The organism is Nostoc foliaceum FACHB-393 (assembly GCF_014698505.1).
GTDB lineage: Bacteria > Cyanobacteriota > Cyanobacteriia > Cyanobacteriales > Nostocaceae > Nostoc > Nostoc foliaceum_A.
On the sequence record NZ_JACJTD010000006.1, the window covers coordinates 173,014 to 215,526 of the forward strand.

At 41.9% G+C, this 42,513-nt stretch carries 39 protein-coding genes, 4 tRNA genes and 2 pseudogenes; 18 read left to right on the plus strand and 27 right to left on the minus strand.

Annotation, left to right across the window (positions count from 1 at the left end; all coding sequences use genetic code 11):
* Window positions 1–135: 135 nt before the first annotated feature.
* Entirely contained in the window at window positions 136–1,011 is an 876-nt protein-coding gene (locus tag H6G92_RS08045) for an SDR family oxidoreductase (protein WP_190892620.1), read from the plus strand.
* Window positions 1,012–1,120: 109 nt separating this feature from the next.
* Window positions 1,121–2,617: an HlyD family efflux transporter periplasmic adaptor subunit gene (locus tag H6G92_RS08050; RefSeq protein ID WP_190892622.1), complete on the plus strand. Its 1,497-nt coding sequence runs from the start codon at window positions 1,121–1,123 to the stop codon at window positions 2,615–2,617.
* A gap of 216 nt (window positions 2,618–2,833) precedes the next feature.
* Here H6G92_RS08050 and H6G92_RS08055 read toward each other — a convergent pair whose 3' ends face one another.
* The 5 genes from H6G92_RS08055 to H6G92_RS08075 all read right to left on the minus strand — a co-directional run bounded on the left by H6G92_RS08055 (window position 2,834) and on the right by H6G92_RS08075 (window position 10,094).
* Entirely contained in the window at window positions 2,834–4,606 is a 1,773-nt protein-coding gene (locus H6G92_RS08055; protein WP_190892624.1) for a S8 family peptidase, read from the minus strand.
* A 444-nt stretch (window positions 4,607–5,050) separates the two neighbouring features.
* Window positions 5,051–5,341 (minus strand): hypothetical protein, encoded by a 291-nt coding sequence (locus H6G92_RS08060; protein WP_190892626.1) that lies wholly within the window; start codon window positions 5,339–5,341, stop codon window positions 5,051–5,053.
* A gap of 152 nt (window positions 5,342–5,493) precedes the next feature.
* Window positions 5,494–8,196 (minus strand): type I secretion system permease/ATPase, encoded by a 2,703-nt coding sequence (locus tag H6G92_RS08065; protein WP_190892628.1) that lies wholly within the window; start codon window positions 8,194–8,196, stop codon window positions 5,494–5,496.
* A complete protein-coding gene (locus H6G92_RS08070) occupies window positions 8,145–8,927 on the minus strand; it encodes a peptidylprolyl isomerase (protein ID WP_190892642.1) in 783 nt (260 codons plus the stop codon). Before H6G92_RS08070 ends, H6G92_RS08065 begins: the two co-directional genes overlap by 52 nt.
* A 369-nt stretch (window positions 8,928–9,296) precedes the next feature.
* Entirely contained in the window at window positions 9,297–10,094 is a 798-nt protein-coding gene (locus tag H6G92_RS08075; protein ID WP_190892643.1) for a TIGR00297 family protein, read from the minus strand.
* 539 nt (window positions 10,095–10,633) lie between these two features.
* On the opposite strand from H6G92_RS08075, the gene H6G92_RS08080 reads away from it, so the two are divergent.
* Window positions 10,634–11,065: a VOC family protein gene (locus H6G92_RS08080; RefSeq protein WP_190892645.1), complete on the plus strand. Its 432-nt coding sequence runs from the start codon at window positions 10,634–10,636 to the stop codon at window positions 11,063–11,065.
* A 52-nt stretch (window positions 11,066–11,117) separates the two neighbouring features.
* Here the strand turns inward: H6G92_RS08080 and H6G92_RS08085 are convergent, their stop codons facing one another.
* Window positions 11,118–11,756: an esterase/lipase family protein gene (locus tag H6G92_RS08085; RefSeq protein ID WP_190892647.1), complete on the minus strand. Its 639-nt coding sequence runs from the start codon at window positions 11,754–11,756 to the stop codon at window positions 11,118–11,120.
* Between the two features lie 505 nt (window positions 11,757–12,261).
* Between H6G92_RS08085 and H6G92_RS08090 the strand changes: the two genes are divergently transcribed.
* Window positions 12,262–12,774 carry a hypothetical protein gene (locus H6G92_RS08090; protein WP_190892649.1) on the plus strand — a complete coding sequence of 171 codons (513 nt, stop codon included), beginning with the start codon at window positions 12,262–12,264 and terminating at the stop codon, window positions 12,772–12,774.
* Between the two features lie 54 nt (window positions 12,775–12,828).
* Here H6G92_RS08090 and H6G92_RS41075 read toward each other — a convergent pair.
* The 6 genes and pseudogenes from H6G92_RS41075 to H6G92_RS08120 form a co-directional block, all read right to left on the minus strand.
* A pseudogene (locus tag H6G92_RS41075) lies at window positions 12,829–13,023 on the minus strand (after-VIT domain-containing protein); the annotation flags it as partial.
* Between the two features lie 12 nt (window positions 13,024–13,035).
* A complete protein-coding gene (locus H6G92_RS08100; RefSeq protein ID WP_190892651.1) occupies window positions 13,036–13,416 on the minus strand; it encodes a hypothetical protein in 381 nt (126 codons plus the stop codon).
* Between the two features lie 73 nt (window positions 13,417–13,489).
* Window positions 13,490–14,554 (minus strand): tetratricopeptide repeat protein, encoded by a 1,065-nt coding sequence (locus tag H6G92_RS08105; protein WP_190892712.1) that lies wholly within the window; start codon window positions 14,552–14,554, stop codon window positions 13,490–13,492.
* A 64-nt stretch (window positions 14,555–14,618) separates the two neighbouring features.
* Window positions 14,619–15,326 (minus strand): 16S rRNA (uracil(1498)-N(3))-methyltransferase, encoded by a 708-nt coding sequence (locus H6G92_RS08110; RefSeq protein WP_190892653.1) that lies wholly within the window; start codon window positions 15,324–15,326, stop codon window positions 14,619–14,621.
* A gap of 87 nt (window positions 15,327–15,413) precedes the next feature.
* Window positions 15,414–17,330 (minus strand): sulfite reductase, ferredoxin dependent, encoded by a 1,917-nt coding sequence (gene sir / locus H6G92_RS08115; RefSeq protein WP_190892655.1) that lies wholly within the window; start codon window positions 17,328–17,330, stop codon window positions 15,414–15,416.
* Window positions 17,331–17,570: 240 nt separating this feature from the next.
* Entirely contained in the window at window positions 17,571–18,110 is a 540-nt protein-coding gene (locus H6G92_RS08120; protein WP_190892657.1) for a hypothetical protein, read from the minus strand.
* A gap of 393 nt (window positions 18,111–18,503) precedes the next feature.
* On the opposite strand from H6G92_RS08120, the gene H6G92_RS08125 reads away from it, so the two are divergent.
* Entirely contained in the window at window positions 18,504–19,445 is a 942-nt protein-coding gene (locus H6G92_RS08125; RefSeq protein ID WP_190892659.1) for an ADP-ribosylglycohydrolase family protein, read from the plus strand.
* Window positions 19,446–19,654: 209 nt separating this feature from the next.
* On the opposite strand, the gene cutA is transcribed toward H6G92_RS08125, so the two are convergent.
* From cutA to H6G92_RS40225, 5 genes are all read right to left on the minus strand, one after another.
* A complete protein-coding gene (gene cutA / locus H6G92_RS08130) occupies window positions 19,655–19,981 on the minus strand; it encodes a divalent-cation tolerance protein CutA (RefSeq protein WP_190892661.1) in 327 nt (108 codons plus the stop codon).
* A gap of 5 nt (window positions 19,982–19,986) precedes the next feature.
* Window positions 19,987–20,988, minus strand: coding sequence for a transposase (locus H6G92_RS08135; RefSeq protein WP_190892663.1), 1,002 nt, complete (start codon window positions 20,986–20,988; stop codon window positions 19,987–19,989).
* Window positions 20,989–21,012: 24 nt separating this feature from the next.
* Entirely contained in the window at window positions 21,013–21,864 is an 852-nt protein-coding gene (locus tag H6G92_RS08140) for a hypothetical protein (protein ID WP_190892665.1), read from the minus strand.
* Window positions 21,865–22,004: 140 nt separating this feature from the next.
* Window positions 22,005–22,664, minus strand: coding sequence for an Npun_F0813 family protein (locus H6G92_RS08145; protein WP_190892674.1), 660 nt, complete (start codon window positions 22,662–22,664; stop codon window positions 22,005–22,007).
* An 85-nt stretch (window positions 22,665–22,749) separates the two neighbouring features.
* Window positions 22,750–22,875, minus strand: coding sequence for a hypothetical protein (locus H6G92_RS40225; RefSeq protein ID WP_277926728.1), 126 nt, complete (start codon window positions 22,873–22,875; stop codon window positions 22,750–22,752).
* 146 nt (window positions 22,876–23,021) lie between these two features.
* On the opposite strand from H6G92_RS40225, the gene H6G92_RS08150 reads away from it, so the two are divergent.
* Window positions 23,022–23,094 (plus strand) — tRNA-Arg (locus tag H6G92_RS08150).
* A 69-nt stretch (window positions 23,095–23,163) separates the two neighbouring features.
* Window positions 23,164–23,821, plus strand: a pseudogene (locus H6G92_RS08155) (group I intron-associated PD-(D/E)XK endonuclease).
* A 30-nt stretch (window positions 23,822–23,851) separates the two neighbouring features.
* Here the strand turns inward: H6G92_RS08155 and H6G92_RS08160 are convergent.
* From H6G92_RS08160 to H6G92_RS08175, 4 genes are all read right to left on the minus strand, one after another.
* Window positions 23,852–23,923: transfer RNA gene (locus H6G92_RS08160), tRNA-Thr, on the minus strand.
* Between the two features lie 86 nt (window positions 23,924–24,009).
* A tRNA-Tyr gene (locus H6G92_RS08165) sits at window positions 24,010–24,095 on the minus strand.
* A gap of 124 nt (window positions 24,096–24,219) precedes the next feature.
* On the minus strand, window positions 24,220–25,194 hold the full coding sequence (gene nadA, locus H6G92_RS08170) for a quinolinate synthase NadA (RefSeq protein WP_190892677.1): 975 nt from the start codon (window positions 25,192–25,194) through the stop codon (window positions 24,220–24,222).
* Between the two features lie 14 nt (window positions 25,195–25,208).
* Entirely contained in the window at window positions 25,209–25,364 is a 156-nt protein-coding gene (locus H6G92_RS08175) for a hypothetical protein (protein WP_181927937.1), read from the minus strand.
* On the opposite strand from H6G92_RS08175, the gene H6G92_RS08180 reads away from it, so the two are divergent.
* From H6G92_RS08180 to H6G92_RS08210, 7 genes are all read left to right on the plus strand, one after another.
* Window positions 25,344–26,264: a TIGR04168 family protein gene (locus H6G92_RS08180; RefSeq protein WP_190892679.1), complete on the plus strand. Its 921-nt coding sequence runs from the start codon at window positions 25,344–25,346 to the stop codon at window positions 26,262–26,264. The two genes, H6G92_RS08175 and H6G92_RS08180, sit on opposite strands and share 21 nt — an antisense overlap.
* Before the next feature lie 131 nt (window positions 26,265–26,395).
* A tRNA-Ser gene (locus tag H6G92_RS08185) sits at window positions 26,396–26,480 on the plus strand.
* Between the two features lie 459 nt (window positions 26,481–26,939).
* Window positions 26,940–28,760 (plus strand): DEAD/DEAH box helicase, encoded by a 1,821-nt coding sequence (locus tag H6G92_RS08190; protein ID WP_206758839.1) that lies wholly within the window; start codon window positions 26,940–26,942, stop codon window positions 28,758–28,760.
* Window positions 28,727–29,500 (plus strand): hypothetical protein, encoded by a 774-nt coding sequence (locus H6G92_RS08195; protein ID WP_190892684.1) that lies wholly within the window; start codon window positions 28,727–28,729, stop codon window positions 29,498–29,500. The genes H6G92_RS08190 and H6G92_RS08195 overlap by 34 nt, the downstream gene beginning before the upstream one ends.
* A 201-nt stretch (window positions 29,501–29,701) precedes the next feature.
* Window positions 29,702–29,971, plus strand: a complete 270-nt coding sequence (locus H6G92_RS08200; protein ID WP_099099929.1) for a hypothetical protein — start codon at window positions 29,702–29,704, stop codon at window positions 29,969–29,971.
* Complete coding sequence (locus H6G92_RS08205) at window positions 29,968–30,429, plus strand: type II toxin-antitoxin system VapC family toxin (protein WP_190892686.1); 462 nt, start codon at window positions 29,968–29,970, stop codon at window positions 30,427–30,429. Before H6G92_RS08200 ends, H6G92_RS08205 begins: the two co-directional genes overlap by 4 nt.
* Before the next feature lie 181 nt (window positions 30,430–30,610).
* A complete protein-coding gene (locus H6G92_RS08210) occupies window positions 30,611–31,057 on the plus strand; it encodes an acyl-CoA thioesterase (protein WP_190892687.1) in 447 nt (148 codons plus the stop codon).
* On the opposite strand, the gene H6G92_RS08215 is transcribed toward H6G92_RS08210, so the two are convergent.
* Genes H6G92_RS08215 through menA form a run of 3 tightly spaced genes read right to left on the minus strand, consistent with a single transcriptional unit; the run spans window position 31,050 to window position 34,337 of the window.
* Complete coding sequence (locus H6G92_RS08215) at window positions 31,050–32,435, minus strand: 2-succinylbenzoate--CoA ligase (RefSeq protein WP_190892688.1); 1,386 nt, start codon at window positions 32,433–32,435, stop codon at window positions 31,050–31,052. The genes H6G92_RS08210 and H6G92_RS08215 overlap by 8 nt on opposite strands.
* Window positions 32,420–33,424 carry an o-succinylbenzoate synthase gene (locus H6G92_RS08220; protein WP_190892689.1) on the minus strand — a complete coding sequence of 335 codons (1,005 nt, stop codon included), beginning with the start codon at window positions 33,422–33,424 and terminating at the stop codon, window positions 32,420–32,422. The genes H6G92_RS08215 and H6G92_RS08220 overlap by 16 nt, the downstream gene beginning before the upstream one ends.
* A 16-nt stretch (window positions 33,425–33,440) precedes the next feature.
* Entirely contained in the window at window positions 33,441–34,337 is an 897-nt protein-coding gene (gene menA, locus H6G92_RS08225) for a 2-carboxy-1,4-naphthoquinone phytyltransferase (protein WP_190892690.1), read from the minus strand.
* A gap of 311 nt (window positions 34,338–34,648) precedes the next feature.
* Here menA and H6G92_RS08230 point away from each other — a divergent pair, with 311 nt between their 5' ends.
* Together H6G92_RS08230 and H6G92_RS08235 are read left to right on the plus strand one after the other, a co-directional pair.
* Window positions 34,649–36,064: an isochorismate synthase gene (locus tag H6G92_RS08230; RefSeq protein WP_190892691.1), complete on the plus strand. Its 1,416-nt coding sequence runs from the start codon at window positions 34,649–34,651 to the stop codon at window positions 36,062–36,064.
* Between the two features lie 80 nt (window positions 36,065–36,144).
* On the plus strand, window positions 36,145–36,654 hold the full coding sequence (locus H6G92_RS08235) for a GNAT family N-acetyltransferase (RefSeq protein WP_190892692.1): 510 nt from the start codon (window positions 36,145–36,147) through the stop codon (window positions 36,652–36,654).
* Between the two features lie 63 nt (window positions 36,655–36,717).
* Here H6G92_RS08235 and H6G92_RS08240 read toward each other — a convergent pair whose 3' ends face one another.
* A complete protein-coding gene (locus H6G92_RS08240) occupies window positions 36,718–38,025 on the minus strand; it encodes a glutamate-5-semialdehyde dehydrogenase (protein WP_190892694.1) in 1,308 nt (435 codons plus the stop codon).
* A gap of 411 nt (window positions 38,026–38,436) precedes the next feature.
* On the opposite strand from H6G92_RS08240, the gene H6G92_RS08245 reads away from it, so the two are divergent.
* Entirely contained in the window at window positions 38,437–40,428 is a 1,992-nt protein-coding gene (locus H6G92_RS08245; RefSeq protein WP_190892695.1) for a zinc metalloprotease HtpX, read from the plus strand.
* Between the two features lie 192 nt (window positions 40,429–40,620).
* On the opposite strand, the gene H6G92_RS39270 is transcribed toward H6G92_RS08245, so the two are convergent.
* Entirely contained in the window at window positions 40,621–40,782 is a 162-nt protein-coding gene (locus H6G92_RS39270) for a hypothetical protein (protein WP_242059067.1), read from the minus strand.
* Between H6G92_RS39270 and H6G92_RS39275 the strand changes: the two genes are divergently transcribed.
* Window positions 40,772–40,960 carry a hypothetical protein gene (locus H6G92_RS39275; protein ID WP_242059068.1) on the plus strand — a complete coding sequence of 63 codons (189 nt, stop codon included), beginning with the start codon at window positions 40,772–40,774 and terminating at the stop codon, window positions 40,958–40,960. The two genes, H6G92_RS39270 and H6G92_RS39275, sit on opposite strands and share 11 nt — an antisense overlap.
* Here H6G92_RS39275 and H6G92_RS08255 read toward each other — a convergent pair.
* Window positions 40,957–42,513: hybrid sensor histidine kinase/response regulator (locus H6G92_RS08255; RefSeq protein WP_190892696.1), on the minus strand; the 1,557-nt coding region annotated here is incomplete at its 5' end. The two genes, H6G92_RS39275 and H6G92_RS08255, sit on opposite strands and share 4 nt — an antisense overlap.

Here is a 42,513-nt window from a genome sequence, read left to right on the forward strand (position 1 = left end):
AGGATATCTTGAGCATGGTTACTAAGTATAAAAATATGCTCATATCTCTGTTTAAGTATTGCTCAATGGATTTTGAGCATATATCGGGCATTTCGACAACTATAAACGCTGAAAGTATTCAATTTAGGTATTTATATGTTTCTAGTAACTGGGGCAACGGGAGGAATTGGTCGCAGAGTTGTGCGACTCCTACGGCAACGAGAACAGTCTGTGCGGGCATTTGTCCGCCTTACCTCGCGCTACAGCGAGTTAGAACACCGGGGTGCAGAAATTTTCATCGGTGATTTGCTGCAAGAAAAAGATATTCAAAAAGCTAGTCAAGGTGTGAAGTATATTATCAGCGCCCACGGTTCTGATAGCGATGCTCTATCTTTAGATTACCGCGCCAATATTGAACTGATTGACCAAGCAAAAGCCAATGGTGTAGAGCATTTTGTCTTCATTTCCGTACTGGGAGCTGATCGCGGGTATGAAGACGCTCCCGTTTTCAAAGCTAAACGAGCAGTAGAACGATATTTGCAAGCTAGTGGCTTGAATTACACAATTTTACGCCCATCTGGATTAGCATCTAACTTGCTGCCACTAGTAGAACGATTTCGGGAAACGGGATTGTATCTGCTGATTGGCGATCGCAAAAACCGTACCTCAATTGTCAGTACCGATGATTTAGCAAGAATAGTGGTGGATTCTGTGACGGTTGAAGGCGCTCGTAACCAGATTTTACCAGTGGGAGGGCCGGAGATTTTATTACGAGAAGATATTCCCCGGATTTTTGGTCGGATCTTCATCAAAGAGCCAGTAATAATTAACTCACCATTATTTATCATTGATGGGTTACAAGGTGCATTGGGTTTATTTAATCCCCAAATCCAAAAAACTTTGGGAACTTATCGCACATTGCTAGCAAATGAATTTTTCTGTACAAAAGATGAAATTGCCAATTTAGAGGTAATTTTTAACTTCCAGTTAGAGACATTAGAAAATTTTTTGCGGCGCTATCTAGCAGTTTGAATTAGGTAATGGGGCATAGAGCATGGGGCATAAACTCAATCTTCAATTTTCAATCCCTAATGCCCAACTCTCAATAATCTAAAATCCAAAATCTAAAATCCAAAATTCTATGAAATCATCCCTAGCTGTAAATGCTGCTCAAGCACGTCAGACAAAAGAGCGATTTGCCCAACCAGAGGAACAACTCACCTATGAATTGGGGAAGGCGGTACAGGAATTGCCACCCCTGTACACTAGATTATTAGCGGGAACGATCAGTGTCATCGTATTTGGAGCGATCGCTTGGGCGTACTTCTCGCAAATAGATGAAGTAGCAACAGCGCCAGGGGAATTAATTGCTTCTACACAGGTAAGACCGGTGACATCCTTGGGTGGAGGGTCAATTGTCGCCGTCAAAGTCCAAGAAGGCGATCGCGTTACTAAAGGTCAAATTCTGATTCAAAAAGATCCAGACTTGCAGAAAACCGATGTTTCCCGCCTAGCTAAATCTACCAGATTGATTCAGGACGATTTGCAACGTTTAGATGCAGAACGTATCGGAGGCAAAACTACTGGGACAAAACTGCAAGATGAACTTTTAAGCTCCCGTCTGCAAGACTTCCAAGCGCGTCAAGCAGGGGCGGAAGCAGAAGCAAATCGCCAAATAGCACTCATCGATCAAGCCAAAGTCCGCTTGAGTCGATTGCAAGATAACTTAGTTAATGCCAAAAGCAGCGTTGCAAATGCTAAAACAAACCTTGTCAACGCAGATAGCATTCGGATCAAAATTGAAAGTAATTTGGCGCTTGCTCAAGAAAGGGAAAAAAGCCTACGTACCCTAATTACTCCTGGCGCTGTACCTCGTGTCGATTACTTGGATGCCCAAGAAAGATTAACTCGTGCAAAGACAGAAATCACTAGAGCACAAGATGAAGTAACCAACGCCCAGAATAAAATCACAGAGGCTCAAGATAAAGTCACATCATTAGAAAAAGATATTGCTGCCCAAGTCCAAGAAATTCGCCAAGCAGAACAAGCTTACAATGCCGCGCGCAGTCAGTCCCAGCGTGTAGCATCAGAACGCCAAAGTGAAATTTTGACCCAGTTCAACAAGCGTAAAGAAGAACTAACAACTGTTCAAGGCCAATTAGAGCAGGCGAGAAAGCAGCAAGCTTTAGAAACGATTGAGGCTCCCGTTGCCGGTACGATTTACAGAGTTAAAGCCACCAAGGGACCAGTTCAATCAGGTGAAGAATTGCTATCAATTTTGCCAGAAGGAGAAGAAATGCTCTTAGAGGTGAAAGTTCTCAACCGCGATATTGGCTTTATTCGTCAAGGAATGAAGGCAAAAGTAAAAATGGCGACTTTCCCCTTCCAGGAATTTGGCACTGTGAATGGCGAAGTTATGCAAGTCAGTCCGAATGCAATTGTTGATAAAGAATTAGGCTTAGTTTTTCCCACCAGAATTAAGCTAAATAAACACTCAGCCAACGTGCGGGGTCAAGAAGTACAATTTACACCAGGGATGGCTGCTACAGGTGAAATAGTCACTCGTAAAAAGTCAATTTTGACATTCATTACTGAGCCTGTAACACGGCGATTCAATGAGGCATTTTCTGTTAGATAGCTTCGTAGCCTCTCCTGCTTTCATAACCACTTCAAAAGTCTACGACGGGCTACGCCTACGCATCCCACAAACTATACCTAAACGTAAGGGTTTAGCATTGCTAAACCCCTACATCCATTCATGATGGACGAGCGCTTTGGTTGATTGTTTGAACAAAACAGTATTGGAATCAACTGCAAATAGCTATATTTTTCAAGCGATACCCAAAAATTTTCTCTACTGATCTATTTGTTTTTGGATTCCCTCTAGTAGTTTCCCAAATTCAAGATTATTCTCATCTTTATTATCATCATCGCTATCGACATTGATTCTGCCCAGGATATTCTCAAAGGTTTGGAATTGCGACCATAATTCTGGATTGACTAATTCGTTATTACCTTTGGCTGGTGTCAGAGATTCTGCTGTTTCTGTAATTACCTTACCGATTAAAGAACCAACATCAGAATTATTAAAACTAGCAATAGTCTCTGGTGTTAGATATCTTGCTGTTTCTGTAATTGCCTTACCGATTAAAGAACCAACATCGGAATTATTAAAACTAGCAATAGTCTCTGGTGTTAGATATCTTGCTGTTTCTGTAATTGCCTTACCGATTAAAGAACCAACATCGGAATTATTAAAACTAGCAATAGTCTCTGGTGTTAGATATCTTGCTGTTTGTGCGTCAATGTGTAGCAGGTTGTCGTTAGACATCGCCTGCCTTACCAGAGAACTGCCATTGGAAATATTAAAACTAGAGATTGTAGTTTGTATATTATTTACTGCTGTGTCTGCAATCACCTGGCTTGCTAGAGAACTGACATCAGAAATATTAAAACTAGAGCTTGTAGTTTGTGTACTATTTCCTGCGGTTTCTGTGACAATCTGACGTACTTGGGCATCAGTCAGGCTGGAGTTAGCACTAAGCATAAGGGCAACTACACCAGCAACGTGGGGGGCTGCCATAGAAGTGCCGTTATAAGTGGCATATTGATTATTTGGAACTGATGAATAGACTTTGACTCCTGGGGCTGTGACATAAGCGATTTCATTCGTCCCAGAGCGGTTAGAGAAGTCGGGCATGTTATTATTTTGATCCACTGCCCCAACAGCAATTCCCGACTTGTATGCATAGCGGGCGGGATAGTCTGGTGATGAGTCACCATCATTACCGGCTGCCATGACAACAATCACTCCTTGGCTGCTGGCATAGTCAATGGCTGACTGTAGAGTACGGTTGGAAGATGTGCCTCCTAAACTGAGGTTAATCACATTAGCTCCATTATCGACAGCGTAGCGAATACCTTTAGATATGGAATTATAGGAACCAGAGCCAGAGTCATTCAAAACTTTAACGGGCATAATCTTGGCATTATATGCAATGCCAGTGACACCGTAGTTATTATTTTCTCCTGCGATCGTGCCGGAAACATGAGTACCGTGACCGTTTTTATCTAGGGTGTTATTGTTCTTCTCAGCAAAGTTCCAGCCATAATTATCATCAATATAGCCATTGCCATCATCATCTATACCGTTACCTGCAATTTCGTTGGCATTCGTCCAAATATTATTTCTTAAATCCTCGTGGTTATAGTCAACCCCAGTATCTACAACAGCAACAACAACACCCTTACCTGTGTATCCCTGTGCCCAAACTTCTGGTGCTTTAACAAGGTCTGCTCCCCAATTATTGCCACCAAGATCAGGAACATCTGCAAAGGTATTTTGACCAGTAGCTCTAGCTACTGCTGCTGCCCCATTAATCAAGCCATAGCCATTGGTGGAGTTATAATTTTCAGTGCTAAAAGCATTAGCAGTAGCGTTACTGGTATTTTCGGAGTCACCGTTATTTAGCAACTGCACATCAGCATCGGTTGAGTTGTAGCTACTACGTCCGCTAAAGTTGAGGCTGTAATCATCCTTCGTATTAAAGCTATCTAATGAGGATATTGAAGTAACATTTAGCTGTTTATTTGACAATATCTTGTTATTAACATCATCAAGGAGCATAAGCTTTTGTTCTCAAAGATAGCAATAGTTTTTTGACAGATTGAAGCGTCAAACCCTTTACACAAAAAGATTTTAAGGTGTGAATAAGCTCCATTGTTAACAATTACTATGTAATCTCATAAGAAAATGCTAACTCTACTACTAAAAAGCATAATTAATAGTGGAATTATTGTTAATAACTTAATTGATACAATCAATCTTAAATTTGTAACAATGTAAGTATAAATTGATGGAATAAAAAATCAATTGTGCTATGTATAGCAATCCTAAATGAGTTACGAACAAAAAGATCCCCAATTTGTTGAATAAGTCGGGGATCTGAACCTCTCAGTGGAGAGCAAATCAAATATTTTACTTTTCAGAAACCACACTTGAGGATTGTTCTATGCCAAGCTATTTCCTGCTGTTGTTGTGACTATCTGACGCACTTGAGCATCAGCGCAACTACACCCGCAAAGTTAGGGCCGCCATAGAAGTGCCTGGAAGAAATTCATATTTATTACCAGGATATGCCGAGTAGATGCCGATGCCAAAATAGTCTTCGTATACTCCAGGAGTCTTCACCTGATAGCTCAGTTGAATGGTTCTACCAACGGATGTTGTGCTGGGTGCTGAGGTATTTTGAACTATCAGGTTTGACTTGAACAGCCGCCGCAGCGATCGTCTTTGAGGTTGCTGGAGACATCGCTTGAGTAGCGTTTTTGTTGCGTTATTGACTCTTGGCAACATAGTCATACGTGTAATTATTGCCGGCGAAAGTGTTGATTACCCCAGCAGTGTAACTACTACGATCGCTGGCTCTAAAACTATTTACACTACTCAAATTGAAGCCAGAGTAATTATTAGTATCATCAAAAATATCAGAAAGCTTTTAGCTATCACATCTACTAAATGTTTGCTTGCTGCCGCTGATATAGTGACCAATACAAACCTTTTTGTTGCAACAACTGTGAGTGAGTACCACGTTCGGCAATCACGCCTTGCTCCAATACCAAAATTAAGTCAGCACGTTTGAGGGGAGCAAAGCGGTGAGCAATCAGGAACACGGTGCGGTTAGCGGAAATTTTTTGTAGGTTTTGCAGTACTTGCTGTTCAGTTTCACTATCCAAAGCACTGGTAGCTTCATCCAAAACTAAAATTGGTGCTTGGGAAAGAAATAATCTTGCGAGGGCAATGCGTTGTCTTTGTCCGCCAGATAAAGCTGTACCGCGTTCACCAACATTGGTTTCGTAACCGTAGGGTAATTGACTGATGAAATCGTGTGCTACTGCTAATCTTGCCGCCTCTACTACTTGCTCTGCGGTAATGTCGGGATTACCGAGAGTGATATTTTCCAAAATAGAACCGTTGAATAAAAAGTCTTCTTGGAGAACTACACTAATTTGTTGCCGCAGTGAGGCTAAATCTGCACTTTTAATATCAAAACCATCAATAAGGATGCGTCCTGATTCAATTTGATAGAGGCGTTGTAATAGCTTAGACAGAGTACTTTTACCAGAACCGCTGCGTCCGACAATGCCAACAAATTGCCCTGGTTCGGCATTGAAAGAGATTCCCCGCAGAATTGCTTCAAAGTTCGGGCGGTAGCGGAAAAAGACTTGCTCGAAGGTGACTTGACCTTTCAAGGGTGGTAAAACTAGACCAGTTCCCAGTTCAGCTTCTGGAGAGACATTGAGAATATCACCAATACGATCTACAGAAAGTAGCACTTGTTGGAGGGTTTGCCACAACTGTACTAGGCGTAAAAGTGGGCCTGTGACTCTGCCAGACAGCATTTGAAATGCAACTAGCTGTCCAACTGTGAGCTTTTGTTCAATGACTAACTTGGCACCAAACCAGAGAATCAGCATGGTGGAAAAATTGGTGAGAAAGTCACCAATATTGCTGCTGATATTGGAGGTAGTAGAAGCTTTAAAACCTGTGCGAATGAAGCGAGCAAATAAGCCTTCCCAGCGATCGCGGGCTACTGGTTCGGCTGCATGGGCTTTAACGGAGTGAATCCCTGTGATTGTCTCTACTAGAAACGATTGACTATCGGCACTCCGGTTAAAAGTTTCGTTGAGCCAGTTACGCAGAATTGGTGTTGCAACTATCGTCAATGTCGCAAACAGCGGTAGTACTGCTAAGGCCACAAAGGTAAGTGGAATATTATAGTAAAACATCAATGCTAGGTACACCACAGCAAAGATGCTATCCAGAATCACAGTTAATGCTGTACCTGTGAGAAACTGACGTATTTGTTCGAGTTCCTGGACTCGTGCTACTGTGTCTCCGACGCGCCGCGATTCAAAATAAGCTAATGGCAGACGCATCAGATGGCGAAATAGCTGTGCTGATAAACTCAAATCTAGACGACGAGCTGTATGGGTAAAGATGAATAGGCGCAGAATGCCAAGTATGGACTCAAATACGGCGACGAAAAGGAGTGCGATCGCCATTACATCGAGAGTCGGCAAACTCTCCTGCACCATCACTTTATCAATGACGACTTGCGTAATTAGAGGTGTTGTTAACCCCAAAAGCTGTAAGGTAAAAGATGCTAACAATACTTCTGTTAGCAATCCCTTATACTTCCAAACTGCTGGGGTAAACCAACTAAGGTTAAATTTTTCTTGCTGGGATATGAGTTCTACTTGCCACAATCGTCCATCCCAAGATGCTTCAACTATTGACTGCGGTAAGGTTTCACAAGTCCTTTCGGGATTTAGAGGGTTAGCGATAATGAGGCGATCGCCCTTCATTCCATAGGCCACTACCCAGGATGGACTCTGGGGTGAGTCAGAATTCCACAGCAGTAAAGCTGGAAATGACAACTGTCGCAACTCACCCCAACTCACTTGTAACCGCCGCAATACTAACCCTAACTTTTCTCCTGCTTCCACAACCTGTTTTGGGCGTTGTCCTCTGAGTTGGCGCTGCACCCATTCAATTTGCACAGAATTTTCTAACTGTTGCGCCACCATTGTTAAACAGGCAGCAGCGGTGTTCCAGCTGGCAACAAACGGATAATTTGAGATGATTAGATTTGCTGCTGGGAGTCCTCTTTGGGGTTGGAGGCTGTGGGGGCTGGAAGTTCCCTCTGAGGCTGGTGCTAGTGAAGGAGTCGAAGAGAAGGAAAATGTCTCCCTTTCTCCCTCGATATTCACTGGTAACACTTGCCAGAACTCCTGAATTTGTGGGTTAGAAAATTCTGCCCACAGTGCTGTATCCCAACACACTACTACTACTTCTTTACTAGCAGCTACAGCTTTAAAATCCGCAGACAGCTTTTGTAAGTCACCAAACCAATCCCCCGTATCTAGGGCGGCTATTGGTTTACCAACGCCCTCTTCTCGTAAGCGAACTTTCCCAGCCACAATTAAGAATTGGTAACCGCCGACATCGTTTGACCAGATTTTTTCTCCAAGACGATACTGACGAGTTTGGCACTCCTTTTCCAATCGGGATTGTTGTTCGGGAGTCAGCCAGCATAACGGTGGCTGATTCCAAGGCAAAGAAGCTAGCACTTTTAATTGTAAAGATTCATTATCCAGAATATTTAACTCACTTGTAATTTGACTGTCAGTTTTTGAATTTTCTCTGCTAGCCATTTCTCAAATAACTCATTTTGTAGTGCTTGCTTCAGTTGAGTATCTTCTAAAGACGCTGGCAAAAATTGTTCTACTCGAAACAAACCATAAGGTATTTCTCCTTGGGGAGAGTCTTTGCCAACGATTTGTATTGGTCCTACCAATTGTCCAGGACTTGCCACATCAATAGCTGCCCGTAATATATCTGGCATACTTCCTCGGCTGACTATTCCCATCATGCCGTTCACAATTCGGTCATCTGAAAGTGAATACTCTTTAGCTAGTTGCTCAAAACTACCTCCTTCTTCAATTTGGGTTTGTAGTTCGTCTGCCAATTCTCGATTATCAACAACAATCCGAGAAAGTACTACCCGATCCAAGAAAATTTTGCGTTCAATAAAATATTCTTGGAGTTTTGCTTGGGTCACTACAGCTTTCAGCTTTTCTAACTTGTAACCAAAAGTAACCGATGTGTGAAAGGTAGCGTAATCTGTGTTATTGGTCTTCAACCATTCTTGAAAGCTTTGGGGGTCAGTCAGTTGATTTTTCAGCCTAAAGTCAATAATTGCCTGTTCAGTTATTGCTGTACCAATCTCAACATCGTCTCGTGTTCGGATTTCTTCCTCAATTACATACTGGCGAAGAATATCCCCAATGAACTGCCCCAATTTTCCAGAGGCTTGCAGGTACTTTACTGCTTCCTCAATAGAAATTATTTGGTCATTAATTGTCAAAAATGATAAAGATTCCATGAACTAATTATGTGAAAATGGTTAAACACTTATAGGACTTTTAAAGTAAATCATATAAAAATCATCTGGTCGTTGATGAATAAATATGATAAAGATTCCATGAACTAATTACATCTAAATGGTCAAAAAATTATATAGCTAGTAAATACAATAATTTCCCATGATCAGTTTTACAGTCTGGCGGGGACAAAACAGGATTGAAAATATCAGCGCTAGCGTAGTAGCAAAGCAGATTGCTTATTTTCTCTCAATGCCCAATGAGTCCAGCTACTCATGGGGGAAACTCCCTCGTAGCCTATTCCTTTTGGAGAAGACTGTGCTGGTTACCCAATGCCCCACCTAAACGAGTAATTATTTATTCTCACCGTTCTACTTAATGAAACTTATCCATGTCCAGGCAAGTAACACAGCTGCGATCGCACCGATTAATGTATTAAAAATATTTACTACTTCATTAGTCAGCCAAGTATACTTAGATTGCAGTGTTGCCCCAATCACACTTTCTAAATTAGTGGCAATAAATGCAGCCAGCACACACCAAGCTACTCCCAATAGGTCAATTAAACCAACTCCCCAACCAACAAATGCGATCGCTACAGAAGCCACAATACCAGCTAAAGTTCCTTCCAAGCTTACCGCTCCTTCTGTACCACGAGGCACTGGTTGGAGTGTGGTAATTAAAAAGGTGCTTTTACCATATGCTTTACCAACTTCACTAGCAGTGGTGTCAGCCAGCTTGGTACTAAAACTCGCTACATAGCCTAACAATAATAGGGACTGAGGATTGGGGACTATAAATTGGGGACTAAGTACAACAAATCCCGAATTGATTATCCCTACTCCCAAGGCACACAGTGCCCCAGTCAAAGCCGAACCCCAAACATTTTCTGGTCCTCTTGCCCCAGAACGCTTTTCGGCAATTCCTTCTGCCTCCTTCTGCGCCATACCGATGCGAGTAACGCCAGAACCAACCAGAAAATAGAACATTACGACTGCATATCCTTGCCAGCCTAGAGTTACCCAAATTAGGATGGCCAAAAACCAAGCGTGGAATAATCCAGCAGGGGTAAGTAGCTTTTTCGGAGCAATCCAAGCTAAACCCAATAGAATTGTGTTTAATACTACCCCCACCAACCAGGGATTCACAGAATTAATTAAGGATGACATCAGCAATTAATCATGAGTAATTTTGTTTGAATATCAACAGAATAACGAATTTGTCATACTTAAAGCTTAATTTATGAAATCTCTCCACCTAAAGTCATATGTTTGTATTGTTAAACTCAATAGCGTAGGCATCGCCCTGAAAGTTGAATGTAAAACGACAAACAATGTTTTAGATATACACTGCAATATTGACTAAAGAACGTGGATTAAACTAAATGCAAAGCTTTTACTTATTTGGGTGGACTATTCGAGCGCGTAACGCATCCAAAGCACTTTCATCGGATGCGTTAAGTTCCCAACACACCCTATGAAAGTTGTAGGTTATTAAATCTTACGTTCCTAAGCGTGTGGCAATACAAACCTAAATTAGTATAGCCCCAGGGTGTAACATCTGAAGTGGTACTCAGTCACCAATCTTAGCCATAAGGATAAACAATATAAGTTAATGTCAATTAAAACTGTGTTCAAGTTAACCACAATCAAGACTTAACAGCATAAATTGTAGATACCATGAACTACTAGTCTTTTCCACACAAGCTATGAGCCAAACCTTATTCCATCTTGCTTTCCCTGTGACTGACATTGCCCAAACAAAAGCATATTACGTGGATGGCTTGGGCTGCATTCCTGGTCGTGAAAACCATCATGCCCTGATTCTTAATCTCTACGGGCATCAATTAGTGGCTCACATCACCAAAGAACCCTTGACACCACAAAAAACTATCTATCCCAGACACTTTGGGCTAATTTTTACCCAAGAACGTGACTGGCAAGACTTACTAAAAAGGGCACAACAACAACAGCTACTTTTTCGTGAAGAAACCAAAAATCGCTTTGTTGGTTCTCCTCTTGAGCATCGCACTTTCTTTTTAGAAGATCCCTTTTTTAACCTAATGGAGTTCAAGTATTATCGTTACCCAGAGGCGATTTTTGGGAGTTACGAACATACACAAATTGGGGATAGGATTTAAGAAATTCGTAATTCGTAATTTAAAGATGAATAAATCCAGTATGGCAAGCATTCTAGCTACTGACTGGATTTTTATTCAGCAAGGGTAGCTTAATACCCTTTGCTAAAGCTGCTTTCACTACTGCTAAACTTCTAGAGTCTGTCAGCATCCAAGGGTGTAAAGCAACTGGTACTATGACTTCGCTTCCTACGGGCATTTGTGAACTATTTGCTGGGACAATCATCAAATCATAAGGTGTCCAGATAGATGTAAAATCTAGCTGCCCCAATATTACAGCATCAGAATTTAAATCTTTGAGAAAAATACTGTCAGGGCGCATTTGTATGCAACCAGGACGCAAGGAACCATAAGCAACCACGGTTCCATGATGAGGGGAAGAGATCGTGATAAACCGCTGAACGCGGTTAATTCCTCCCAGTCGCTGGACATAGTAACGGCTGACAATTCCTCCCATGCTAAAGCCTACTAAATCTAGCCGTTGTTCTGGCGCAAATGTGGCTGTAACATAATCTGCTACTTGCTTTGCCAACTCATCAAGACCCACACTACCATTATTAGGTACGAGATCCAGGGAATATACAGACCATCCCTGTAGTCTTAACTGAGCCGCCATCTTATGAAAAACTGCCTCTGTATCGTCAATCCCGTGTATTAACAAAACGGGATTGCGTTGTTGATTTTCAATGTTCATTTACAAAATCTAGCTGAATTAAGGTGTGTATTTCACGTTTGTAGCTACATACTGCTCTACAAACTGAAGCTATTCTTTTTCGGATTCTTTATAAAGATATCTTTGCAAAACCGAAATACTTCTAAAGATAGTACGTATAAAATTTAACTAATTAATCTCATCATCTGCCAATAGGCTATGACACTCCTCCTACTGGTTGAAAGTAAACCGCTTGCTTTTCTCCAAGCAGTAATTTCCAAACAAAGAAATGTTAAATTTTGTAAAGCCGGCTTTCAGAATCTTGCTCTTAGTTACAGTAAAATTTAATAATTAGTTCTCGGTGTATACAGGTTGCAAGTGCTTGCAAAAGAACATTTGCCCTATAGTTTTACTACAATGTTGATTAAGCTACAAGCCTATAAGGTTGTCACCAGAACAGGTGACACAAAGCAGAAAATGTAACATTATATCGTAATTTTTAACGATTACGGTCGAGTTCCAAATATAAAAGGCAGGAGTAATTGTAATGGATTTTATCAAAAAGTTAATTTCGGGTATTCTGGGTTTCATTACCGGACTGTTACCAGGCAAGAAGAAAAGCAACGGCTACTTTTTGGAATTGGACGAAGCCAAAGATGCTGCTAAAGAAGTAGCATCGAACGCTAAGAAAGTAGCAGAGACAGTTGTATCGAATGCTAAAAAAGTAACAGAGACAGTTGTCTCAGAAGCGCCAGAAGCATCCAAGCCGGCTTCATTGAACGGAACAAAAACCGCCGCAACTCAGGCTAAAGCAAAATCAGCTAAAAATCCCAAACCAGCCGATGTTACGCTAGTCCAGACTGCTGAGGGTCTGAAAGTTGAACCTGGGAAAAATGCAAAAGCCGCAGCAGCCAAAGTAATCAAAGAGCAGCCAACTGAAACTACCTTTGCGCCTAAATATCTCGCTCCTTCGGCTACTAGCTCTAATGGTCGTCGTCGTCCAGGGGCAAATATGAGTGTTTACCTAGACATGGCACGTCAGGTTAAAACCCCTGGTTAAGTCTTAGAGGCGCGAAATTTCGCGTCTCTTTTATATCCCTATAGTATTAATGACTTAAGTGTGAATACGCAAGATTAGGACAAGTTTACCAGCTGTAGATGGGGGAACTCTCCAAAGTAGGAGCGATCGCTTAATTTTCTCCACTACAACTGCATCTTTTAGAGTAGAGGCTTTATCATCTAAAACTACCCCATCTACCCGACCTTTTTTGACGCTAAACTCAAAGACGATTTCACCAGTAAAGCCGGAAGGTAAGTTTAGTTATTGAAGGTGTTGGGTTAGATCAGCAATTTCTGCGTCATCCAAGCCTGTGACACTGATTACTTCTAACTGATGGTTGATTGCTGGGTCTGATATTTCATCTTGTTCCATGTCTTGGGAATCAAAGCTCTTAAAGCTAAAAGAGATATCGCCTTCTTTCGCTACTGGAGATTTTAGCGATCGCTTTTCCCTTCTATAGTCTGGAGCTTCTGCTGAGGATGGTGCTGATGGCATTGAGAATGATATTTTAGGCGCAAAACCACCAGCCGGAGCGTTGCCAAACACTCCTAGGTAACTAACTGCTTCAGGCATTTCCACTGGCACTTGCATAGATAGATATTCGCTTCCTGGTTCAACCCGCACGTCATCGCTGACAGCCACAAAAGCGGTGTATTGAGAAAGCAGCTGATAAGTTAAGGCTATTTCTGTAACTGCTTCTGTGCCAGCTTACGAATTATTTAACAAACACCAGTCCACTATATAAATGAAAAGCTGAGTCCCAATTAGTCTGTTCCCTACGCAACAAATGAATGTGAGACTTGATATGACCCAGCATTTCTGTTTGATCTAGTGTTGTATCTGCAAAGGATGTGAAATCTGACCAAATTTTGACTTGAGGTAGTTGCTGGTCAATCCAACTCGATAAACTATTCCAATTAATTCTGATTGTATTTTGGCTAGCTTGAGGAATGATTTCTAAACCTTGCTGAAATTCATAGCCGTTATCATCAAATCGGAGAATGCAACGTCTACCAGGTAGGTGTAAATCACAAAACTGGGCATAGTCTTGTGTTTGAGTTTTCCATTCCAGTTTCCGGTGGGCATCAACATCTATAACTTGTTCAAAAATGGGCAACAGTCCCACTACTCTTGCTGTGACTTCTGACCAGTCAAAAGTGAGAGAACCGAGTTGATTGGTGTCATTACGGCAAACAACAGTAGCTTGTGGAGTAGATTCTTGGAAATATTTGACTTGATAAACTTGAATTTGTTGAATTTGAGGTATTGTTGCCCAAAAGCAAGGAATACCAGCCTGCTGTAACTGTTTGCCGTAAAATTTTATTTCTCCCACTTGGCCAGTACGGTACAACCTCCAGCCACGACTTGGCAGTAATAGCCTTGCAGTATAAGGGTCTAGCTGCATAATTTGGGCGAATTTTCGAGATGCTTCTGTTTTCATCTCGTTACCGAGTGGTTCTAAGACTAGTACGCCAAGTTCGGTGTTATTAGGTTGAGATTTTGCTTGGGAAATGGCTCTTTGTCTTTCTTCAAGCTCCATTTCTTGTAGTCGTTGTAAACCTTGGCGTGCTAGCGTAACTATTTTGGTATTTGTCGTATCTCGCAGCAGTTGCCGATAAATTTTTTCCGCATCCTGACGTTTTCCAGATACTTCATGTAGGCGACCAAGATAAAATTGCACCCAAGGATTGTCTGGTGATTCTTTTTGCAGCTGTTTGAGTAATTTAGCAGCTGTTTGATAATCTTTATGGTCAAAGGCGATCGCAACTTGCTCAATCATCACTTTAAATACACGGTGGAGTGATGTCTCGCGCAAAATTAATTTTGCGTGAGGTATAAATCATTTATACTTCACAAATTGCGGTAATCAAGGATAATGCTACTACTGGGGCTGTAACTGCCCTCAGGATGCGGCGACCAAGGGAAACAGGTTCAAATCCAGATGCGATCGCATTCTCAATTTCTTGTGTTGTCCATCCTCCCTCTGGGCCGGTGGCAATGACAATCTCGCCAGAGATGCTATTCAGCACTTTGTTTAAATGGGGATACTCACCACGAGCTTCACAAATGTAACGGTGACTTGTCTGATTAGCGGTGACAGCAGTGTTAAAAGCAACAGGTTCTAAAATTGTTGGTACAAACGAGCGCTCTGATTGTTCGGCAGCTTCCGCAGCGATGCGCCGCCAGCGTTCGAGCTTTTGAGGACTAGGATGAAGCAAAGTGCGATCGCTCAATACGGGTACAATACAAGCTACTCCTAACTCTGTACAACACCGCACCACTTCATCAAATCCATTGCCTTTAGGTAACGCCACCATCAACGTAATTGCTACAGGTAATTCTGTTTCCACTAAAAGTGATTCTAAAACCTGTGCTTGTTCCCCTGCTAGCTGCGCTAACCACCATTTTCCCTTACCATCCATTGCAATAAAGCGATCGCCTTCACGCAAGCGCAACACACGCCCCAAATAATGCTGCTGTTCTTTAGTGATCAAAATTTGCCCTTGTTGGAATTGGGAAGGTGCGATCGCAATTCTTTGCAGTTGAGACATGAGATTTGAGAATTTCAAGAATATAAAATCAAAGATGGACACAGATAAATCCATCTGTGTCCATCATGGTTTGATTACTGATTCGGCTTACGAAAGATTCTGGAAGTAAGCTTCTAGCGCTTCAGTCACTAACTGAGTCATCGGCTTACCTTGGCTTTCTGCTACTTCCTTCAACTTGCTATAAACCTCTTCTTTCAAATTCACCCGATGGCGCGATTTATTTGCACCATTGGCTGTTTGGGGATCGTAGGTAGCAGCAAATTCGCGGATGGCATCAAAACCAACGCGATCGCAAAAATCACCAAAGCTTTCCTTGGATTTCCGAGATTTTTTAAAGTAAACAAAAATCGGCTCTAGGAAGGTGTCTAAATCATTATGGTGCAGTTTATCTATGTAAGGTTGTGCCAGTCGAGTCTGATTTGGCGAACCTCCTAACCATAATTGGTAAGATTCTGGAGCGCTACCGACAAAGCCCAATTCTGCTAAGTAAGGACGAGCGCAACCGTTGGGGCATCCTGTCATCCTTATCACAAAATGCTCATTTTGTAAACCAACTTTATCTAACAGAGCGCGAACCCGCTCTAAAATACCTGGTATTGCGCGTTCTGATTCCGTGATTGCCAAACCGCAAGTGGGCAAAGCCGGACAAGCCATTGCATAGCGCACTAAAGGTTCGATTTTACTAGGGTCGTCTCCTACACCGTGACGGCTGAGAATGTCTTGAATAGCTTGCTTGTTATCTGGTTCAATATCGTAAAAAATCAGGTTGTGGTTGGCTGTCAAACGGATGGACAAGTTGAACTGTTCGACAATTTCCCGCAAAGCGGTTTTCAGTTGAAACGAACCTTCATCCTTAACTCGACCATTGTCAATGGAAATTCCTAAGAATAGCTTGCCATCACCTTGTTCATTCCAGCCCAGGAAGTCGTAATATTTAAACTCTGGCAGTGGTTTGAAAGCTTCGAGTGGTTTACCAAAATATTCTTCAACTTGGGTGCGGAATTTATCTACGCCCCAATCGTTGATTAGATATTTTAATCTGGCATGACGACGATCGGTGCGATCGCCATAGTCTCTCTGGGTCGCAACAATCGCTTTCACTATGTCGTAAACGTCATCCTTCGCCACATAACCGATGGGGTCTGCTAACCTAGCGAAAGTTTCTTCTTTACCGTGGGTTCTACCTAAACCACCACCAGCAAAAATATTAAATCCTTCTAATTGCTTCTTCTTATTGGTAATTACTACCAACGTCAGGTCTTGGGAATACAAATCTATCGAATTATCTCCTGGCACCGTCACGCAAATTTTGAATTTGCGGGGCATATAGTGAGTGCCATAAATTGGTTCTTCGTTGTCATGAATAATTGTGCCATTCCCATTGCGCTGTCGGGCTGCCTTTACCTCTGGGTCTTCTTCAGCACTAATTGCTTTTTCCCCATCTAACCAAATTTCGTAATAAGCACCTGTTTGCGCTGTCAGCAAGTCAGCAATATTCTGGGCATACTCCCAAGCATACTGGTACTCTGGACGATTCTTAAAAGGGGCTGGTGGTGCCATCACGTTGCGGTTAATGTCGCCGCAAGCTCCCAAAGTTGAACCCAGGTTCTTGACAATGGTGGCAATTGCTGATTTAAGATTCTTCTTTAAAATTCCGTGCAGTTGGAAACCTTGACGGGTTGTTGCTCGTAGCGTGTGATTGCCATACTCATCAGCTATTTTATCTAAAGCCAGATACAGCTGCGGCGGTACTAAACCACCCGGATTTTTTGTCCGCAGCATAAACTGGTAATCTTTTTCCTGTCCCTTGGTGCGGTTGTCGCGGTTATCCTGCTGATAGGAACCATGATACTTCAAAAGCTGCACCGCACTTTCGGTAAAATGTGTAGTGTCTTGAAGAATTTCAGTTGCTACAGGTTCACGCAGAAAATTACTATTTTCCTTGATTCCTTCTACTTTGGAAGGCTTACGGCTAGCGATAGGGGAAGGAGCAGATTTAACCATTAGACTTGTATAGTATTCTCAATAAAGCATTACGTAGACGCCGAATCAGCACCCTTCGGCTACTTGATCCCCGGTAATCCGGCCGGAATAATGAGGAATATTTTAATTTTACCACGGCAAAAGCCGGCTTTGTCAGTGATGTAATACTTAACAAAACCAGCTTTTTGGAGTAGTGAGTTTTAAGTGCTGAGTCCTGAGTACTTAAGTAAAGTATAAACTGACTGAGGACTCAATAATCTTTTATTTGAAGCGATATCCAATACCGCCATTGATACTAACAGCAGGAGTATCGCTATTTTGGTAGGCACCAAGCCCGACTTTAGCATTAGTGTAGACAAGGAAGTTGTTAGCAACTTCCGATTCAACACCAGCACCTACCACTACTGAATCTTTGTTACCTATAGGAGTTGGTGAGCCATCTTTCTCTACAAAAGAATAACCACCAGTTAAATAGGCATTAGTTCTATTAGCGATGGGCACATCCACAGAAAGTTCTGGGATAATGGCACTTGTTTTATCACTCCAGAGGACATTACCGCGTGCAGAAAATGGCGTAGTTCCTAATTTCACACGACCTGTAACATTACCACCAAATGTGGCATCATCGTTGATACCTTGTCCGCCGCTGGTAACGCCAGCTGCAACACCAGCACCAACATAGCTAGCATCAGTACCCTTTTTAGTTTCAGCAGAAGCTTGACCAGCTGATAGGAAAAAAGGAGCAACTATTAAGGAAGACAATGCAGAAATTGTCATGAAAGACTTGAGTAAGCGTTTCATAATTTTTACCAAATTTTGTATTTTTTACTTGTATATTCCAAGTCGAAAATTGTATGAGAATGTTCCAAATGTTTCCCAGATTTTATTAAATGAATGTTGCTATTGATGCATAGCGCTTAGAGGCAAGCTATCCCTGAGAATAATAAATAAGCTGTTATAATTACATTCAATGTCTTTTCATCCGGGGTCTTTGTTCCAAAAATAGACGCTTTGAAAACTGGCACAATATTTGGAACTAAAACTAAGCCGGGATATGGTAAATAAAATACCCGATTAACAATTTTTGCCGAACTTTTCACAGAGGATGAAAAAGTAGGCTGTAGCATCTGTTGCAACAAGCTATAGAGCGAATCTATAAAGTTAATTTTGAGCAATTCTTGTGGAGATTGAATAATGCTAACCGCTGCAAAAACGTTGTCTGGTTTGATGGGTTTATGTGTCGGTGATGCGTTGGGTGTGCCGGTGGAGTTTACTAGCCGCGCTGAACGAGTAAAATCTCCAGTGACAACGATGTTAGGTTATGGCACATGGAATCAACCACCAGGAACTTGGTCAGATGACAGTTCCTTAAGCTTTTGCTTGGCAGAATGCCTTTGTCGGGGGTATTCGTTGGATGCCATAGCCAATTCCTTCTGGCGGTGGTACAAGGAGGCTTACTGGACTCCCCGTGGCGATGTCTTTGATATTGGTCAAACTACCCACACAGCAATTATGCGCCTGAAACAGGGAGTTGTTCCTCATCAGGCGGGTGGCAAGGTTGAAAATAGTAATGGCAATGGTTCGTTGATGAGAATCTTGCCGATGGCTTATTGTCACAGAAGCTTCACTTTAAGCGAATTGCTGGCACGGGTGCATGATGTTTCGGCGATTACTCATGCTCATGCGCGATCGCAGATGGCCTGTGGCATTTATATTAGTATTGCAGTGGCGCTCTTGGAAGGGGCTGACCTTCAAACAGCTTATTTACAAGGATTGCAAGACATCCAAACAATTTATTCTGTGCGGGAGTTTTTGTTAGAGAAGCCGCATTTTGGCAGAGTTTTCAGTGGTGAAATTGCCAAAGTACCAGTGGAAGAGATTAATTCTGGTGGCTATGTGATTGATACCTTAGAGTCATCCTTATGGTGCTTGTTAAATAGCTCATCTTATTCTGAAGCAGTGCTGAAAGCTGTCAACTTAGGCGGAGATACAGATACTACCGCTGCCGTCACCGGTGGGTTAGCGGGTATTTACTACGGCGTGGAAAATATTCCCAGACAATGGATGAACCAAATTGCCCGTAAACAGGACATTATCTACTTGGCAGAGCGTTTTGCAAGGGCTGTTTACGCTTAGGACAACATTTCATTAATTCTTTGCGTCCCTCTGTGCTTACCTTCGCGGTCCTATCCTGCGGGAAGGCGTTCGCGTAGCGTCTCGTAGAGAAGCGCCTATGCGTTTAAATTTCAACCCTCAATTCGCCACGATTTTACGCAAAGCTTTACTTAGAGTTATTAGTTGAGAGGAAAAAGTGAGGAGTTATGAAAATTCTAACTCCTCACTCTTTAACTTTTAACTTGCTGAGAAATCCACTGCAAGTAGGCTTGAGAACTGGCAACAATTGGTAAAGCAATAATTTCTGGCACTTCATAGGTGTGCAGTTCCTTAATTTTGGCTTCCATTGCCGGAAATTGTGCCAAATCAGTTTTAATCAATAATTGCCATTCTTGCTCTTTATGCAGTTCCCCTTGCCATCTGTAAATTGAGTGGATTGGTAACAGACTCACACAAGCAGCGAGTTTAGCTTCCACAAGGGCATTTGCAATTGTTTCTGCCTCCTGGATGTTGCCAGTTGTCACCAATACCACACCATAGCCAGCAGGTGTCTCCATGACCTCTAAACCGTCGCAGACAAAGAATATACCTGACCATCAATCAGCAGTCGTGTAATGCCCTTAGCTTGGAGATGAGTCCGAGCCTTATGGAGCATTTTACTATCGGGAACTTTAATCACGCGATCGCGCTTCGTAGAAAAACGCTTTGCAACGCGATGGTTATCAAACACTGGCAGAGTTCTTTGCTGGGTTTCCAGGCTGGGAATTTGCCCCAAGTCACCAAAGTCCTTGAGAGGTCGGGTAATTAATTCCGAAGAACGGTCAATCACCAAATAGCAAGTTTTCGGCAAATTGGCTATCGACAGAGGTAAAACTTGAACTGATGCTTCACCTGGTCTTCTTTTTGTGACTAACGGCCTTTGGTCATCCAGGTCATCGTCATCAAAATCTTCTTCCTCAAAGTCGTCATCTTCTAAATCATCATCTTCTAAATCGTCCAAATCATCCGATTCGTCTAGCAAATCTTCGCCCAGCATGTGCGCGATGACGGCCGCTCCTGGATGCTCATTCTTTAGCGGTGGGATAGGGATGCTAACGATTTCCGGCGGCTTTGGCTCTGGAGTTTCTAATTTCTCTGTGACTCGGAGTTTGGGTTTTTCCGCCGCCGAGGGGCGTCGCCGCACTCGTCTACTAGCAGCGAGTGACTCCGCCGTTTCCTCTGAGTAAAGTTGCTCCTCTACATGAATTACCCGACGTGGCTGCGGCTCAACCTTCGGCACTTCCACAGGGTGGCTCTCGATGGGTGGAACTTCTATCTCAAGCTCTGGTTGACTCAGCAGCGGTAATTGCTCGTAGCTTACCTGCGCCCTACCCTCAGGAGTTCTTGCAGCCCGCTTTAAGGAGACTAAGTATTCATACTCATCTTCTGGCAAAGTGCTTTTGAGCAGGCGACTAATTGTCGAATTACTCACACCATAGCGGTCTGCCAAAGTTGAGGTTGTTTCGGCAGTCTCTCGATATAACTTAAGAATTTCTTGCTTGTCAGAGTCTGTTAGTTTTCTCACGGTAGATACCAAAAATCTTTATTACTAAGCTCGTTTTCGTCCGCTGGTACGCCGCGTTCGTCTTAGTGATGCGTCATATTCTAAGACAGCGCCCAGTCCAAATAACACTCCACTAAACACCCAAAACACTTCTAATATCTCCCCACTTTGATAATTGGGGTCTTGGGCGTATTTAAACCACATATCTGCAATGTAGAGCGAAAATGCCGCCGCTGCAATCATTCGCCAAGACTGGGAAACTCTTCCCCCCCAAAAGGCTAATAGCAGAGTGGTAGCAATAATTAACAAAACCACATCGCTAACTACGTAAAACCAATTCAAAATAGCGACTAGCAGTTCTGAGGGTGTTCCCTGTTGCATAGAAATCCACCATGCTAACAAACTACCGAACATTGCAATTGCTAACACAATGAGCCACTGCCATTTTTCCAGATTGATTCGCCTGGAAGCCACAGCTAAAATCATGCCTGCGCCAAGTAATAGATAACTAAGTACAAAAAATATATCGCCTAAAGACACATCCGGTTCATCTTTTAAAATTATTTCGGTATAGCCGAAAATTATCCCCCCAACGAAATAGGAAAGCATACCTAAGCCAATTAAGAGCCAAACATTTCGGCCACTGACGATTTGCGGACTTAGCCAGTTCCTCAAGCATAAGATACTGGCACCCAAATAAGCTAAAGCTTCAAAAATATTTGTGCCAATCACATACCACTCGGCCCGGCTTTCTATGCCATCTGCTCCGGGAACTTTGGCACTAAACAACAAAAAGTATAGCAGTGCCAGTACGGCCCAGCCAATATTAGCTAAGACAATGTTCTGAGTGGTGAAAATTGATTTAGAAAGGAACGAATTCTCGTAAGAGTTATTCATAGGGCTTGACTATGTAGATGCACTCTGGCAGTATTTTGAGTTAAAGGACTGTATGTCTAGCAGTGTGTCTACTAGGTAATACACAATCGGACACCAAAAGCAAGTGCCAGTGGCAGGAACTTTGTTAAAGAATTTCCATGCTACTGCCATAGTTTACCTAGTGGCGATTGATTTAGCCAAGCGAAAAATAGCGAGCGCTCGGCTTCTGGCATATCTTCTAGCTTATAAATCACTTGTTTGGTAAAATTAGCGTTGCCAAAATACGCCTTTCCTAATCGATGCAGTTCTTGTAATAAGATAACTACATGATTTTCTTGCCAATCAGGTATTTTGGCTGTCGGTAACGGATTAGTAGATACCAAATATTTCACTGCTTCTAAGGAAGATGCTTGAGGAAATTGCTTCTGCTTTAACACTTCCGCAATATCTTTTTCAAATAATGCAGCTTGCCGAGCACCCAAAAAATCTTCAATGTCGATAGAAACACCTTGCAACAGCAAAATACTGGCTTGGACTAAAATCGCCGTTTTGCCATGACCACCTGTGTCACTATCCAGTTGCTCTAAACGGATTTTACCCCAGACGCTAAAGCGTTCCGGTTCCTCCAATAAAACACAGGCTTTACCCCGATTATCCGTTAATTCTCTCCATAAGGCTCTAGCTTCTTCCTCTTGACTAGCTTTGAAAACACTAATCAAGCGAAAAGTCTGCCCTTGATAATTGAGAATCGGCACCTGCTGATCCTTTTTTGGGTGCTGAATGCTTGATATTTCAACATCCTGCCGTTTGAGAATAAACATGGCACTAGCAAATAACTCCTCACAGGGGCACTCTTAATATGGAATATATAATGGCATTTGGCAGCATCGCCAAGGCTGAAATTACCTAGCATACTGTGGAAATGAGCCTAGCGATCGCCAGATACTTCCCGAAGGTAGCCGCCCAGAGGGCGTTGGCATTAACAGGCAAATAACCCCTTGACAACTCAATATATCTAAACCAGTACCCCATCTGTTTCGTTTTCGGTGTAGATTGACTAACTAGCGACTAGCATCTTAGCCTTGCTAGTAGTAAATCTGCAATTTTTGATTGCTTCTTGGTAGGTGAAGACGATATAATAGTGTAGATGACTCCTTCGGGAGCCATTATTTTGTTTTGGGCGCGTAGCTCAGTGGATAGAGCAATTGCCTTCTAAGCAATCGGTCGCAGGTTCGAACCCTGCCGCGCTCGTTTTAACTCAATATAAACCCTCAAGCGGTGTGAAATGATATGATGATTTTCACCTTTGAGGGTTAGTTGTTGCTGCATCATACCAAGAACAAGGGCGATATTGCTGCTACGAAAGCGATCGCGGATCTAACGCTTAAAGGATATTTGATTCTCACGCCAGTTGTTTGTGAGCATTTACCTTTTGATTTTGTTGCCTAACAAAGACGATAAATTTTACAAAATCCAAGCTAAATACGCGGGAGATAATAGAGTAGTCAATAAAACTATTTGGGTAGATAAAAATGGGACTCATCAGAAGAAGTACAAAGTAAATGACTTTGACTTTTATGCTGTTTATCTGCCTGACATAGATAAAGTTGTTTATCCATCAATTAACTTTAAGGGTTGCTACATAACTACCCAGATACCTAATTCACCTACACCCTTTTACTGGTGGGAGGATTTTACAGACTTTACTGAAGCAGCGTCTAAGCGAACCTACAAAGAGTTTGGCGTTGATTTAACAACTAGAAAGGTTAACCCACACTCTAGAATTCATACCAGGAAAGTTGAAAGACCATCAAAAGAAGAACTAGAAAAATTGGTCTGGGAAAGGCCAACCGCACAAATTGGGAGAGATTTTGGCGTGTCTGATAAGGCTGTAGAAAAGTGGTGTAAGGCTTATGGTTTAGAAAAGCCACCTAGAGGCTATTGGGTTAAGAAAGCTCATGAAAAAATAGAAACTTAATGCTTCTCTTTCGTTTATTTTAATTTAAAAAGCCCGTGACGAGGATTGAACTCGTGACCTCACCCTTACCAAGGGTGTGCTCTACCACTGAGCCACACGGGCAAAATATGATTTCTATTTTTCAGCTAGAAGTTAAATGCTGGGAGTTTTGATGCTTACCCAGACATTATAACTTATAACTTCGTAAGTGGTGGGCCGGGCTGGATTTGAACCAGCGTAGGCGCTAGCCAACGGATTTACAGTCCGTCTCCATTAACCACTCGGACACCGACCCGATTTGTCTCACGATTTAAAATCTTAGCACCATGTTTTATAAATTGCAAGTGGTTAGAAAAAATAACTTGCAGGTAGAGATCGCAACAAAACTGCGTCTCTACCTTATGGATCAAAAATACTGGTTACACGCTCATCTCCAGCATTCGTTGCATTGGTCGCAGTGCAGCCAGCCGAATATCCTCTGACATGGTAATTTCGGGAGTACGATTTTTCATTGCCCAGTAAAGCTTTTCTAGCGTGTTTAACCGCATAAACGGACATTCGTTGCAAGCACAATTATTCATCGGCGGTGCAGGAATAAAATGCTTGTCAGGAGCTAGTTTTTGCATTTGGTGAATGATTCCCGGCTCCGTAGCAACGATAAATTCTTTTGTAGGGCTGTTTTGACAATACTTGAGTAAAGCGGCTGTGGAGCCAATAAAACTGGCGTGGCGCAATACACTACTTTCACATTCTGGATGTGCGATCGCCTCTGCTTCGGGATGGGCAATTTTTAACTGGACAATTTTCTTTTCCGAGAAGGTTTCATGGACAACACAGCTACCTTGCCATAGCACCAAATCTCGTCCAGTTTGTTCCATGACATACCGCCCCAAATTCCGATCTGGGGCAAAAATAATCGGCTGTTCCTTCGGTATCTGCTGCACAATTTTCACAGCGTTGGAACTGGTGCAAATAATATCACTCATCGCCTTGATATCAGCAGAGCAGTTGATGTAAGACACCACCAAATGATCTGGATGCGCTGCTTTAAAAGCTGCAAACGCCTCTGGTGGACAACTATCTGCTAAAGAACAACCAGCATTCAAATCTGGTAAAAGTACTAATTTATCGGGATTCAGTATCTTTGCTGTTTCTGCCATGAAGTGAACACCAGCAAAGACGATCACATCCGCATTGGTTTTTTCGGCGGCTCTTGCTAGTTGTAATGAATCCCCAATAAAGTCTGCAATATCTTGAATATCTGGCTCTTGATAATAATGCGCCAGGATAACTGCGTTGAGTTCTTTTTTGAGACTCTCAATGGCGGCAAATAAATCTAGTGGTAGTTCACCCGGTTGGGTTTTTTCTCGTTGAGCTAGTGCAGTAGTAAACACAGTTTAGGGGTGCTTTAAATTGCAAATTTATGTCCTGTGGAATCAATTATAGTAGTTTTTACCAAAAATAGTGGACGGTTGATATTTTGGGGTTGTGTCCAAATCCGGCTGAGTTTCATATCCTGGAGATAGACGGCAAGGAAAGTGGCATGACCAGTCAGAAAACTCAATCGATAACCCTCAAAATTGCTGTAATTGGAGATGTTCACGACCAATGGGAAGTGGAAGATGGTATTGCACTCAAGCATCTGGGTGTTGACTTAGCGCTGTTTGTCGGGGATTTTGGCAATGAATCGGTGGAAGTGGTCAGAGCGATCGCATCTCTCGATATTCCCAAAGCAGCCGTAATGGGCAACCACGATGCCTGGTACACCGCCACCGAATGGGGACGCAAAAAGGCTCCTTATGACCGCTCTAAGGAAGACTGGGTACAGGAACAACTCGATTTATTAGGCCCGTCCCATGTTGGTTACGGTAAGTTGGATTTTCCCGCTTGGAATTTAACTGTAGTGGGGGGTCGTCCCTTTACTTGGGGTGGCCCAGAGTGGAAATTCGCGGAAATCTGTAAAGAACGTTACGGTGTGACGAGTTTGGAAGAATCCGCCGATCTCATCTTCAAAGCAGTTAAAAGCGCCGCTTACGAGACAATTATATTTTTGGGTCACAATGGCCCTAGTGGGTTAGGCGATCGCCCCGAAGACCCCTGCGGCAAAGACTGGCATCCAATTGGCGGCGACTTTGGCGATCCAGATTTGGGCGAGGCGATTTCTCAAGCCTTGACTGCTGGTAAAACCATTCCTCTGGTGACATTTGGTCACATGCACCGAGATTTACGCCATACCAAAAAGGTGCAGCGCAAACCCATCTTTAGAAGTCCAGAGGGGACAATTTACTTAAATGCGGCTAGTGTCCCCAGGATTGTGGAAAATGACGGCGAGAAGCTGCGTAATTTTTCCATTGTCACCCTAGAGGCGGGTGTGGTTTCACAAGTTTCCCTAGTTTGGGTGGGGAATGACTTCCAGGTGGCTGAGGAGGAAATTTTGTATGAGCGATCGCGGATTGTGTCGTAGACATTCGCATCCAGTAGTGCAATCTGCGTAGATAATAAGGTATAGTATGATCTGTCAAGTTTAGTGCTAACCAACAAAAGCGCCTGAATAGCGTCTGAAACTAGGATAAACACAAGTTTGACAGATTTACTGGAGAGGTGGCAGAGTGGTCGATTGCGTCCGACTTGAAATCGGATGAGGCTAAAACCTCCGGGAGTTCGAATCTCCCCCTCTCCGTTTTAGGAATTAAATCTAGATTATTCCTTGTTCAGTAAGATGTGAAATATTGATTGCACAGTAAACATACTGAGCAATATTCTGCTAAATTAACAGCTAGTTGGTAATCGTCCCCTAAATTGGACTTTCTAGAAGTAACTGGCTCAGAATAGAAACATTTGCAGAACGTTTGTACTATTATAGCCTATATAAGTTAACTACTGGAGGAATTTGTAGATGGTAAAAGATAGTCGTTTCCTCCGGTCGAAACGACTACGCGCCAGCCTCTGGTATGCGGCTGATGGAAAGTGTCAACTGTGCGGGTGCGATATGCCTTCAAATTGGCATGCAGATCATATTGTTCGGTGGGCAGAAACTCACCGAACAAATGTTCATGAAATGCAGGGATTATGTCCTCAATGCCATTACATAAAAACCGCACAAGAGAATAGAAAAATGACAACTGCCAAGCAACTCGACTTGTTTTCAGAACCTTCCCATCAGCAGCTAAATCTAAGCCAGCAACTAAATCTAAGAAAACATCAAGCCGAGTTTCTAGAAATATGTAAACTTATCAAGGCAAAACAGCCTATCAAAAAAATTCTCATGTTGGTTACGCCAGGGGGTGGTAAAAGCTTAATTCCAGTAATTGGTGCCGCGCAACTAATTTCAAATAAGCCTGTTCAGGGAGGCTTTCATGGAACTATCGCTGATGCAATATGTTGGATAGTCCCAAGACGAAATTTACAAAGGCAAGGAGAAGAAAATTTTGACGATGCTTTTTTTAAACAACACTTAGGGCATCAACACAGAGTGATGGCTAATAATAACGAGCCTAACCCATGCAAGGGAATGTCAGGCTATGTAGCTACCTACCAAGCAATAGCAGCTAACCCCGATCTTCATGCTCAAGAGTTTCGACGCAAGCGCTACATCCTCGTGTTGGATGAGTTTCATCATGTTGAAGAGGGGGGAATTTGGCATCGTGTCTTACAACCATTAGTAGATGAAGCAGTTTTGCTAATTCTCGTAACAGGAACCCATGTGCGTGGAGATCGTAAGCAAATTGCTTTTATGCCATACAAACAAACTCCTGCTGGTCTTACTCCTAATCTGTCTAGCAATGAACATACAACAGTTCTTCGATATACACGCAGTCAAGCTCTTAGAGAACGTGCTATAGTTCCTCTTCATTTTGAGTGGGGAGATGGAGAGGCTGAGTGGATTGATGAAACAGGACAGAAATGTTCAGTAGAAAGTTTTGCAGAAGCTGGAGATTATAGAAGCATAGCACTTCAAACAGCGCTTAGTACAGGATATGCTCGTCAGTTATTAAAAAACTGTGTTGATAATTGGAAACAATATAAAATAAATAACCTTCGCTCAAAGTTACTTGTACTTGCACCATCAATTTCAACAGCTAACCAATATCTCGACTGGTTGAAAGAGCTAGGAATTAATACAGCTGTTAAAGCAACAAGTGATGAATCAAAAGAAGCACAATCTGCAATTAAAAAATTCAAGAAAGACTATCAACCAAGAGATGCAAAAGCAGTTGATGTTTTAGTAACAGTGGCAATGGCATACGAAGGGCTTGATGTTCCAGCTATTACCCACGTTGCTTGCTTAACTCATATAAGAAGTGTACCTTGGCTGGAACAATCATGGGCAAGAGCGGCTAGAGTTGACAGAAAAGCAGGAGACTTAAAAAATTTCGGATTAATTTTTATTCCCGATGATCAGTTAGCTCGTCAGTGCGTAGAGACAATTATTACAGAGCAAGAGGTTGTTTTAAAAGAAAAAGAGCAAAACGAAATCAAAAATTCTGGTGCTGGCAATGGCAGCAATGAAGAAAATAGGAATTTGCAACGCAATTATTCCATTATTCCATTAACTTCAAGCTTGACCCGCTTAAGTGCATCTGACTTAAGTACTGGAGAATCTGTTGATTATTTAGAGACAGAAATAATTCAATCCACTGCACAGTTATTTGGAATTAGTAGTAGCACAATTAATTTAAAACATTTTATAGAGACTTATAATTTGCGGTTAATACAGAAGGATTTTGACAATATAGAAAGTACTCCACAAGAATCTTTAACTGTCAGTGAAGAAATAGATATTATGCGGGACAACATTGAGAAATATGGCCGCAGCTATGCAAGGAAAAATAAACTAGACTTTAAAACTATAAATGGGGAGATTGTCAAATATTTTGGCAAGTCTCGTAAAGCAATGACACTTGAGGAATTAGGACGGGTGTGGGCATGGCTACAAAACAACTATCCAATGACCGATTAAAGGCTCACATAGAAACTTTAGGAAATGCTGGAGATTTAAACGCACTACCTGGTTCACGACCTTGGGCAATTGCTGTCAAATTAGAGATGCAAGCAGTTATACATGACGCTGTATTTAATGCTCAACAGTTAAAAGCATGGCGTGACTTGATGAAGGAATACGATGGTTATCAGCAATTAGTTGATGAACATGGGAAGCCTTTCAAAAGCTATGAGGAATTATGCAAAGCACAGCCGCCTTTTGGTTTGGGTTGTGAACCATTAGATATTGACAAACTTATTAGCGAATTAGAATTATCTGATGAAAAAACTTTTGAGCTAGAAAAATTACCACTCAAGCAAGGAGGAAATCCAAAAGGGTATTTACAAAGGTTTTCTCAGGTAGTTCAAGCTTGTCCAGATAATCAGCCACTCAATGCAGGGAAAATTAGTGAAGTATTACAACTTGCACTCAAAAATGCACATGTCTGGCGTCAACGGTGGCACAAGCTGGGTTGGATTGAAGCATTACCAGGTAACAAACCTGGTTATTATTATCAAATCACAGAAGAGGGACGCAGAGTGGCTAAACACTGGCTAGAAGAAGTACCATCTGCTACTTTCAGGGGCGGATTATGGCTTAATATACCTCGTCATAACTCTAAGAAAGCAGCAGAGGAGCTAATTCAAGCTTTAGACTCTGAGCAATTACGAGAACTTTACAGTCTGATTGGCAAATCACTCGATCAGGATTCGCACTGATAGTTATGTTTAGTTACTAACGTTGTACGAGTGTTATCTTTTAGGATTTCAAGATACATAGCTAATTATAGAAATCTCAGAAGCCAAGTTATCTAAGATGTATAGCAATTTGTTAAAGGGTAACTCAGACTATAGGCGATCTCCTCAAACTCTCATCATGCTACCATTACCAATAAATAAATTCTTTTGGGAGTTCAATCAATGGCTACCCTTAATACGCTAAACATACCAGATGAGTTGTACGAACAACTGCAAGAGTTAGCTAAAGCTGAAAATAGCTCAGTTGATGCTCAAGTTATTACAATATTGCAGAACGCTTTGCAGAAGACAAAAACACAGTTAACTGAGGACGAAAGACGAAAAAATGTCCCAAAACTCTTAGAGGAAATTCGCCTTCGTCGTGAGAGTCGCCAGACTGATGTGGAATGGCCTGATAGTACTGCGTTAATCAGAGAAGACCGAGACAGATGACTATCCCTCTCAGGTGTGTTGTAGACGCAAGTGTAGCTATTAAGCAATTTATACCAGACGATCCACTAACTCCAAAAGTTAATCAACTGTTTGCTCATCTTGTCAATCCCCAAACTGCGATCTTTGTCCCAGACCTGTTTTACATTGAGTGTGGCAACATCATTTGGAAGTATGTCCGCGCCAGACTTTATGCTGTTGATGATGTGCCAGCAGATTTAGCAACTCTCAAAAACTTCCCTTTACGTGTTGTCTCCACGGCTGATTTGATGGCGGATGCTGTTGCGATCGCATTAAATTATGGAATTTCCGCCTACGATGGCTCTTATGTTGCACTTTCACAGCAGGTAGGTGCTACTTTGCTGACCCTCGACGGTAAGCTGGTCAAGGCTTTAGCCACTTCGTCTTACAATGTTTCCTCGTTTAATGACTTTGAGGTTCCGGCGTTGGAGTCAATGTAGAAGCGATCGCCTTTCCTCACCATATATTCAACCCCAAAGCATTGGATGAGGCTAAACAAATCGATACATAACTCAGAATTGGGGAAATTAAATTTTGATCGCCGACTTATCTTAGTTGCAATAAAATTAGTTTGTAAAGCAGGGTATAAACCTGCTGTTTTTTAATATTCAATTGTCAAAAATGCCTTTTACTTATAACCGCACGGTTCGCTTTCAAGATACTGATGCTGCTGGGGTAGTTTATTTTGCTAATGTTTTGGGTATTTGCCATGAAGCTTATGAAGAATCTTTAGAAGCATCAAGTATTAATCTCAAAGATTTTTTTACTAATCCTTCTGTAGCTTTTCCCATTGTTCATGCTAGTGTCGATTTTTTGCGCCCTATGTTTGGTGGGGACAAGTTACTGATTAGCTTAATTCCCCAAAAAATAGGTGTTGAGAAGTTTGAAATTACTTATGAAATTACTGTGGGTGAAGTGATAGTTGCTAAGGCTATTACTCGTCATGTTTGTATTGATGTGAGTAGTAGAAGTAAGCAGGAATTACCTGATGAGATAGTTCAGTGGTTGGAGACGAACCGCAGAGACGCAGAGGACGCAGAGAGAAGAAGGTCGAGAGAGATTATGTGATGGAATTTTGGAGGAATTCTGTGGCTATTTGTTGTAGCTGTTGGCGGTTAATTTTACCTTGGGAGTTGCGGGGTAAGTTTTGCTGGGGAATCCAATATTTAGGGATTTTAAATTTGCTGAGTTTGTCTTTGAGTAGTGTTTGGATTTTTAAGGCAGAGATATCTGATTTTTTGGGAATGTAAATCGCTGTTAAAGCTTGTCCCCAGTGTTTATCGGGAATGCCGATAACACAAATATCGGCAACCATTTGAGTGGCTTGTATAGCTGATTCAATCTCTGCTGGGTAAATATTTTCGCCACCTGTAATAATTTTGTCACTGTTACGTCCGACAATATTTAAATGACCTTGTTCGTCTAAAAAACCTAAATCATCTACTTGGAAATCAGTTTGGTTTTCTCTAGTTTGAGGATAGTAACCAAGGGCTAAAGATTGAGCATAAATGATGATATTTCCGATTTGATTGGAATTTAAAATTTCGCATTGCTGATTGCGAATACTTACTTTGGCATGGGGAAGAATTTGACCACTGCTAATTTTACCACTGAGAAAATCGTCTGGTTTGAGGGTGGCAATTTGAGAGGCAGTTTCTGTCATACCATAAGTAGGCGCTAACCGGATGCGGTGAAATCTGGCTTTTTCTAGTAGTTCGTTCCATGCTGGCGCACCTCCTAAAAGTACAGTATTAAATTGGGATAGCCATTCAGTTAATTCTGGATTTTGCAGAAGGCGTTGTAACTGTGTTGGTACTAAAGATGTGAAAAATTCTGATTGTTTAATATTGAATATTTGACCGGATTCTACTGCTTTAAATGGTTGAATAGCTAGTTTACCTGCGGTGGTGAAAGAACGCATAAATTGCATTAAACCGCTAACGTGATATAGCGGTAACACGCAAAATGAATTGACTTGTTTGATTTGAAAGTATTCTGTAAATCCTTGTACCGATGCTATGAGAGTGTCCCAAGTGTGAATGGCAAATTTAATTTGTCCTGATGAACCACCTGTGGGAATCATAATGCTATTGGAAATTAAGCATTGGCTATTATTATGCCCATTCCCCATGCCCCATTCCCCATTCCCCATTCCCAAAATAATATCTGGCTGTACTAAATCAAAGACTTGTTGCCATTCTTGTGTTCCCCAATCGGGGTTACAAAGAAAAACTGGACAATTAGCTGCACAAGCAGCAATAAAACTTGCTAAAAATCGTAATGGTTCGCGTTCGGCTAAGATGATTTTTGGTGGTGTTCTACACGCTGATATTTGTGTTAGTTCTAAATATAATTCTTGAGCTATTTGATTAAATTGACGGCTGTTATAACCGATAAACCAATCATTTTGAGCCAGGTTATTAAGATAGTCTAAAGGTCGTTCCATAAAGATTGAAACCACGTTTCTTCTTGTTCAAAAAAATGGTCGATGCCAAAACCAATTGCCCTCTTATTTCGGGATAATTCGGCTGCTAGTTGGAGTGCTGCAAGTCTAGCGATCGCAGTTTCAAATACTGATGAAAATACAGTATCAATTTGATGCTGGTGGCAAAACTTTCTCAGACGAGATGGCGATCCGACTATCCCAGGCTTGATCACAAAAATCCCTCGCCAACCTTGTTGATGACAGGCGGCGAGTTGTCCAAGTGTGGCGACAGATTCATCTAAAGCGATCGCAGTTTCATAACTCGTACTCAATTCCAACATCTGCTGAAATTGCTCAACGGGTAGCGGTTGTTCGATAAATTCAATTTCTATGGGTACTTCTGGATTTGCCTTGAGATTGTCGCAAGTCCGCAGCCATAAGTTAGCTTCTTCATAGCTGAGTCCACCGTTGGCATCTAATCGCAGTTTGGTAAAGGCTGGTAAGGTTTGTATCAGTGATTCAAAAATTTCTAGTTCATTAGCGATCGCATAGACACCAATTTTCCACTTAAACGTGCGATATCCCTGCTTCCACAACGTTTCCCATTGATTTAAAGCCGCTTCCCCGGCTGGTAATAAGGCACTGTAAAAGAGTGAATTAGGAATTAGGAGTGAGGAGTTAGGAGTTATAAAATTATCTCCTTCATCTCCCACACTCCCCATCTCACAAGCTGACTCAAAGCCAAATTGACAAGCAGGTAACTCATCTGGGATGGAGAAAATTATCTCATCTGTGATTTCTTCCGGGAGTTGGCGACAAAAATCTAAGGCTTGTTCTAGGGTTTCGGAACCGAACCAGCTAATGGGGGCAATTTCTCCCCAGCCAACTTTACCTGATTCATCGGTAAGGCGAAGGATAATACCTTCACGAGTATCCCACTTACCATGATTGGTGGTAAGCGATCGCAAAAACTTTCGCTGATATGGACGAAATTTAAATTGATAACGCATCAATAATTAGTAATTGCTAAAGCATAAATCCCAGTCCAAACAGCAAGCAAGCCCAGAAATGCACGGCTACAGCGATGAATTTACAGTTACTAACTTTGTCCGGCTGGTTGTGATTTTCTTGGACGTGGCGACATAATTTGACAGCGAAGGGTAAACTTACCCAACTCAGTAATGTCCAAGCTGGAGAAATCTCCAATAGCACAAACAGCAAGGTGAGAGGATAAATGCTAGCAGTAAACCAAACTAGGAGTTGGGCCCCTTTTGCTGTTCCTAGACGGACGATAGGCGATCGCTTCCCTGCGGCTATGTCATCTTTAACTTGGTGAAAATGTGAGCAAAATAAAATTAAAGTTGTGGCAATCCCGACAATCACTGAGGCTGCTAAACTTGTCATTGACCAAGTTTGGGTTTGGCTATAGTATGCTGCTTCCACTGCTAAGGGGCCAAAGGCAAAAAAGCAAAGAATCTCGCCTAAACCCTGATATCCTAAGCGAAAGGGAGGCCCTTGGTACATATAGCCCAGACCGCAGCACAGCAGTATTATGGCGATAACAGTTAGGTCATGTTGCCAAAATGCGATCGCTAGTATGCCCAGCAACCCCAAACTTAAACACAAATTTCCTAACCAAAATATTAATAGCTTATTGCCTGTTAAGTTCACCAAAGAATGATGCTTGTTTTGATCAATCCCTGTTTCGGAATCAAAGACATCATTACTGATATTTTCCCAGGCAAGAATTAAGATTGCAGCAGCTACAAAAGTAGAAAATACTGCACCATTAAAAATTTTAGTTTCGGCAAATGCTACTGCTGTTCCTACCCAAATGGGCATAATGGCAACGCTGTACATTGGCGGTTTAATCGCTGCCATCCATAACTTAGTGTTGGGATATAAAATCTGCTTGGTAGTCATCAGTCGTGATTAATTAAATTGCCGGAATATTACTCACACTTGAGATTTTATAATTTAAAGAGACGCTAGATATTCATTAGCTAAAAACAACTGTCACTTTTACTGTGGCTCGTTAACCTTGTGTTGTTAACACTCCACCCTCGCTTACGTTGCAGCCCAAGGCTGGAAATGGCTTGTCAGGGTCTAGGAACACCACAAACAAGGCAAATCCTACGCTGGTGAAATGACAACTTAATATGTTACCTGTAGAAATACGACCACGATTAATTACACTTTAGGAAGTTAACTTAAAAAAAATTTACTATAGATCCATGACAGTTTCACCATGTCGTAGCAACCTCTTTGTAGAGCACAAAGATTTATATCAATTTTTGGTAGCAGTGCAAGAAAAGTGCGTCAAAAATAATTGCAGGCAAATTGTCAGTATCTCTCAGGAGATCGATTTAGTTGACCCTTTACTTGTATTGGATAAACTTACACAAGCAAATGAAATAAATTTTTACTTTGAGGATAAAGGTAAAGGAGAAGCGATCGCAGCAATTGATTCTGTAGCAAAATTACAGATTGATGGTGCAGATCGTTTTACTCAAGCTGAACATTTTATCAAATCTTGTCTAAAAAATATAATTAATTTTGGTAACACTAATCAACCTTTTTCTGGGCCTCACTTTTTTTGTTATTTCAGCTTTTTTGATAAAAATGCCCAGGTAGATTATCCATTTCCATCAGCTACCATCTTTCTTCCACGTTGGCAAGTAGCTGTGAAAAATCAGCGTTGTATATTAGTAACAAATATAATTATCAATGAAGATGCAAATATTCAAAGATTGTTGGAAAATTTGCAACATAAAATTGATTTTATCCAATCTTTAGAATATTATTCTCCTAATATTGATTATTTTCAGGCAAACTTCTACAAAAAATCTGTCACGAATGCTACTCAGTTTAAACGTTCAGTAGCATCTGTTTTGGAAAAAATTCGGTCTAGTCATTTAAGTAAAATTGTCTTAGCAGATATATTAGATGTCAAGTCAAGCAACCACTTTGACTTAGTTAAATCCTTAAATAATCTTAGGCATATACATCCTAATTGTTATATTTTTTCTACAAGTAATGGCAAAGGTCAAAACTTTATTGGTGCAAGTCCAGAAAGATTAATTAGTATTAATAATCAACAGTTAATCACTGATGCTTTGGCTGGTTCTGCACCACGAGGTAAAACCCCTGCTGAAGATGCAGCTAATGCTAATCGCTTACTCAATAGTGAAAAAGAAAAGCACGAACATTCGCTAGTACTTGATTTCATTACACAACGCCTATGTCAACTAGGTTTGTTACCCCAAATATTAGCACCAAGGCTGCGACAATTATCTAATATCCAGCATTTATGGACACCAATAAGTGCTATGGTTCCCGCTAATATACACCCATTAAAGATTGTTGGACAATTGCATCCTACACCAGCCGTTGCGGGTGCATCACGAGATGTGGCCTGTGCAGAAATTCGGCGTTATGAAAACTTTGAAAGGGGTTTATATGCTGCGCCTCTGGGTTGGATAGACTCTGAGGGAAACTGCGAGTTTATTGTGGGAATTCGTTCAGCATTGATTGATGGCGATCGCGCGAGATTGTATGCTGGTGCTGGTATCGTAGCTGGTTCTGATCCTGATAAGGAGTTTGCAGAGGTGCAACTGAAACTTCAGGCTTTACTGAAAGCGTTAGTTTAAAGAGACTTGCAAATTACAAAACATCCAAAGATTTCTCTGCATGAAAGCATATATTGTAATTCTAGTATTGTAAATGCTTTATGAAAATTGAAGTGGTTAAAGCTACTCAACAACAGAAGTCAGTGCTGTGTAATTTAATAGAACTATACCAATATGATTTGAGTGAGATAGAAGCTAAAGATGTAGATGATTGCGGCTTGTTTGGCTATAGATATCTTGATTACTATTGGACAGAACCTGAGCGACACCCATTTCTGGTTAAAGTTGATGAGAAACTGGCAGGGTTTGTACTTGTTAATCAGCACACCTACCTTCATCAAGATAACGATGCTATGTCTATTGCTGAGTTCTTTATCTTCAAGAAGTATCGAAGTCAGGATATTGGTAAACAGGTAGCTACTCACATTTTTGATCAGTTTCCTGGCAATTGGGAAGTACGGCAGACAGCTTTGAACTTAGGCGCACAAGCTTTTTGGAGCAAGGTCATTAGTCAATACACTAATGGAGCTTTTAAAGAGGTTTTCTTAAATGATGAGCGATGGCATGGCCCAATTAAAACTTTTGACAACTCAGATAAACTATTAACATAAAAAATACACCGATTTATCCGGTGTATTTATAGCGTTACTAGAGCATATACTTTTGATGATATCTTACACTAAATCCTCATGAGTAAAAGCTTTAGCATTGGCTCCAGCGTAAGTAGCTACAATATGACCATTGCCAGTCATTTGATATTTGTATGTGATTAATCCTTCTAAACCAACGGGGCCACGGGGAGGCATTTGTTGCGTACTAATCCCTACTTCTGCACCGAAACCATAACGGAAACCATCAGCAAAGCGGGTAGAACAATTGTGGAATATATTGGCTGAATTTACCAATCCAAAAAAAGTTTCAACAGATGCTGAATCTTCAGAGATAATCGCGTCAGTATGACGAGAACCATATTCGTTAATATGAGCGATCGCACCTTCTATAGAGTCTACAATCTTTATCGACAAAATAAAATCGCTGTATTCTGTTTCCCAGTCTATTTCTGTTGCAGCTACGATATTAGGCAAAATTTCTAAGGTGCGTTTATCACCCCTTAATTCCACATGGCGTTCTTGCAAAGCCTCAGCAACTTTTGGTAAAAATTCTGTAGCAATTGATTGGTGAACTAGCAAAGTTTCAATTGCATTACAAACAGCAGGATATTGCGCTTTCGCATCGACGGTAATTGGAACTGCTTTAGAAATATCAGCAGCTTTATCTATATAAAGATGACAAATTCCATCAGCATGACCTAGTACCGGAATGCGTGTATTTTCTTGGACAAACTGCACAAAGGAATTAGAACCTCTAGGAATAATTAAATCTACATATTTATCTAACTTCAAAAGTTCTAGAGTTTCTTCTCTAGTTGTCAACAACTGCACCGCATCAGGGTTAACAGCAGTTTGAGATAATCCTTGCTTAATTGCTTTAACGATTGCTTCACAAGAACGTACCGCTTCCTTTCCACATTTGAGAATCACACCATTTCCCGATTTGATAGCCAAGGAAACAATTTGAATCGCCGCCTCTGGACGCGCTTCAAAAATAATCCCCAAAACGCCTAGAGGACAAGTTATCCGCTTGAGAACTAAGCCAGTATCAAGTTCGCGGTGAATCTGCACTTTCCCAACTGGATCAGCTAGCTTACCAACATCTCGTACCCCAGCGATCGCATCTCTTAATTTATGTTCATCTAACTGCAAGCGCTTATAAAGTGGTTGGGGAATACCTTCAGAAGTAGCAGCTTCACAATCAGCAACATTTGCTTGTAAAATTTCATCTCTAGCTGATTCTAAAGCTTGAGCGATCGCAACAAGGGCTTGATTTTTTGCCTCAGTAGAGAGAATCGCTAGCTTACTTGCAGCTTGGCGGGTTTGCCCTGCGATCGCAATTAGGGGAGAAGCAATGTTAAGAATAGTCATAGCACAAATCTTTACCTTTTCTTCATCTTATCAATGTGAGTTCACCATTGCTTATCGTCTTCCTCCAATCGGGTGAACCATCTGGGTAATCAATAATTACTCTGATCGGGTGAAGCAAGACTTGGTTCAAAACATTTATTCTGTGATTATCGAACACTGGCAAATTAGAGATAGTAAATTTACATCTTAAAGATTATTCTAAGTATTATTGCAGAGTCTATTTGAAATCATTAAAAATGATTTATGCGTACCAGGGGCTAGAGAGACATCGTAATTTATGTTTCTCTAGCCTTTTACTTAAGTAATTAATTTATACTGCCGATATTTGAATTTTTACGAAATTGTGATGACGATCGCTGGATCTATTGAGTATTGATGGATCAAATACCACTCCTTTGCTAGGGAGATCCTATGTCATTGCAATCTGGATTAGATGCCTTAAAACAAAAACGTTATCAAGAAGCGGTTGAATTACTCGAACAATTCTGCCGCGATTGCGTTGAACGTGATTCCTCAGATTATCTTTCAGCACAGATGTGGCTGATGAAAGCCTATCAAGCTACAGGCGAAATCGAAAAAGCCAAGATTCTGTGTCAAAAGTTAATGATGAGTGAAAATCCACAGGCTCGTAGTTGGGCTGAACAAGCTAGTCAATCCTTCCGCCAAACGCCAGCAACCCAATCTAACGCCAGCCAAAAAGCTGGTCGCGCCGCGACTACTGGGATGAAATTAGCGATGGGGGGTGTGGGTGGTAGTTTGGCGTTAGCTTCTGGTGTCACCATGACCTTGCTGTTTGGCATGGTCTTGGCTTTAGGTCTGAGCTTAGTATTTATTTTGGGTAGCGACGATCCACTCCAAGGGCTAGCGATCGCTATTGGTTTTACCCTAGTTTTTAATATCGCCGCCTTTTTCCTGTCTCCATTCATCATGGACTTAACCCAAGGCTGGCTTTACCAAACTCGCTGGGTAGAGTTAGCAGAAGTTGAAACCCTCAGTCCAGAGACAGCTAAAATTATTAACCAAATCTGTCAGCAGAAAAAGCTGAAAACACCCCGTTTAGGAATCATTAACGACGAAAATCCCACGGCTTTTACTTATGGTTCATTACCTAACAGCGCCCGTTTAGTAGTCAGTCAGGGACTTTTCACTTATCTGGATGACGATGAAATTGCTACCGTCTACGCTCATGAATTGGGGCACATTGTCCACTGGGACTTTGCAGTGATGACAGTAGCTTCTACCTTAGTGCAAATTTGCTACCTGATTTACAGCACAGCTAGAAGATTGGGGCGTGGTGGCGATAGCAAAATTAAAGATGCGATGCAAACTGCTGGTCTAGTTGCCTACGTGTTTTATATCATTGGTACTTATTTACTGCTGTACCTCTCTCGGACACGGGAATACTTTGCTGACCACTTTGCAGCCGAAAGTACAGGTAATCCCAATGGATTATCCCGCGCTTTGGTGAAGATTGCCTACGGGATATTAGAAGAAGGTTCACGCACACAAGAACCCAGCCGTTTAATTGAAGGGACTCGCGCCTTAGGTATCTATGACCATAAAGCCGCCGCTTCCACAGGAACCGCCTACCGCATTGCATCCGATCCGCAAAAAATTGGTCGCGTCTTTTTGTGGGATATGTTTAACCCTTGGGGCTGGTGGATGGAGTTAAATTCAACTCATCCATTGACAGGGAAACGAGTTCGTGCATTAAGCACCTATGCCGAACAATTGGGTTTACCAACTGAATTCGATATGGGGCGAGTTGTAGGCGAAGGTAAAAGTCTTAATAAAAGTAGGCTTTACGGTAACTTCTTTTTAGATGTTGTGCTGTATGGTGCTGAAACTATAGGTTTCTTTATTGGCTTAGTAATGGGTGTGATTCTGTGGTCAAGTTCCCCAAACACAGGATTAGCATTTGGTGCGCCACTTATTGGTTTAGGGATGGGGATTCTGGTTAAAGCCTTGGTGATGTTCCCCGACTACAAGCAAGCACCGGAAACTGACATTCTCACCCTGATGTCAGATCCTTATGCCAGTCCGTTGCGTGGAAAACCTGCAAAACTTGAAGGTCAACTAATTGGTCGGGGCGACGCTGGTTATAAGTTTGGTTCCGATTTAAAAATTCAGGATCGTAGCGGGATGCTTTATTTGCATTATGCTTCACGTTTTGGCCCCATTGGCAATTTCTTATTTGGGATGAAGCGAGTCCAAAGCTTGATTGGTGAACAAGTTGGGGCGGTGGGTTGGTTCCGTCGGGGTGTTGCACCTTGGATGGATTTGATTCAAATCCAAAGTGAAAATGGCACCATTGTCAACAGTTATCACCGCTTCTGGTCATTCATCCTTGGCGGTGGATCAATTATCTTAGGAGTGGTCTTGACTATGTTTTTGAGCAGCTAGCTGAGTTTCTAGCTTGCTGTCAAAGCATTTCTCAGTCCATCCAAGCTTTCATTTGTTAGGAGGTGGTTAGTAACTGCCTCCTTTTTTTATTACGGTTCAGTTAAGCGCTACTGGTATAAAATTTTGGGTTTTCGAGACGCGATAAATCGCCGTCTCTACAAGTGTTTTGGTTTTATCTGAACTGTAAGGAGCCTATATTTGTATCTGTAATTTTCCTCCTTCCTTGCCTTCGGCACGCTGCGCGATCGCATTTGCTTGTTTGGCGATCGCATTTGCTTGTTTGGAGATCGCATTTGCTTGTTTGACGATCGCATTTGCTTGTTTGGCGATCGCATTTGCTTGTTTGGCGATCACATTTGCTTGTTTGGCGATCGCATTTGCTTGTTTGGCGATCGCATTTGCTTGTTTGGCGATCGCATTTGCTTGTTTGGCGATCGCATTTGCTTGTTTGGCGACCTCATTTGCTTGTTTGGCGATCGCATTTGCTTGTTTGGCGATCGCATTTGCTACTGAAAGCTTACTTGTGCATTAAACTTGTTGGTTGCCTTTAACCAGGTTCGCCACCACTGTCACCAACTTATCTGGCTCGATTGGCTTGGATAGATAAACGTGGAATCCAGCTTGCAGAGCCAACTGGCACTCTTCATCTCTGGCAAAGGCCGTCAGTGCTACAGCTGGAATTTTTTTTCCTTGGGGTGCTTCCCTGATTCGCACTTTGCGAATTAGGGCATAACCATCTTCATCTGGCATTCCGATATCACTGATTAAAACATCCGGTTCTAATCGTACCAGCGCTTCTAAAGCTTCACCTACAGAACTGACCGATGTCACCTGTGCTCCAGATTGTTGAAGAATAAAGGAAACTAACTCACGTGTATCAGCATTATCATCTACAACGAGTATTTGCAAGCTTCTCAGCGCTGAGAGGTTATCGGCTTTTACTTCACTGTCTTCAATTAGCTGCTCTTGTTGCAATTTGATGATCGGCAACAGCACTGTAAATGTTGCTCCCCGTCCTTCCCCTTCGCTAGCTGCTTGGACTGTGCCTGAGTGCATTTCTACTAAGTAGCGCACAATTGACAGTCCCAGCCCCAAACCACCCTCTGCTCTAGTAGTTGTGCTATCAGCTTGACGGAAGCGCTCAAATATAAAAGGTAGAAAGTCAGCACCAATTCCCTTACCTGTATCAGAGATAGTTATCTGGGCATTTGAGTTTACCTGTTTTAGATATACTTCAACTCGCCCTCCACTCGGTGTAAACTTGACGGCGTTAGAGAGCAAATTCCACACGACTTGTTGGAGGCGTTCTGCATCACCCATAACCTCACTTACTGAGGAATCAAGGTTAGACTCAATTTGAACATCTTTAATCTCAGATGTGGGATGTATAGCTTCAATCGCCGCGTTAATTACAAATACAAGGTCAACTTTACGGAGATTTAGGCGAATTTTACCTTGGACAATGCGGGAAATATCCAGAATATCTTCAATCAGTTTCCTCTGATGTTGAGCATTCCGCTCGATTGTCGCCAGTGCCTTAAAGGTAATTGCCTCGTCCAATTTTCGATTACGGATAATTTGAACCCAACCCAGCATAGAGTTGAGAGGTGTCCGAAGTTCGTGAGAGACGATCGCTAAAAATTCGTCCTTAATTCGGTTAGCTTCCTGGGCTTGCTGATAAAGGTGTGCATTTTCAATGGCGAACGCTGCCCGTTGGGCAAGTTCTTCAGCCATTGTTAGGTCTACAACAGTGTAATAGCGTCCTGGTTGTGCAGACGCAAATACAATTGTCCCTACCTTGCGTTCACGTACCAGCAATGGCACGGTCATCTGAGACTTAAGTTGGAGTCGGTGCAGCAGAAAGAGGTATTCATCGTTTGATGTATTTCTCTGTAATGAGGACTCAAGAATGTTTGTAGCCAGTTCCGACTTACCAGTTCGTAAAACCTTTGCTGGTGCATAATCAGCATCAACAGGAATTGGATAGCGTTGTCGCCATTCTCGTACTAGTGCTTCCTTATGCGGTTCAGATGCAGCTATTACTGGGTTATTGAAGACCGCCGAATTATTTTCAACGACATCTAC

Excerpts from the sequence above, each read along its gene's own strand:
- H6G92_RS08045 (WP_190892620.1), top strand. The coding sequence starts at position 136 with ATGTTTCTAGTAACTGGGGCAACGGGAGGAATTGGTCGCAGAGTTGTG.
- H6G92_RS08050 (WP_190892622.1), top strand. The coding sequence starts at position 1,121 with ATGAAATCATCCCTAGCTGTAAATGCTGCTCAAGCACGTCAGACAAAA.
- H6G92_RS08055 (WP_190892624.1), bottom strand. The coding sequence starts at position 4,606 with ATGCTCCTTGATGATGTTAATAACAAGATATTGTCAAATAAACAGCTA.
- H6G92_RS08060 (WP_190892626.1), bottom strand. The coding sequence starts at position 5,341 with ATGACTATGTTGCCAAGAGTCAATAACGCAACAAAAACGCTACTCAAG.
- H6G92_RS08065 (WP_190892628.1), bottom strand. The coding sequence starts at position 8,196 with ATGGCTAGCAGAGAAAATTCAAAAACTGACAGTCAAATTACAAGTGAG.
- H6G92_RS08070 (WP_190892642.1), bottom strand. The coding sequence starts at position 8,927 with ATGGAATCTTTATCATTTTTGACAATTAATGACCAAATAATTTCTATT.
- H6G92_RS08075 (WP_190892643.1), bottom strand. The coding sequence starts at position 10,094 with ATGTCATCCTTAATTAATTCTGTGAATCCCTGGTTGGTGGGGGTAGTA.
- H6G92_RS08080 (WP_190892645.1), top strand. The coding sequence starts at position 10,634 with ATGAGCCAAACCTTATTCCATCTTGCTTTCCCTGTGACTGACATTGCC.
- H6G92_RS08085 (WP_190892647.1), bottom strand. The coding sequence starts at position 11,756 with ATGAACATTGAAAATCAACAACGCAATCCCGTTTTGTTAATACACGGG.
- H6G92_RS08090 (WP_190892649.1), top strand. The coding sequence starts at position 12,262 with ATGGATTTTATCAAAAAGTTAATTTCGGGTATTCTGGGTTTCATTACC.
- H6G92_RS08105 (WP_190892712.1), bottom strand. The coding sequence starts at position 14,554 with ATGATTGAGCAAGTTGCGATCGCCTTTGACCATAAAGATTATCAAACA.
- H6G92_RS08110 (WP_190892653.1), bottom strand. The coding sequence starts at position 15,326 with ATGTCTCAACTGCAAAGAATTGCGATCGCACCTTCCCAATTCCAACAA.
- sir (WP_190892655.1), bottom strand. The coding sequence starts at position 17,330 with ATGGTTAAATCTGCTCCTTCCCCTATCGCTAGCCGTAAGCCTTCCAAA.
- H6G92_RS08120 (WP_190892657.1), bottom strand. The coding sequence starts at position 18,110 with ATGAAACGCTTACTCAAGTCTTTCATGACAATTTCTGCATTGTCTTCC.
- H6G92_RS08125 (WP_190892659.1), top strand. The coding sequence starts at position 18,504 with ATGCTAACCGCTGCAAAAACGTTGTCTGGTTTGATGGGTTTATGTGTC.
- cutA (WP_190892661.1), bottom strand. The coding sequence starts at position 19,981 with ATGGAGACACCTGCTGGCTATGGTGTGGTATTGGTGACAACTGGCAAC.
- H6G92_RS08140 (WP_190892665.1), bottom strand. The coding sequence starts at position 21,864 with ATGAATAACTCTTACGAGAATTCGTTCCTTTCTAAATCAATTTTCACC.
- H6G92_RS08145 (WP_190892674.1), bottom strand. The coding sequence starts at position 22,664 with ATGTTTATTCTCAAACGGCAGGATGTTGAAATATCAAGCATTCAGCAC.
- H6G92_RS40225 (WP_277926728.1), bottom strand. The coding sequence starts at position 22,875 with ATGGGGTACTGGTTTAGATATATTGAGTTGTCAAGGGGTTATTTGCCT.
- H6G92_RS08180 (WP_190892679.1), top strand. The coding sequence starts at position 25,344 with ATGACCAGTCAGAAAACTCAATCGATAACCCTCAAAATTGCTGTAATT.
- H6G92_RS08195 (WP_190892684.1), top strand. The coding sequence starts at position 28,727 with ATGGCTACAAAACAACTATCCAATGACCGATTAAAGGCTCACATAGAA.
- H6G92_RS08200 (WP_099099929.1), top strand. The coding sequence starts at position 29,702 with ATGGCTACCCTTAATACGCTAAACATACCAGATGAGTTGTACGAACAA.
- H6G92_RS08205 (WP_190892686.1), top strand. The coding sequence starts at position 29,968 with ATGACTATCCCTCTCAGGTGTGTTGTAGACGCAAGTGTAGCTATTAAG.
- H6G92_RS08210 (WP_190892687.1), top strand. The coding sequence starts at position 30,611 with ATGCCTTTTACTTATAACCGCACGGTTCGCTTTCAAGATACTGATGCT.
- H6G92_RS08215 (WP_190892688.1), bottom strand. The coding sequence starts at position 32,435 with ATGGAACGACCTTTAGACTATCTTAATAACCTGGCTCAAAATGATTGG.
- H6G92_RS08220 (WP_190892689.1), bottom strand. The coding sequence starts at position 33,424 with ATGCGTTATCAATTTAAATTTCGTCCATATCAGCGAAAGTTTTTGCGA.
- menA (WP_190892690.1), bottom strand. The coding sequence starts at position 34,337 with ATGACTACCAAGCAGATTTTATATCCCAACACTAAGTTATGGATGGCA.
- H6G92_RS08230 (WP_190892691.1), top strand. The coding sequence starts at position 34,649 with ATGACAGTTTCACCATGTCGTAGCAACCTCTTTGTAGAGCACAAAGAT.
- H6G92_RS08235 (WP_190892692.1), top strand. The coding sequence starts at position 36,145 with ATGAAAATTGAAGTGGTTAAAGCTACTCAACAACAGAAGTCAGTGCTG.
- H6G92_RS08240 (WP_190892694.1), bottom strand. The coding sequence starts at position 38,025 with ATGACTATTCTTAACATTGCTTCTCCCCTAATTGCGATCGCAGGGCAA.
- H6G92_RS08245 (WP_190892695.1), top strand. The coding sequence starts at position 38,437 with ATGTCATTGCAATCTGGATTAGATGCCTTAAAACAAAAACGTTATCAA.